Genomic DNA, 55213 nt, shown 5'->3' with positions numbered 1-55213 from the left:
AAGGGCGCCGGCGTCGCCCCGTCCGCCGGGGTAGCCAAAGGCAGCCGTGAGGCTGCGCTGGGCGCGGACACGGCCGGGAGCGGCGCCGGAAGCGCCCCGCCTGGCGCGAGAGGCGGAAGCGCGGGCGGCTGCGGCTCCTGCCGCACCGCCGGCGGAACGGGGCGCGGCATCGGGGCGGGCGGGACCGGCGACGACCGAACCGGGGCGGCCGGCACCGGGACGGCGGGCGGGGGCGCCGTGCGGGCGCGACCGAAGAGTGGCAGCCGCACCGGCCGTGAGGGTGGCGGCATGGGTCGGCCATCCTCCCCCCGGGGTGGGGGAGGCGCGGGCCCGGCCTTTTGCCTCGATCCCTCGCCTTCGGAGGCCATGTCTCGCAACCCTGAACCCAACCGCCCTGCAACTCCACGGGCGAATGCCAGCGAATGACGGGAAGATGCGTTTTTGAGACAATTTTAGGGGAAAGTGAAGTTTAAATTAACGCCCGGCGCTTCTCAGCCCCCTCGGCGCGCAAGCCCCCACCCGATCGGGCCGCCGCGACAGGCCCCTACTGACTGGCCCAGAGAATGCGGTGCAGCCAGGCGATGTCGGGCAGGTCGAAGCTGTAATCCGGATGGGCAGGGTTGAGGCTGCCCAGCTCGATCCGTTTGGCGCTCTGCCGCTTCAGCTCCTTGGCCATCACCTCGCCCAGCCGGGTACGGACCACCACGCGGTCCCCTCGCCGCACCGGCGAGGCCGGCGAGACGATCACCACATCCCCGTCACGGAACACCGGTTCCATGGAATCGCCCGAGATTTCCAGCGCGTAGGCGTTGGGGTCGCTGATCTCCGGCAGGCTGATCTCATCCCAGCTGCCACCCACCGGGAAACCCGCATCGTCGAAGAACCCCTCGCCCCCTGCCTGCGCGAGCCCGATCAGGGGGATACGACGCGTCGGCCGTGGCCCGCGCGACAGGCTCGGCAGGGCCGCCTGGCCCGAAACCAGGGCGGCGAAGGCCTCGATTCCGGCGCCGGTCGCGCCCAGCACCTTGGCCACGCTCTCGGTCGAGGGCCAGCGCGCACGGCCATCCGGCCCGATGCGCTTCGAGGGATTGAAGGCCGTCGCGTCCAGGCCGGCCTTGCGGGCAAGTCCGGAAGCGGAAAGGCCGTTTTCGGCAGCGAGCGAATCAATCGCGCGCCAGATGTCGTCATGTCGCATGGCGGGAGGACCATCATAGGTGTCACGTCATCGTGCAATAGGAAAATGTTGCTCAAGATCCTTGCGTCGGGGAGAAGCTTCGCCTTATGTTCACTAAATGTTCTCATTCGCCTCTCCCAGCCTGCCCCCGAAAGGAAGCGTCTCGATGTCCCCTGCCCCCCGGTCCAGCCACGCCCCCCGCTTCGCCAGCCCCGCCAGGACAGAACCCTTCACCTCGGCCGAGGATGCCTGGTTCTGGACCATGGCGGCCCTCGTCGCCCGGCGCGACGGTGCGCGCATCTCCGCCGGCAAGGGCCTCACCCCCCGCCCCTGCGAGCCGGATGACGTGATCAAGTGCCTGGACCGCCTCTACCGCCAGCGCCGCATCGAGCTCGCCCACGCCCGCATCATGCGCCTCTGGGGCGAGCGCGGGACGGCGCCCGACCCGCGTCACCTGCCGGAGCGCGGCGATCACCGCCTCTGGCGCGAGGCGATGAGCCGCCTGGAATGGCCGCTCAGGGTCAAGGGCATCGTCGCCGGCGCGCCCGGCCTGGGTGTGCATGAGGCGGACATCATTCCATTTTCCGGGCCCGCCGAATGAGCACGGGGTACCCGCCCCCGCGGCCCGCCCATCGCCGCCACCACCCGCCCCAGCGCGCCTGGATCATCTTCTCCGGCCGCGCCGACCATGGCTGGCAGCGCTGGCTGCGCCCCGGCTTCCGGCACTGCTTCGCCGCGCTGGAGGATGCCGCCGGCTGGCTGGTGCTGGACCCGCTCTCGGGCCGCCTCCTCCTCGCCCGCCTGGCCGTCCCCGCCGGCTATGACCTGCCCGGCTTCTACCGCCGCGCGGGGCTGCTGCCGCTCGGCCCCTACGCGCTGGAGGAACACGCGCTGGGCGCCCCCCTGCGCGGCGTGCCGCTCAACTGCGTCTCGCTCTGCCGCGCCGTGCTGGGCCCGCACGCGCCCTTCGCCCTCACCCCCGCCGGCCTGCACCGGGCCCTGATTCGGCGCCAGGAACTGCGGATTCACGAATCTAGGAAAAAAAACTTGACACTCCGCAAGGAATAGGCGTAAAAGACTTCTGCCAAGGGGCGAATTGCGTCCAGCCCGGATCGCCCACCCCTTCGGCCCCCTTTCCTCCACCGGCCGCTTCCAGGGCCGGCTCCTCCACCCTTCGGGGCGGAAGGGGCCGGCCCTTTCGGCGTTCCGCCCCCCGCACACAAGGAGATCGCCGCGCATGGCAGGCCTGTTCCGCGCCCCGAAGCCCGTGGTGGTCCCACCCCAGGCCCCCGCTCCCGCGCCCGAACCCGCCGCGCCCCCCGCGGCCCAGGTGGCCGAGGCCACGCGGACCGAAGCCCGCGCCACGGCCCGCCAGGGCACCATCGCCACCTCGGCCCGCGGCGTCCTGGCGCCCTTGCCCGTGGCGCTGACCCGCAAATCCCTGCTGGGCGAGTGACGGCCATGACCCCGCAGCAGATCCTGGCCCGGCACGACGCCGCCATCAGCCGCCGCCGCCCGCACGAGTCCAACTGGCGCGACGCCTATGCCCATGTCCTCCCCGCCCCGCACGAGGCGGCGACGCTCTATGACGCCACCGCCGCCGACGCGGCCGAGCAGCTCGCCGCCTCCCTCCTGGCCGAGCTGACGCCCCCCTGGTCCCGCTGGTTCGGCCTCGCCCCCGCCCATGGCCAGGCGGACCCCGCCGAGGCCGCCGCGCTGGAAGAGACGGCCCAGACGCTGCAGGCGCATCTCGACCGCTCCAACTTCGCGGTCGAGATGCACCAGGCCTTCCTCGACCTCGTCATCACAGGCACCGGCATCATGCTGGTGGAGGAGGCGCCCCCGGGCGAGGCCACGGCGCTGCGCTTCACGGCCGTGCCGGTCCGCACCGCCGTGCTGGAGGAGGGCGCCACGGGCCGGCTCGACACCGTCTTCCGTGAGGCGCGCCTCTCCACCGGCGAGATGCTCCGCCGCTTCCCCTTCGCCGAGATCCCGGCCGCCATGCAGCGCGAGGCGGCGGCCGAGGCGGATGAAGCCGAACCCGCGAAGCACCGCCTGATCGAGGCGGTCTGGCCCGACGGCCAGGGCCATCGCTACGCCGCCGTCTTCGACGCCCCCGGCCTGAAGACGCCGATCTTCGTGGCGCAGGGCCGCTTCGCCGACGCGCCTTTCATCGCCTTCCGCTGGCTCAAGGCGCCGGGCGAGGTCTATGGCCGCGGCCCCGTCATCAAGGCCCTGCCCGACATCCGCACCGCCAACCGCGTGGTGGAACTCGTCCTCAAGAACGCCTCCATCGCCGTCACCGGCATCTGGCAGGCCGAGGATGACGGCGTGCTGAACCCGGCCACCGTGCAGCTCACCCCCGGCGCCATCATCCCCAAGGCCCCGGGCAGCGCCGGCCTCACGCCACTCGCGGCCCCCGGTGACTTCGATGTCTCGCAGCTGGTGCTGAACGATCTGCGCGCGCGCATCCGCACGGCCCTGCTGGCCGACCGTCTCGGCACGCTGCGGGACCAGCGCATGACGGCGACCGAGGTGCTGGAGCGCAGCGCCGAGACGGCCCGCCTGCTCGGCGCCACCTATGGCCGGCTGCAATCGGAGCTGCTGACGCCGCTCATCGCCCGCAGCCTGGCCATCCTCGCCCGCCGCGGCGAGGTGCCGCCGGTGCTGCTGGAGCAAGGCCGCGTGGCGCTGCGCTACGAAAGCCCGCTGGCCCGGGTGCAGGGCCGCGCCGATGCGGCGAACACGCTGCTCTTCCTCGACGCCGTCTCGAAGATGGGGGCGGCCGCGGTGGCCGAGGTGGATGCCGCCGCCGCCGCCCGCTGGCTTGCGCGCACCCTCGGTGCGCCCGCCGAAATCCTCGCCCCCTCGGTCCAACCGGAGTGACACAGCCCATGCCCGACAACCTGCTCGACACCGCCCTCACCCCCGCGGCCCCCGCCAACGGCACGCGCCCCGCCGAGGTGCCCGAGAAATTCTGGGATGCCGAGCGCGGCGAGCTGCGCGTGGACGCCCTGCTGAAAAGCTACCGCGAGCTGGAGCGCCGCCTCTCGCAGCGCATGGCCCCCCCCGCGCCGGATTCCGATGAGGAAGAGCGCCGCCGCTGGCGCGAGATGATGGGGATCCCCGACAGCCCCGAGGGCTATGCGGTGACGCCGAAGCACGAGCTTTGCGGCCCTGATCCCGAGATCAACCAGCGCCTGCACGAGGCAGGCTTCTCCTGCGCCCAGGTGCAGCTTCTCTATGACCTCGCCGCCGAACGCCTGCTGCCGCTGGTGGCCGAGGCCGCGCAGCAATTCGAGGCGGACCGCCAGGCCGAGAAGCTGCGCGCCCATTTCGGCGGCGAGGAGCGCTTCCGCCGCGTCGCCGCCCAGCTCAAGGCCTGGGGCCAGGCCAACCTGCCGCCCGGCGTGCTCGACGCGCTCTCCACCACGGAAGAGGGCGTGCTGGCGCTGGAGCGCATGATGCGCGGCAACGAGCCCAGCCTGGAGCGCGACACCGCGCCGCCCGAGGCGCTGGATGAGGGCGAGTTGCGCCGCCTGATGCGCGACCCGCGCTACTGGCGCGCGCGTGAACCGGAATTCGTGAAGCGCGTGACCGAGGGCTTCCGCCGCCTCGTCGGCGGCTGACGCTCCCGACAAAGGCGTGGCATGGACGCCGGGAGTCCGTGCCGGACAGGCCCGGCGGATCGCTGCGCGATCCGAAGCGTGGAGCATGATCCGCTGAACTGGAATCAGCGAAGCGGTGAAGCATCCTCTCAACAAGGCTGGATCGTGATCCAGCGATAGCGGATCACGATCCAGGGCCGCCGAGGCGGCCCGCCCGGCCTTTGATGGCACCCGAAATTCCGACGCAGGGCGTGCGGCGCGCCGACGCGATGACGTCGCGCGCCCGCCCTGCCTGGCCGCCGATCCACCCCCTCCTCTCCGGATCGGTGGCCGCGCCCGCCGCTGGCCGCAACCCTTGCGCCGCGGCGGGCGCCCCCATTCATCCGCGCAAAACCCGGCCCTCCGGGCGCGCGAATGCGGCGCGTGCGCGCGGCCCCACCCGGCCAACCGCGCGGCGCGCCTTCCCCGAAACCCTCCTCTCGGAGACCCCCCATGTCCGGTTCCATCGACCAGGCCTTCGTCACCCAGTTCCAGGCCGAGGTGCACGAGGCCTATCAGCGCCAGGGCAGCAAGCTGCGCCCGGCCATCCGCAGCAAGTCCAACGTGAAGGGCGCGACGACGATCTTCCAGCGCGTCGGCCGCGGCACCGCCAGCTCCAAGGCGCGCAACAACGCCGTCCCCGTGATGAACCTCGAATACTCCGCCGTGTCCTGCTTCCTGCAGGACCACTACGCGGGCGACTGGATCGACAAGCTCGACGAGCTGAAGACCAATGCGGACGAGATCGGCGTCCTCGCCTCCGCCGGTGCGCATGCGCTCGGCCGCAAGACGGATGAGCTGATCATCGCGGCCCTCGACCTCGGCACCCGCGAGGCGGTGGGCACGCAATCGGGCCAGACGGACAATGACGGGTTGACCCGCGCCAAGGTGCTGCTCGCCTTCGAGATGCTGGGCGCGATGGACGTGCCCGATGACGGCAACCGCTACGCCGTGATCGGCTGGAAGCAGTGGAGCGAGCTGCTGACGCTGCCCGAATTCTCCAACGCGGATTACGTCGGCGACGCCAACCTGCCCTGGCGCGGGATGCAGGCGAAGCAGTGGCTCGGCGCCACCTGGATCCCGCATTCCGGCCTGACCAAGACCGGCACGATCCGCTCCTGCTACTTCTTCCACAAGACCGCGATCGGCCATGCCTCCGCCGCGGAGATCGCCACCGACGTGACGTGGCATGGCGACCGCGCGGCGCATTTCGTCAACAGCATGATGAGCCAGGGCGCGTGTTTGATCGACGACGCCGGCGTCGTGCGCATGCGCTGCAAGGAATAACGCCCTCAAGCGCCGGGCGCACGCTCCGCGCGCTTGGCTTCGCCGCAGGACTGTCGCGGCGGGCCATGCGCGCGGTTGGGCGGCGCCGGCCGCGTTGCGGCCGCATTCTCGCAGCGCGCCTCTCATGCCCTGAGGGGCGGCGCTCGCCGTCGCCGCCTTCACCCCGCTCTCCCCTCCCCCTCACCCGGAGACCTCGCCATGGCGCTCACCGCGCTCGAACTCTGCTCGCGCGCCCTGCTGCGCATCGGCGCCCAGGCCATCGCCTCCATGGATGAGGGCACGGCCGAGGCGGAGATCGCCTCGGGCCTCTATGACGGCATCCGCGACGCGCTGCTCTCCGCCCATCCCTGGAGCTTCGCCACGGGGCAGGAAAGCCTGCCGCGCCTGGCCGCCGAGCCCGGCGCCGACCACGCCCACGCCTTCCAGCTCCCGCCCCATTTCCTGCGCGCCCTCTCCGCCGGCAGCCTCGGCGCCGGGCGCGGCCTCAGCTACCGGCTGCTGGAGGACCGCCTGCATTGCGACGCGGAGCAGGTGACGCTCACCTACATCTTCCGCCCGCAGGAAAGCAGCTTCCCGCCCTTCTTCGCCGCGGCCCTCGTCGCGCGCCTCTCGGCCGAATTCTGCATCCCGCTCACCGAGAGCAGCAGCCGCGCGCAGCTCCTCTTCAACCAGGCCGAGGCCGAGCTGCGCGCGGCCCGCCGCGCCGACAGCCAGCAGGCCACGACGCGGGCGCTGGACGGCTTCCCCCTGATCCGCGCGCGAGGCTGAGCCATGGCCGCATCCCGCCAGACCAAATCCAGCTTCGCCGCCGGCGAGCTGGCGCCCGAGCTGCTCGGCCGCGCCGACCTGCGCGCCTATGCCAATGGCGCCCGCCGCCTGCGCAATGTCTTCATCCAGCCGACCGGCGGCGTCACGCGCCGCCCGGGCCTGCGCCATATCGCGATGCTGCCCGGCGCCGCGCGCCTGCTGGCCTTCGAGTTCAACACCGAGCAGGCCTATCTCCTTGTCTTCACCGACGGCCATTTCCGCGTCTACCTGCAGGACGCGCTGGTGGCGCAGGGTGCCGCGCCCTGGAGCACCGAACAGCTCCCGCAGCTCGCCTTCACGCAGAGCGCCGATACGCTGCTGATCTGCCATCCCGACGTTCCGCCGCAACGCCTCACGCGCAGCAGCCATACCAGCTGGACGATGAGCGACTGGTCCTTCGCGCGGCTGCCCACCTACCGCTTCCTCGATGCCGGCATCGCGCTGACGCCGGGCGGCACCACGGGCAACATCACCCTCACCGCGCCCGGCGCCGTCTTCCAGCCCGGCCAGGCCGGCATGCCCTTCCGTTTCCGCGGCCGCCTCGGCGCGCTCACCGCCATCGCCTCGCCCATGCAGGCCACGTTCAGCACCGGCGAGACGCTGCCCGATACGGCGGCCAGCACGGACTGGGAGGAAGCGGCCTTCAGCCCGGTGCGCGGCTGGCCCACCAGCGCCTGCTTCCACCAGGACCGCCTCGTCATCGGCGGCACGCGGGACCTGCCCAACCGCCTCTGGCTCTCGCGCTCCGGTGATCTCTTCAACTTCGACAAGGGCAGCGGCCTCGATGACCAGGGCATCGAGTTCGGCCTGCTCTCCGACCAGGTGAACGCCATCCGCGGCGTCTTCTCCGGCCGGCATCTCCAGGTCTTCACCACGGGCGGCGAATGGATGGTGAGCGGCGAGCCGCTGACACCCTCCTCCATCCAGCTCAACCGGCAGACGCGCATCGGCAGCAGCGCCGCGCGCATGATCGCGCCGGTGGATGTGGATGGCAGCACCATCTTCGCCGCCCGCAGCGGAAGGGCGATCCACGAATTCGCCTACACGGATGTCCAGCAGGCCTATCAGTCGAACGACCTCGGTCTCGTCGCGCAGCACCTGATCCGCAACCCCACCTCGATGGCCTATGACCAGTCGCGCCGCCTGCTCCACGTGACGATGGAGGATGGCGGCCTCGCCACCCTCACCCTCTTCCGCGCCGAGCAGGTCACGGCCTGGACGCGGCAGGAGACGGCGGGCGCCTTCACCAACGTGGCCGAGGTGGATGGCCGCGTCTTCGTGGCCGTGCTGCGCCAGGGCACGCACCGGCTGGAGCGTTTCGAACCCGGCTTCGGCCTGGACGCCGCGCTGGATGGGGCGAGCGCCACGCCGAAGGATCGCTGGACCGGCCTCGCGCATCTCGAGGGCCGCAGCGTCGGCGTGCTGGCCGATGGCGCCCCGCGCCAGGCCACGATGGTCAGCCAGGGTGGCGTGACGCTCGATCCGCCCGCCTTCACGGCGCAGATCGGCCTCAGCTTCGCGCATGAGATCGAACCCCTGCCGCCCGAACTCTCGGGTGTGGCGGGCAGCCGGGCCGCGCCGCTGCGCCTCGTCTCCGTCAGCTTCCGGCTGCTGGAGACGGCGGCTCTCGACGTGGATCTCGGCCGTGGCGCCGCGCCCGTCGCGTTCCGTCGGCTGGACACGCCACTGCTCGACGCCGCGCCACCGCGCTTCAGCGGCGATGTGCGCCTCGCGGCCCTCGGCTGGCGGCGGGATGCGATGCGCCCGCTCTGGCGGATCGCGGGCGATGCGCCGCTGCCGCTCACCCTGCTCTCCGTCACCACCGACATGAGGACGACCGACTGATGGCCGCTTTGTCTTCCCTCGCCACGCTGGCCTCCACCGGCGTCGGCCTCTACGCGCAGAGCCGCAACGTGCAGCAGCAGCAGGCCACCCAGCGCGCGCAGGCCGAGATCACGCGCCAGCAGGAGGCGGCGCGCCAGCAGCAGCTCACTCTGCAGCAGCAGGCCGAGGCGCGGGCGCGGGGCGAGCAGGTGGCGCGCACCGTCGCCTCCGCCCGCGCGCGCCTCGCCGGCGGCGGCCTCTCGGTGAATGATGGCTCGGCCGCGAGCGTGACCCAGGGCCTGCGCGCCGATGCGGCGGCCGGCCAGGCCGACAGCGACGCGCTGTTCCGCCTGCGCCTCTCCTCCGGCCGTGCCTCCCTGCTCAATCCCGACGCCACGCTCACCAGCGTGCTGCGCGCCGTGCCGAGCTTCGGCAACGCGGTCCGCAACCTGCTCGACTGAGCCCCCTCCCGCCCCCCAGATCCCGGAGCCTCTGATGTCCGAGCACATCCGCATCGGCGATATCGCGCCGCGCGTGCACTACGTCGCCGACGGCGTGCAGACCGCCTTCACCTATCCCTTCCCGATCTTCGAGACCGGCGACATCGAGGTGCTGCGCGACAACGCGCCCGCCAATTACGGCTTCACGATCGAGGGCGCGGGAGACTCCGCCGGCGGCACGCTGCGCTATGCCGAGGCGCCGCTGCCGGGCACGCGCATCACCATCCTCCGCCGCCTCGCCATCGAACGCGTCACGGATTTCCAGTCCAACGGCGTGCTGCGCGCCAATACCCTGAATGACGAGCTGGACCGCCAGGTGGCGGCACTCCAGGAGGTGCGCGACGACGTGCGGGGCGCGATCCGCCTCTCGCCGGCCGAAGCGCCCTCCGGCATGGTGCTGCCGCTGCGCGCGGCGCGCGCCGAGAAGCTGCTCGGCTTCGACGCGACCGGCGATGTGACGGTGCATGACCGCACCGGCACCATCGCCGCCCCCTTCCCAGGCGCCGTGCCGCGCAGCGTCGAGGACAAGCTCGCCGAGACGCTGACGGCGCGCGACTTCGGCGCGACGGGCGACGGCGTGACGGATGACGGCCCCGCGCTCCAGGCCGCGATGAACGCGGCGGGGGCGTCCGGCAAGCACCTCGTCATCGGCGAGGGCACCTTCCGCACCACCATGCCGCTGCTGCTGCCCGGCGGCGCCGTGGGCCTGACCATGCTCGGCAGCATCCTCTACGCCGGCCCGGGCGGCCAGCCAGCGCTGACCATCGGCGATGGCGGCGCCGTGCGGAATGCCGCCAAGCTCTACCAGGGCCTGCGCGTGATCCGCGCCACCATCAGCGACTGGACGAATTTCGGCGATATCGGAATCGTGCTGCGCAACCTCGATTCCAGCCATGTCGAGATCCGCCAGGTGGAGGGCTTCACCATCGGCGCGCAGACGCTCGGTGTGGAGCGCGGCTTCGAGGACAGCAACGTCCATCTCGGGCGCATGGTGAACAACCATATCGGCCTCGACATCCACACCCAGACGGCCGCCGCCTGGAACACCTCCGTGCGCTACTATGGCGGCCATTTCGCCATCGCGAGCGCCCTTTATCCGACGCTCAACCGCTATGGCATCCGCTTCTCGGCGGAACCGGGCGCCTATGTGGCGCATAACCGCCACGTCTTCTTCGGCCCCGCCTTCGAGCTCCAGGCGCGCGACCGGCCCGCGATCCTCGGCACGCCCTTTCTCTGCCTTGTGAACAGCCGCGCCATCATCGCCTATGGCATGCGGATGGAGGGCTGCTCGCCCCATCCGGCCTATCACGTCGGCAACGCGCAGGACCATGTCTATGAGGTCGCCTGGGCGAGCCAGGGCTATCAGCTCGATGTGCTCTATGACGACGCCTCGGCGCGCGTCGGCGCCGTGGTACGCGGCATGCACCAGGCCGCCGCGCATCGCGAGTTCAGCCGCGAGGTTGGCGCGGTGCCCAGCCTGCGCGCCGCCGCCTTCCGCTGGAACGCGTCCCAGACCGGCTTCGACCAGCTGGCCTGCCTTTCCACCAATGTGGGCGGCAGCCCGAGCACGCTGGCCGATTTCGCCTTCCCCGGCCTGGAGGACTACGTGCTCACCAATCGCGGCGTGGTGCTGCCGGGCGGGCGCGGCCTCGGCTTCGTCGTGGACGCGACGCGGGCGCGGGAATTCGCCCTCGCCGTGGATGCCGACAATCCGCGCCTCATCGTCCAGTGCTTCGATGCGGGCATGGGCCTGCTGACCGATGGCGCGGGCCAGCTCGTCCGCGCCTCCGGCATGTCCATGACCTGGAACGCCGCGGCGCGCTGGTGGCAGGGCTCGGCCGACATGACCGATGCCGATCTCACGCGCCTTCAGGTGGTGCGCCTCCAGCCCGGCGTCGCCTATGCCATCATCGGCGTCGCACGCATCGGCACGGATTACGAGGTGCGCGCCATGCGCCTCTGCTGCGACCCCGCCGTCTCGCCGCCGCTGCTCTACGGCCTGCCTGACCTGCGGCACGGCGCGCGCGAATTGCGCGCGGAACTCGCCTGGGACCCGCCCTCCATCGCGGCCGGCGGCACGGCGCAGCTCAACGTGCCGCTCCCCGGCGCGCGGCCGGGCGATTTCGTGCAGGCGGCCTTCACCCTCGCCACCTCCGGCATCGTCTTCCTCGCGCAGATCGGCGCGCAGGATGTGGTGACGGTGACGGCCTGGAACCGTGCCGGCGCCGCGGTGGATCTTGGCGCCGGCACGGTCAGGGTGCGCCTGGTGAAGTCGTGAGGCGGCGCCAGCCGCGCGGCTGGGCGAAGGATCTCGAGATCGCCCTGCCGCTGGTCGCGCGCCACTACCTCCGCTTCGTGCAGGACACGGAGCACGAGGCTGACAGCAAGGCCTTCATCGCCCGCCAGACCGCGGCGAAGACCGCGCTCTCGCACCTGGAGCTGCTCAGCAGGATGGCCGGCGGCGAGGCCGCGCCGAGCGTGGATTCCGCCCTCCAGGCGCTGGATGCGGCACGGCACGAAATGGACGCAGAGGAGACGCCCGCGGATGACCCCGGAGAGCCTGGCTGACCTGGTCGAATTCGCCTGGGTGTGGAACCGCCAGCAGCGGCAGGGCACGCCGCAGCTGCATCGCCGCATCCTGCGCTGGCTGGAGGCCGAGCAACCCGCCCGCCGCCTGCTGCTCATGGCCTTCCGTGGCTGCGGCAAGTCCACGCTCGTCGGCCTGTTCTGCGCCTGGTCGCTCTATCGCAACCCGGAGCTGCGCATCCTCGTCGTCGCGGCCGACCAGATGCTGGCGGGCAAGATGGTGGGGCATGTGCGCCGCATCATCGAGCGCCACCCGCTCTGCGCCGCGCTCATCCCCGAGGGCAAGGAGGCCTGGGCGGCGGACCGCTTCACCGTGCAGCGTCCGGGCGCGCTGCGCGACCCCTCGATGCTGGCGCAGGGCCTGCTCGGCAACATCACCGGCGCGCGGGCGGACATCATCATCTGCGACGATGTGGAGGTCGCCGGCAATTGCGACACGCCGGGCAAGCGCGCCGAACTGCGCGAACGCCTGGCCGAGACGGAGTTCATCCTGACGCCCGGCGGCCTCATCCTCTATGTCGGCACGCCGCATACGGAGGAGAGCCTGTATCGGCCGGGCGACGGCTTCCTGGACGGCTATCGCCGGCTGGAGGTGCCGATCCTGGACGCCGCCGGCCACAGCGCCTGGCCCGAGCGCTTCAAGGACGGCGCGATCGAGGCGCTGCGCGGCCGCGTCGGCGCGCTGCATTTCGCGCGCCAGATGCTGCTGCAACCCGTGGCCATGAGTGCCGCGCGGCTCGATCCCGCGCTGCTGCTGCGCTACGCGGAGGAAACCGAATACCGCGAGGCGAATGGCCGCGCGCAGCTCTGGCTGCTCGGCCGGCGCATGGCCTCGGGCGGCGGCTATTGGGACCCCGCCTTCGGCCGCGCCGAGGGTGGTGGCGATGGCTCGGTGCTGGCCGCCACCTACACGGATGATGAGGGGCGCCACTTCCTGCACCGCCTCGCCTGGATCACCCAGCGCGCCGATGCGCCGGAGGACCCCGCCACGCAGCAATGCCGCCAGGTGGCGGAACTGGCGCGCGAGCTGATCCTGCCCGTGCTGCGCGTGGAGACGAACGGCCTCGGCCGCTTCCTGCCCGCGCTGCTGCGCCGGGAGATGGCGCGGGCGGGCGTGGCCTGCACCGTGCTGGAGCACAGCAACCGTCGCCCCAAGGCGGAGCGCATCCTGGCCGCCTTCGACCCGCTTCTCGCCGCCCGCCGGCTGCACGCGCATGAGAGCGTGTTCCGCACCGGCTTCCCGCGCGAGATGGCGGAATGGCGGCCCGATGCGCGGGGTGCCAGGGATGACGGGCTGGATGCGGTGGCGGGCTGCATCCTGGCCGAGCCGGTGCGCCTGCCGGCCCTGCCGCCGCGCCCCGCGGCGCCCAGTTGGCGCGGCGGTTGACGAACAAGAGGAGTGCGGCAAGGGTTTGGCGCCACCGCCGGAGATTTCCCCCTGTGTCAGCCCAAGCCGACACGCCTGGCCGCCTGCCTCGCTTCCTCCGCTTCTTGCGGCGCTGGTCCCTGCGAAGCCTCATCATCATCGCGCTGGCGAACCTCGCCTAGGACCTCAGGTCCTGGCAGGATCGCAGCTTTGCGGAGGGCGACCGGCGGTATTTCCGCGATGCCGAGCGGGGCGACGAGATAGACTACGGGCTGGCCGAAATCCGGATCATCAATGAGACGAACCGCGCGTTTCTGATTGACAGCTTTGTGCTGGATGGTTGGGGGGGTCCGTATACACACCAGGCGCCTCGGCGCGAACACTGGCACCCGTCGGCCAACCAGGCGCAGCTACGCGATGAGAGGCGCTATCTGGACCACCTTGTGAGCTAGTGGCCGCCCCCTTTTGCGGGAAGCTGCCGACGGCCCGCCAGCGCCTTGTCTCATTCCAGGTGGACCGCAGACGCCCGGTATCGTGTCAATTGGACCTGTATATCCGCGAGGACGGCGAAACGCTTTCCGATTGCAAGCCGCTGCGGCGCATCCGCCATGATTACCGCTGGCTGTTCGGTCCGCCGAACTATTGACCGCTTCCGCGTCTGACGCGGACCTATACCTCAACCGCTTGATGGAGCCCGTATGCCCGATCCCGGCCGTGCCGCCGAGGACCGCCGGCGTCTTCGCGCGGCAGTCATGGCTTAGAATCCTGCCTTGAATGCCTTCGCGATCCCGGTGGCCACGAACGAAGCGATCGCGTCCTTCCTTCCGGGACGGGTCAACGGACCTGCGGATGCGTATCGGCACATCGTTGGGTCGCCGAGATGACCCGTCGCATGGGGCCAGACACGGCCGGGAGCCTCGCCGAGCTACATGAAATCCAGGGACAGATGAGCGCGGTGCGGCGAGATATGTTGGGGCAGGGCAGCGACGTTATCAATCACGTCGCCGCGACAGCGATGGACCGGCGGAACAACCTGCTGGGAATCAGTATTGGCTTGCAGGCGACAAGCTTCGAGGATGTGCTGCGATTGTCACGCGAAGCGATAAACCGCAGTCCTCGCAATGGATCCGGTGGCATAGTCGGCGCCATGTGGCTTCCAAGAGACGATTGGAGGGCCAACCCTTCGCCTGACGAATCGCGATGGAACTGGCCCAACCCGGATTGGAGCCGCGTGCCCCGGCAGCATGTAACGGAATATCTGATGGGCGGCGAGGAATACCGCCGCGGTGCCGATCACCGTCAATTGGCCGCCGATCGCCGGGCTGCGCTGGACGCCGAGAAGCGCGAAGCATGGAGACGGATGCTGGAAGAGGATGATGCGGCCGGCGGCCCCGTCCATGTCCAGGGCTACCAGCGCGATGGACATCCGGTCCGCGCCCATACCCGCTCTCGCCCCTGACACCGAAGGGGGGTGCAGGGGACAAGTCGCCTGCCGGGGTCGAGGGGCAGCGCGCTCTAGCCTCAGGCTGACTTTTTCAGGATCTCGCTCGCATGCCGCGCCCGCCCGGGCGCGGTGATGGCAAAGCGCCCATCCGGCCGTTCCTCGGCCAGGCCCATGCCTTGCAGCCGCAGCAGGCAGGGCTGGTCCGCCAGGCCCGGCGGGCGGCCATGCGGCCCCACCAGCGTCAGCCGGTGCAGGGCCGAGCGGCAGCAGCTTTCCAGATACGGCTCATTCCACATTCACGATTTCTCCGCGCGCCCCGTTTGTGGCGATGCGCGCGCCCGCCCGCAAGGAGGCCCCCCATGGATCCCATGACCCCATCGCTCTGGTGGATGGATGCCGCCCAGGCGCCCGTCATCGCCGGGCTCTACTGGCTGCTGCTCGGCATCAAGCGCGACCTGGATCGCCGGATCGAGAAGGGCACCTCCCGCCATGATGACGGCCTCTCCCGCACGCGGGACGAACTGGCCGCCTTCAAGCTCGAAGTGGCGCGGACCTATGTGCCGCTCTCGCTGATCCGCGACGTGGATCGGCGCCTCTCCGAGCAGCTGCTGCGCATCGAAAACAAGATCGAGAACGTCCGTCGCGACCAGGAGAACGACAAGTGAGCACGCATTCCGACCCGGGCCCCTCCCCAGCCCGCCTCGCCGCCCAGGCCGCCGCCGAGGAGCTGCTGGCCCGCATCCTCTATGCCGAGGCCGGCCAGCGCCCGGTCCGCGCCATCGAGGCGCTGGCCTGCCTCACGCTGAACCGCGCCCGCGCCGCGCTGGCGAGTGCCGAGGCGCGCACGCGCTTCGCCGCCGATGCGGCGCCCGAGACGCTGCCGCGCGCCGTCATCGCCGTGCTGCGCGCGCCCTTCCAGTTCCCGGTGCGCCACCCGCGGCATGAGCGCCACGCGCTCTTCACCGCGCCCATCGAGGGCGATGCCGCGCTCAGCGTCTGCCGGCGCATCGCCGGCCGCGCGCTGCGCGGCGCCCTGCCGGATGCGACGCGCGGTGCGCTGCTCTGGCATGACCTGCTGCGCCAGCCCGCCTGGTCGCTCGGCCGCATCCCGACGCTGGAGGCGGGCGGCCTCGCCTTCTACCGGCTCGACGGGGCGTGATACAGGGCGGGAATGGAAACCCTGATCTACACCCTGGTGCGCGAGGCCGATTGGCGCGCGGCCGAAGCCGCCCGAGCCTATCACGGCAGCGCCGATGACCGGCGCGACGGCTTCCTGCACTTCTCGACCGCCGCGCAGCTGCGCGCCAGCGCCGCCAAGCACCGCGCGGGTGTCACCGACCTCTGGATGATCGAGGCCGAGGCGGCGGCCCTGGGCGCGGCGCTGAAATGGGAACCGGCCTCGGGCGGCAGCCGCCCGGGCCTCTTCCCGCATCTCTACGCGCCCCTGCCGCTCTCCGCGATCCGCCGCGCCATCCCCGCGCCGCTCGGCGCCGATGGCCGTCACGCCTTCCCGGCGGACATCCCCTGACGCGCGCGTGAGACGGCGCGCTCGCTCATCACGCAGGCCGCCACCACGACGAGTCCGCCCAGGATGACCTCGATCCCCGGCGCATTGCCGAAGACCAGCAGGTCGAGCGAGACCGAGAGCGGCAGCGCGATGAACTCGAAGGGCGCCAGCCGCGCCGGGCTGCTGTGCCGCAAGGCGAGTGCCAGCAGGATGGTGGCGCCGCCCGCCAGCAGCCCGTTCAGCAGCAGCTGCGCCCATTCCACCGCGTCGGGCGGCGCCCAGTAGGCCACGGCGAAGGGCCCCGTCGCCACCACGCCGAAGAGCGAGGGCCAGAAAACCAGCCGCGCGATTCCGGGCTCCACCCGCAGGCTCCGGTTCAGCGTGATGTTCGCCGCATAGGCGATGGTGCCCAGAAGCGCGCAGGCGAAGCCGTAGAGGCTGCCGCCCTCGCCCAGTTGCGGGGCGAGGGCGATCATCACGCCGCCGAAGCCCACGCCGCACCACAGCCAGGCCGCGCGTGGCACCTGCTCCTTCAGGAAGACCCGCGCCAGGATCAGCGTCATGAAAGGCGCCGTGAAGAAGATCAGATAGGCATCGGCCAGGCTGAGGTAGCGCACCGCGACATAGAAGGTGAGGCCGGCCGTCAGCATGGTGCAGGCGCGCAAGCCGTGCAGCCAGGGATGCGCCGTCAGCAGTGGGCCGCCCGGCCAGCCGAAGGCGCCACGAAAGGCCAGCAGAAGCCCGAGCAGCACCGCATGCCGCAGGAAGATGGCCTGCGCCGCCGCGAAATCGCCCGCCAGCAGCTTGCTGTTGGCATCGAGCAGCCCGAACAGGCCGATGCCTGCCATGAGCAGGAGCGGGCCGCGCACCATCTTGTCCTTTGCCGTGTGTGGTATCCCGTGTCGCGTTCCGGGGCCGGGCTGTCAACGCAAGGCCGATTTCGTTTCGCGGCGATTTGGCTTTATGCAGCGCGGCATGACGCCCTCCCTTGCCTCCGCCCTCATGCCCCTGATGCGTGGCCTCGACGCCGAAACCGCGCATGGAATAGCCCTCAAGGCGCTGGCCATGGGCCTCGCGGGCCGGGACGAGGCGGCCGATGCGCCGAGCCTCGCCACCCGCGCCTTCGGCCTGGATTTCCGCAATCCGATCGGCCTCGCCGCCGGCTTCGACAAGGATGCGGTGGCCATCCTGCCCCTGCTGCGCCTGGGCTTCGGCTTCGTCGAGGCGGGCACCGTCACCCCCCGCCCCCAGGAAGGCAACCCGCGCCCGCGCCTCTTCCGCCTGACCGAGGACGCGGCGGTGATCAACCGCATGGGCTTCAACAATGCCGGGCTCGACTCCTACCTCGCCCGCCTCCGTGACTTGCCGCGGCCGCTGCCCGGCGTCCTGGGTGCCAATGTCGGCGTGAACAAGGAAGGCGCCGACCCCGAGCGGGACTACCCCGCCCTCTGCCGCGCCGTCGCGCCGCTGGCGGACTATGTCACCATCAACATCTCCTCGCCCAACACGCCCGGCCTGCGCGATTTGCAGGGCGAGGCGCGGCTCGCCTCCATCCTGGACGCCGTCGCGCCCCCCGCCCTCGACAAGCCCGTGCTGGTGAAGCTGGCCCCCGATCTCGCGGAGGACGCGCTGGCGCCGATCATCGAGGTCTGCGTCACGCGCGGCGTGGCCGGCCTCATCATCAGCAACACCACCATCGCCCGGCCGGAGACGCTGCGCTCCCCGCACAAGGGTGAGGCGGGCGGGCTCTCAGGCGCGCCCCTCTTCGAACGCTCCACGGAAATGCTGGCCCGCGCCCACAAGATCGCCGCCGGCCGCCTCGTCCTGATCGGCGCGGGCGGGATCTCCAACGGCGCGCAGGCCTACGCCAAGATTCGCGCCGGCGCCTCGCTGGTGCAGCTCTACAGCGGCTTCGCCTATGGCGGGCCGGCGCTGATCGGCCGCATCAGGCGCGAACTGGCCGCCCTGCTGGCCCGGGACGGTTTCGCCCATGTCGCCGATGCGGTAGGCACCGGCGCATGACCATCCACATCTACGAAAACCTCGCCCCCCTCGCCGACCGCTATGACGGCTACGTGCTGGACCTCTGGGGCGTGGTGCATGACGGGCGCCAGCCCTATCCCGGCGTGCTCGACTGCCTGGCCGAGCTGAAGGCGCGCGGCAAGCGCGTCGTCTTCCTCACCAATGCGCCCCGCCGCGGCTGGTTCATCCAGAAGATGCTGGACGGCATGGGCGTCGGCCGGGACCTTTACGCGGGCATCATGTCCTCGGGCGAGGTCTCCTGGCTCTGGCTCAAGCAGCGCGACCTGCCCTGGTTCGCCAAGCTCGGCCGCCGCGCCTATCACATCGGGCCGGAGCGCGACCTCTCGGTTGTCGAGGATGGCGCGGCCGAACTCGTCTCCCGCCCCGAGGATGCCGATTTCCTGCTGAACACCGGCCCTGACCCGGAGCGGAGATCCATCTCCGTCGAGCCCTATCGCGACGAACTGCGCGCCTGCTTCGAGGCGGGCCTGCCCATGCTCTGCGTGAACCCGGACCGCGCCGTGATGGTGGCGGGCGAGCGCCTGCTCTGCGCCGGGGCGCTGGCCGATGTCTATCTGGAATGGGGCGGCGACGTCTTCGAGGCCGGCAAGCCCGACCCCGCCGTCTATGGCCCCGTGCTGGACCTGCTCGGCATCGCCGACAAGAGCCGCGTGGTGGCCGTGGGCGACACGCCGCACACCGACCTCGCCGGCGCGCGCAATGCCGGCATCGACAGCCTCTGGGCGCTGACCGGCCTCACCGCCGACGCGCATGGCCATGATCCCTCGCCCGGCCTGCTCGCCCATGTGCTGGCGGAGGAGGGCGAGGCGCCCATCGCCGCGCTCAGGACGCTGCGCTGGTAGCGGCGCGGGCCTGGTGGCAGGCTCGCTTCCATGACCTTCCGCACCGCCTGCCGCGAGGCGCTGGGCGCGCCCGCGCTCGCCATGGCGGCCACCTTCCTGGCCTTCGGCGCGGCCGTGCAGGCGGCGGGGCTCGGCCTCGGCTGGGGGCTGGCCGCGGCGCTCCTGGTCTATGGCATGCCCGGGCAGATGGTGCTGGTGGCGGCCGTGAACCTGCCCGGCGGCGCGCTGCCGGCGGTGCTGGGCGCCGCCACCGCCAATGCGCGCTTCCTGCCCATGGCGGTCGCCCTTTCGCCCTGGCTCGGCGGCGGGCCACGACGCTGGTGGGCGCTGCCCTTCATCGCCGTGACACCGTGGGCCATGGCGATGCGGCGGCTGCCCGGCCTGGCGGAAGGCCAGCGCCTCGCCTGGTTCCTGGGCTTCGGCCTCACCTCCTGGCTGGTGGCCGGCTGCGCCACCATCCTCGGCCATGCCATCGCGCCCCTGCTGCAAGGGCCGGTGCTGGCGCTGATGCTGCTGGTGAACCCGCTCTACTTCACGCTGATCCTGGCGCATGAGGTGCGCGTGCCGCCCGGCCGCCGCGCGGTGATCGCGGGGTGCTGCGCGGCACCCCTCGCCCTGCTGCTGCCCGCCGCCTGGGGGCTCCTGGCGGCGGGCCTCCTGGGTGGAACGCTGGCCTTCCTCTGGGGGGAGCGGCGTGGCCGGCGCTGACCTCGCGCTCATCCTGCTGATCCTGGCCTGCGCGCTGCTGCGCGCGGCGGGGCTGCTGGTGGCGGGCCGGCTGCGCCCCGATCATCCCTTCGTGCGGTGGGCGGCCTCCGTCGCGCTCGCCACGCTGGCCGCCTTCATCATGCTGGCCATCCTGGCGCCGGGGGGCGCGCTCGCCGGCATTCCCTGGTGGGCGCGCGCCGCGGGCGTGCTGGGCGCGCTCGCTTGGATGCGGTTCCAGGGCGGGATGCTCGGGCCGCTCCTGGCGGGGCTGGCCGTCACCGCGGGGGGCTGGGCGATCTCGGCCGCCTGAGGCGCGGGTCAGCCGGCGAATTGCGCCTGCAGCCAGCCTGCCAGCGCCTGCACATCCGGGTTGCCGGCATGGCGCGACTCATATTGCAACGTGAAGTGCCGCCGCGTCGGCCGCCGCAGCGGGTGCGCCGGCACCACCGCACCGCGCTCCAGATCCGGGCCCAGCAGCGCCTCGATCGCGATCACCGCGCCCATGCCTTGCGCCGCCGCCTCGATGGCGACGTTCATGCTCTCGAAGGTGCTGCCGCCGCGCAGCGGCAGCTTCGCCTGCCCCGCATGGTTCAGCCAGCGCCGCCAGTCATCCGGCCGGCAGCGCGAATGCAACAGGGGGATGCGCGCGAAGTCCGGCGCGCCGCCCTCCAGCCATTGCGGCGCGCAGACCGGCAGCGTCGTGATCGGCACCAGCGGCACCACGGCCAGGCCCGGCATGCCCTGCGGCTCGCTCACCGCGATCACCGCATCGAAGCGCGCGGGCAGCAGGTCGAGCGGGCTGGAGCTGCTGTGCCATTCGACGACGAGGTCCGGCAGTTCCTGCTGCAGGGCGCGCAGGCGCGGGAACAGCAGGCGGGAGGCGAAATAGCCATAGACGCCGACCGCGATGGGCCGCCCCCGCCCGAGCCGCGCGCGGCCGGTGGCGAGGGCCAGACGATCCAGCGCCTCACCCGCGCCAGCGGAGAGCGTCCCGCCCGCCGTGGTCAGCACCAGGCCCTGCGGCTGGCGCAGGAAGAGCGTGACACCCAGGCTCTGCTCCAACTCACGGATCTGGCGGCTGACGGCGCCCGGCGTCACCGCCAGTTCACGCGCCGCGCCGGTCATGGAGAGGTGCCGCGCCGCCGCCTCGAAGGCGCGGATGGCGGTCAGCGGGGGCAGCGCGCGATGGGCCATGGCTTGAGCCTAACTCAACGCAAGCGCCCGAGAAATCGTTTGAGCCTCGCTTTGGGCAACCCTAGCCTTCGGGGAGGTCAGGACAGGAAACGCCCCATGAACATGCAGCCCATCGGCACCCCCGCGGGCCCGGAAGCCGTGCCCGACGCGGCCGGCCAGAACCTCTGGCGCGCCGACCCGGCCTTCGGCCGGCTGCTGCCGCTCTACCTGCCGGCGGAGCTTCTCGCCGTGCTGCTGCCACAGCTCGACCGGCTGGGCGCGCTGGCGGGCGGCGAGCTGGACGCGCTGGCTGGCACGGCGGACCGCAACCCGCCCGAGCTGGTGCACCGCACGCGGCGCGGCGAGGACCAGCAGAGCATCCTCTACCACCCCGCCTATCGCGAGATGGAGCGCCTGGCCTTCGGCGAATTCGGCCTGACCAGCATGAGCCACCGCCCCGGCGTCTTCGGCTGGCCCGCGCCCCTGCCGCCGGCGGCGAAATACGCGCTGACCTTCCTCTTCGCCCAGGCGGAATTCGGCCTGCTCTGCCCGGTCAACATGACCGACAGTCTGGCCCGCACGCTGCGCCGCTTCGGCAGCCCGGAGCTGGTGGACCGCTACCTGCCCCTGCTCGCGAGCCAGGACATGGATGCGCTGCACCAGGGCGCGATGTTCATGACGGAACAGGGCGCTGGCTCCGACATCGCCGCCACCGCCGTGACGGCCGAGCCCGCCAATGACGGCACGCATCTGCTCTATGGCGACAAGTGGTTCTGCTCGAACCCCGATGCGGAACTGGCTTTGGTGCTGGCGCGGCGCGGCGGCGGTGCGGCGGGCCTCAAGGGCGTCGGCCTCTTCCTGCTGCCGCGCACCCTGCCGGATGGCACGCCGAACGCCTATCGGATCGTCCGGCTGAAGGACAAGCTCGGCACCCGCTCCATGGCGAGCGGCGAGATCCGGCTGGAGGGCGCGCGCGCCTGGCTGATCGGCGACCCCGAGGCGGGCTTCAAGCAGATGGCCGACATGGTGAATTCCTCGCGCCTCTCCAACGCGGTGCGCGCGGCGGGGATGATGCGCCGCGCGCTGACCGAGGCGCTCTTCGTCGCCCGGAACCGCCGCGCCTTCGGCAAGCGCCTCATCGAGATGCCGCTGATGCGCCGCCAGCTCGCCAAGATGCTGCTGCGCGCCGAGCAGGCCCGCGCCATGGTCTTCACCACCGCCGAGGCGCTGCGCCGCTCCGACGCCGGCGAGGAGGGTGCCTATGCGCTGCTGCGCATCCTGACACCGCTCGTGAAGTTCCGCGCCTGCCGCGACGCGCGCCAGGTGACGGGCGATGCGATGGAGGTGCGCGGCGGCTGCGGCTACATCGAGGAATGGCCCGAGGCGCGGCTGCTGCGCGATGCGCATCTGGGCAGCATCTGGGAGGGGACGAGCAACATCATCGCCCTCGACGTGCTGCGCGCGGCCGAGCGCGAGCGCGGCTTCGAAGCACTGCAAGCCCTGATCACACGCCTCCAGGCCGAGGCGCCGCTCCCGGGCCTGCCCGAGGCGCTGGCGCGCGCCGCGACCTTGCTGGACCGCGCCCAGGCCGACCCCGCCCTGGCCCGCGCCGCCGCCAGTGCGCTCTATCACCTGACCAGCGCGGCCGCCCTGGCCTGGGAGGCAGCCCAGACGGACGATGCGAGCCGCGCGGCGCTGGCGCGGATGGTGCTGACGCATCGCGTGCTGCCACGCGATCCGCTCGCCGTGGAGGATCCGGACGCGGCGGAGCTGGGCGGCCTGCTCGAGGCCGCCTGACCACCTTCAATCCACCCGGATGTTGCGGGCGCGGATCACCTGGCCCCAGCGATCGAATTCCTGGGCCGCGAACTGCGTCATCTCGGCCTGCGTATTGCCGACCGCGACCAGGCCCGCCGCCGCCATGCGGCTGATGACGCCGGGGTTGGACACCGCCTCGCGCACCGCCGCCGAAAGGCGCTCCTGTGCCGCCTGCGGCGTGCCGGTGGGCACCGCGATGCTGCCCCAGCTCTGCACCGTGGCCTCGCCGAAACCGGCCTCCCGGAAGGTCGGCAGGTCGGGCAGCACCGCGATGCGCTCCGGCCCGCTGGTGGCGAGTGCCCGGATCATGCGCTGCCGCACCTGGCCGATGGAGGAGGCCGGCTGGTCCAGCATCACCTGCACCGTGCCGTTCACGAGGTCGGCCATCGCCTGGCCCGAGCCGCGATAGGGCACATGCACCATCTGCGTGCCGGTCACCGCCATGAAGAGCTCGGTAAAGATATGCGTCCCCGACCCGACGCCCGAGGTCGCGAAGCTGAGCTGCCCCGGCCGCGCCCGCACATAGGCCACGAAGTCCTGGAGCGTCTGCGCCGGGATGGAGGGATGCACCACCACGATTACATCGGTGGTGAAGATCTTGGAGAGATAGACCAGCTCGCGCCGAACATCCACGGCGCGCATCACGCCCAGATGCGGCGCCTGGGTCATCACGCCATTGGTGGCGACCAGCATGGTGTAGCCATCGGCCGGGCTGCGCGCCGCGGCCTCCACGCCCACGCCGCCGCCGGCGCCGGTGCGGTTCTCCACCACCACGGGCTGGCCCAGCGTCTCGGTCAGGCGCTCGGCGATGACGCGCCCGCCCACATCCGTGCTGCCGCCCGGCGAGAAGGGCACGATGAGCCGCAGCTGCCGGTTGGGCTGCCACGGGGTTTGCGCGCCGGTCTGGGCTTGGGCCGCCAGCGGCAGCAGGGCTGGCGCGGCGAGGAGGGAACGGCGGTTCAGCAGCATGCGCGATGGGCCTTTCAGGCGCTGGCGAAGGCTTCCGCCTCCACCTCGACGACGAAGCGGGGATGGGCGAGCGCGGCCACGATCAGCAGCGTGCTGGTCGGCGCATGTCCTTCCATCGCGGCATCACGGGCCTTGCGCCAGGGCGCGATCAGCGCCGTGTCTGTCAGGAAGACGGTGAGCTTCACGATGTGAGCCGGGCCCATGCCATGCGCCGCGAGCAGCGTGCGGAGATTGGCGAGCGCGAGGGCGATCTGCGCCTCGCCATCCTCGGGGATGGTCCCGTCGGGGGCGATGCCCACCTGACCCGAGAGCACCAGGCGCCGGCCCGGCCCCTCGACCAGCGCCGCATGCGAGTAGCGCGAGGCGGGCGGCGCGACGCCATCCGGGTTGGAGAAGGTGATCATGTGCGGGGCAGCTCCTCACGGGCGACGGGCGCGGGCGGGGCCGCGGCGGCATTGTCCACCAGATAGGGACGCAGCGCGCGGCGAATCTGGAACTCGAACTCGGTGTTCAGCTCGAACATGGTCTGGCGCAGCAGGCTCTCGGCCCCGGCGCGGCGCGCGGCCGCCGTGCTCTCGATGCTGCGCGACCGCTCCGCCGACGCCTCGGCGAAGCCCAGGCGCCGGTCATTCTCGCCCAGGATGTCCACACGCGCGGTGAGCTGGCAGAGCAGGCGCTCGCCCGGGTCGCTTGAGAAGACGCCGCCGCCGCCCTGGTTGCGGGTGCGGATGATCTGCGCGCGGGTCACGCTGAAGCGCGCGTGATGCTCGGTGCCGAAGGCGGCCAGCCGGTCCTGCCCCATGATGCGCACCGCCTGGGCCGGCGTGGGGTTCATGTCCCGGCCGGCATCGTTCGGGCCCGGCGCCGGCATGCGGTCCTCGATGTCGATGCGCGCGACATCGAGGCGGATCTGCGTCAGGTGGCGATAGGTGATGGGCGGCCCGTCCTCACGCGGCGCCGGCGGCGTCGAGGCGCAGGCCGCGAGCGTCGCGGGCAGCAGGATCAGGGCGCGCCGAGGATGCGGCATGGCGGAACCTCCCGGGGGTCTCAGGCCTCTTTCCCGCGAATCGCCTCGCGGTCGAAGCGGAAGCCATAGTTGCAGAATTCGCAGGTCATGGTGATGACGCCGGCTTCGGCCATGTGGTCGAGGTCGGGCACGGGGAAGCCCTCCAGCACCTGCGCGAGGCGCGAGCGCGAGCAGCGGCAGCCATAGGCCAGCGCGCGGGCCTGGCCGAGCTCCAGCCCCTCCAGCGAAAACAGGCGGTGCAGCAGCGTCTCGGGCGGCAGGGCGTCATCCAGCAATTCGGCATCGGTCAGCGTGCCGGCCAGCACGATCGCGGTGCGCCAGGCCTCCTCCTGCGCCTCCGCGTCCAGCGGCTCGGCCGTGCCGCCCTCGGTCGCGATGCGCTCCATGATGAAGGCGCTCGCCCGCCAGCCCTGTTCGGTGCGGGCGCAGGCGAGGCGCACATGGCTGCGCAGCTGCTCGGAACTGGCGAAGTAGTTGCCCGTCATCTCGGCGAGGTCCGCGCCCTCGATGCCGACGATGCCCTGGTAGCGCTCCATCTCCTCGCCCTGGTCGCAGGTGAAGGCGAGGTAGCCGCGGCCCAGCAGCGCGCGCGCCGAGACATTCTTGCCGTAATGCGCGACGCGCTCGGCATCGGCGCGGGCATAGCCGCGCAATTCGCCCTGGTCGGTGCAGTCGGCCAGCAGCATGGAGACGGGGCCATCGCTCTTGGCCTGCAACGAGAAGCTGCCGCGATACTTGAGCGCGGCGGCGAGGCCGGCCGTCAGCGCCATCGCCTCGCCGAGGAGGCGCGTGACCGCATCGGGCGTGGCGTGGCGCGACAGCAGCGCATCGGCGAGCGGCCCGAGGCGTACCAGCCGGCCGCGCACCGGCTTGTTGTCGAGGTGGAAGGGCATGACGCCGCGCGGGACCACGAGGTCGGGCACGGGCGGGCGGTCATGGTCGAGGAAATCGGGGGTCGGCTGGGTCACAGTCTGGAATTAGACCAGACCGGGGCCGCTTGCGAGGCTCACCCCGTCACCAGCACCAGGATTTGCACAAGCGCCGAGACGACGAGCAGGATCAGGACGATCCCGCCCAGCCGGTCCGGCGAGGGCAGCCTCACGCCGCCATCGCGCTGCGCCGCACCTTGGGCGGCTTGGTCATCATGGCGCGCAGCAATTGCTTGAGCTGCATGCGGTCAATGGCCGGGAAGCGGGCCAGCACCTCGGCCTCGTGCGCCTTGGCGGCGACCAGCAGGCTCTTCACCATCTGCTCGCCCCGCGGCAGCATCTGGATGCGGACGACGCGGCGGTCGCGCGCATCGGGCATGCGCTTGACGATGCCGTCGCGCACCATGCGGTCCAGCAGCTTGGTCATGGTGGGCTGCTGCAGCAGGCAGGCCTCGGCCAGGCCCGTCACCGTCTCGCCCGGGCTGCCGGAGAGCGTCGCCAGGACGCGCCAGACCGGCACGGAGACGCCCTCCTTTCGCAATTTCGTGTGAAATTCCGAGGAGATGGCGTGTGAAGCACGCGCCATCAGATAGAGCAGATAGTCGTCAACGAAACGTTCCGTCCCAGGCGCGTCCATGTCTTCCTCGGGGTCATACAGTTTCCGAAACATGTCATCCCGTTTCGCGGGCATGCAATTACGGGGAAATACGGATGCCTGACATATGAAAATTCATGTGTTACCCTCTCCCAAAATGGGAGACCCGGATGTTCCTTCCGACCCTCGAACCCGCCTGGATCTCAGCCTTTGAGGCCGTGTTCCGCCGCTGCAAGCTCGCCCCGGGCGATCTCGCCTGCCTGCTCACCGAGAGCCGTTCCCGGCCGCTGAACATCGCGCTGGCCGAGGCCGCGCTGGCACGAATCGGTGCCCGATTCATCCGGATATCTCTCCCGACCCCGCCTCAGACCGCGCCGGTCCCGATCCGATCCACCGGCGCTTCGCGCGCCATCGCGGGCCATCCCGCGGCGCTGGCCGCCCTTGCCGCCTGCCCCTTCATCGTGGACCTGACCGTCGAAGGGCTGCTGCATGCCCCCGAGCTCAAGCAGATCCTGGGCGCGGGCAGCCGTGTGCTCATGGTCAGCAACGAGCACCCGGACGCCCTCGAACGCCTGGTGCCACAGGATGCGGACGAGGCCCAGGCCAAGGCGGCGGTGAAGCGCACCCGGGCGGCGAAGCGCATGCATGTCACCTCCGCCGCCGGCACGGACCTGCAGGTGAACATGGAGGGCGCGCCCAGCGTGGGCGTCTGGGGCTGGACCGACCGGCCGGGCACCATTGCCCATTGGCCGGGCGGCATCCTCGTCGCCTTCCCGCGCGCGGGCTCGGTCGAGGGGCGGCTCGTGCTCGATGCGGGCGACGTGAACCTCACCTTCAAGCGCTACATCGAGCGCCCGGTCACGCTGACCATCGAGGACGACCACATCACCCGCATCGAGGGCAAGGGCGCCGATGCGGAGATGATGCGCCGCTACCTCGAAGCCTGGGGCGACCGGGCGGCCTATGCGGTGAGCCATGTCGGCTGGGGCCTGAACCGCGCCGCGCGCTACGAGGCGCTCACCTTCTACGACCGGGAGGACACGAACGGCACCGAGCTGCGCGCCGTGGCCGGCAATTTCCTGTTCAGCACGGGCGCCAATGAATTCGCCGGCCGCTTCACCGAGGGGCATTTCGACATCCCTGTCTTCAACACCACCATCTCGCTCGATGGCGAGGATGTGGTGCGCGAAGGCGTGCTGCTGTGACGCCGGCCCTTCTGCTGCATGGCATCGGCGGCCGCGCCTCCCTCTGGGCGCCGACGGTCGCGGCCCTCGCGCCCCGCCCGGTCATCGCCATGGACATGCCGGGCTATGACGGCACGCGCCCGGCGTTGACGCGCTTCCCGGAACTGGCCGATGCGGCGGCGGCGCTGCTGGACGGGCCCACCGATGTGGTGGGCCATTCGCTGGGCGGCATGATCGCCCTCGAACTCGCGCTCCGGCATCCCAGCCGCGTACGGCGGCTCGTCATCGTGGCGAGCTCACCCGCCTTCGGCAGCCGCGACCCCGCCTTCCGCGAGGCCTTCCTCGCCGCGCGGCAGAAGCCGCTGGATGAGGGCCTTGGCATGGCGGGCGTGGCGGCGGCGCTGGTGCCGACCATGCTGGGCCCCGCGGCGGATCCCAGCGCGGCGCCCGCCGCCATCGCCGCCATGGCCAGCGTGGACGAGGCCGCCTATCGGATCACGCTCGCCACGCTGACCGGCTTCGACCGCCGCGCCGATCTGCCGCAGGTGACGCAGCCCGCCCTGCTCATCGCCGGCGAGGCCGACCAGACCGCGCCACCCCGCGGCATGGCCCGGATGGCCGAGGCGATGCCCGATGCCCGCTTCACCGTGATCCCCGGCGCCGGCCACCTCCTGCCGCTGGAGGCGCCCGACGCCTTCCATGCGGCGCTCCTCGATTTCCTGCGCTGAGAAGGGAAGCCCCCATGGACATGCCGCTGCCCGTGACCGCCGATGCGCCGATCTTCGATCCGCGCGGCTTCCGCCTCTCGCCCTTCGAGGCGGAGCTCACCACCCGCGCCCGCGAATTCGGCGCGCGCGTCCTGGCGCCGCGCGCCGCCCGCTGGGACCGCGAGGCGCGCTTCCCCACCGACAATTACGACGACATGCGCCGCGACGGCTGGCTCGGCATCTGCATCCCCACCGAGGATGGCGGGATGGGCGCCGATTTCCGCGCCTATTGCCTGGCCGCCGCCGAATTCGGCCGCTATTGCGGCGCGACGGCGCTCACCTGGAACATGCATGTCTGCAGCACGCTCTGGACCGGCCTGCTGACCGACGATCTGCAGATGGATGAGGCGACGCGCGCCCTGCATCACGCCCGCCGGAAGCTGCATTACGCGCACATCCTGGAGCGCGGCGCGGTCTTCTCGCAGCCCTTCTCGGAGGGCGGAGCCGCGGCCGCCGGCACCGTCGCTTTCGGCACCACGGCCACGCCGGTCGAGGGCGGCTTCCGCATCAACGGCAAGAAGATCTTCGCCTCCCTCTCCGGCCATGCGGATTGCTACGGCATCCTCTGCACCGAGATGCATGGCGAGGAAAAGCTCTCCCGCCGCGACACGCTCTACCTCGCCATCCCGAAGGACGCGCCGGGTGTTTCCGTCGAGGGCGAATGGGACCCCTTGGGCATGCGCGGCACGGTCAGCCGCAACCTCATCTTCAAGGATGTCTTCGTGCCCGAAAGCGCGGCTCTCATGCCGCCCGGCCTCTACTTCCAGGCCGCCTCCCGCTGGCCGCACATGTTCATGACCCTCACCCCCACCTATATGGGCCTCGCCCAGGCCGCCTATGACTTCACCGTGCGCTACCTGCGCGGCGAGCAGCCCGGCACGCCACCCGTGAAGCGGCGCATGTATCCGACGAAGCAGATCGCCGTTGCCGAGATGCGCATCATGCTGGAACAGACGAAGGCGCTCTGGTTCCAGGCGATCAGCGAAGCCGGGCCCGACCCCTCGAAGGAGCAGATGCTGCGCGCGCTGGCCGCGCAGAACACGGTGATGGAGAATGCCAATGCGCTCGCCGCCAAGGCCGTCCGCACCTGCGGCGGCCAGGCCATGCTGAAGACCCTGCCGCTGGAGCGCATCTACCGCGACAGCCGCTGCGGCAGCCTCATGCTGCCCTGGACGGCCGAGCTCTGCGTGGACCGCATCGGCCGCGAAGCGCTCTACGAGAAGGGCGAGACGGATTGATGGAGGGCTTCGACCTCCAGGCCCTCACGCCGCTCATCGAGGCCGAGGCGGCGCTGCTGCGCGGCGAGGGCATCCGGGCGGGCGACCGCATCGGCTGGATCGGCCTCAATGATCCCGGCATGCTCGCCTGCCTCTTTGCCTGCGAGCGCATCGGCGCGGTTCTGGTGCCGCTGAACTGGCGCCTCGCCGCCGAGGAGCTGCAATGGATCGCGGGCGATGCCGGCCTCGCCTTGCTGCGCGAGGGCCCGGCATCGGGCGCGGTCACCCCGCATGCCATGCCCTCGGCCACGCCCTGCGACGCGCTGCTGATCGGCTATACCTCCGGCACCACGGGCCGGCCCAAGGGCGCGATGCTGAGCCGCGCGGCACTCCATGCCAATACCGAGAACGCGCGCCGCATCTTCGACCTGGCGCCGACCGATCATGTGCTGACGGTGCTGCCGCTTTTCCATGTGGGCGGCCTCAACATCCAGACCGTGCCGGCCCTGCTGGCCGGCGCGCGCGTGACGGTTTTGCCGAAATTCGATCCCGACGCCTTCTTCGACGCGGTGGAGCGCCTGCGCCCCACCCTGACGCTGCTGGTACCCGCGGTGATGACGGCGCTGATCCGCCACCCGCGATGGGCCGCGGCCGACCTCTCCTCGCTGCGCGCCATCGGCGCCGGCTCCTCCGAGGTGCCGCTCGCGCTCATCGAGGCCTTTCACGCGCGCGGCATCCCGGTCCAGCAGGTCTATGGCATGACGGAGACGAGCCCCATCGCCATCGCGCAGACGCGCGAGGAGGCATGGGCCGCGCCCGGCTCCATCGGCCGCGCCGCGCCGCTCTGCGACGCCCGGATCATGCTGGGCGATGGGACGGAGGCCCCGCACGGCACGCCGGGCGAGATCGAGATCCGCGGCGCCAACGTCATGGCCGGCTATTGGGCGCGCCCGGACGCCACGGATGAGGCGCTGCATGAGGGCTGGTTCCGCACCGGCGATGTCGGAATCCAGGACGCGGCCGGCCGCTTCTGGTTCACCGATCGCCTGAAGCGCGTGATCATCTCGGGCGGCGAGAACATCTATCCGGCCGAGCTGGAGCGCGTGCTGGCCGAGGTTCCCGGCCTCACCGAATACGCCATCATCGGCCGGCCCGATCCGCGCTGGGGTGAGGTGCCCGTCGCCGTCATCGTGGCGGAGCCCGGCTTCAACGAGGCCGCCATCGCGGCGCGCTTCGAGGCGACGCTGGCGCGCTTCAAACACCCGCGCGCCATCCTGCGCGTGCCGGCCCTGCCGCGCACCGCGCTCGGCAAGGTGCAGGTCGAGGCGCTGCGCGCGCTTACGGCAGGCGGTTAGCCGCGCGCCTCTGCTCATAGGCGCGGGCGTTCAGCGCCGCCGCGTCATGGATCGCGGTCTCGATGCCGGCGCGCTTCGCGGCCTCGGCCATGAAGCCCAGGATGTGTTCGCCCTCGATGCGGTTCCCCGCCTCGATGTCGCGCAGCATCGAAGTGGCGTAGGCGCTGCCCGCCTCGCTGAACAGCGCGCGGTATTCTGCCATGAAGGCGTCGGGCATCGGGTGGCCATGATGGGCGGCGATGGCCGCGTTGCGCGCCAGGATCTCCCGCAGCCAGGCCGCACCGCCACCGCGGACGATCTCACCCACATTCGCGCGCATCAGCACCGTGCCCACCGCGCTGGTGCCGAGATGCACCAGCTTCTCCCACATCCGCTGGGCGATGTTCGGCACCGCCTTCGCCTCCATGCCGCGCGCTTGCGCGAAGGCCGCTTCCAGCGCCGTCACGCGTTCGCTCAGGCCCCCCGCGACCTCGCCGAAAGTGAGCCAGCGCCAATCGTTCAACTGCTTCACCACGCCATCCGGCGTCAGCGTCGCCTGGATCTTGCAAAGGCCGCCCAGCACGCGTTCAGCGCCGAAGCGCGCCTGCAGCGTCTCGACATGGGAGAGGCCGTTCAGCACGGGCAGGATGGCCGTGCGCGCATCCATGGCGGGCGCGATGCTGGCCATCGCATCCTCCAGGTCGTAGGCCTTGCAGGTGAGCAGGATCACATCCCAGCCCGGCTGCAGCGCATCGGCCGTCACCGTCTTCACGGGCAGCCGCGCATCGCCGAAGGGGCTTTCGATCACCAGGCCCCGCTCGGCCAGCTGCGCCGCGCGGCGCGGGCGCACCAGGAACGTCACATCGCCGCCCGCCTCGGCCAGGCGTCCGCCGAAATAGCCGCCCAGCGCCCCAGCCCCCAGCACCAGAACCCGCATGCGACAATCCTTTCCAATCCCGACATAACCGCGTTACACCCGGGCCTTAGCTTCGAGAAGACATGCTTCGCAAACTCGCCCTTCTTGTCTCGGTCGGCGCGCTGCTCGGCGCGGGTTACCTCTATGGCCAGCCGGCCATGGCGGCATTCGGGCTGAGCTGGCCGGGCACGACACAGGCCAGCGGGCCGCGCCTCAGGCTCGCCAGCGTGGATCGCGGACCCATCACCGCCGTCGTCTCCGCCACCGGGACCGTGAACCCGCTGGTGACGGTCATCGTCGGCAGTCAGCTCTCCGGCCTGATCCGCGAGCTGCCGGGCGATTTCAACCAGCGCGTGACCACCGGCCAGGTGCTGGCGCGACTCGACACGCAGCAGCTCGAAGCCACCCGCGCCGCGGCGGCGGCCGATGCGCTTTCCGCCCAGGCCGCCGTCGCCGTCGCCCGGGCCCAGGCCGAGCGCGCGCAGGCCGATGCCGAGCAGGCCCGCGCCGCGGTGGAGGCCGCGCGCGGCGAGGCCGGCCGCGCGGAGGCACAGCTGCGCGACGCGGAGTTCGAGGCGCGCCGGACGGAGGAATTGCGCCGCACCGCCGTGGGCACCACGCGCGACGCCGCGCGCGCCGGCTTCACCGCCGATGGCGCGCGCGCCAATGTCGCGATCCAGCAGGCGCAGATCCTCCGCGCCGAGGCCAACCTGATCTCGGCCGAGGCCGCCGCGCGCACCGCCCTCGCCCAGGTCGAGGCGGCGATGGCGACGGCGGAGCAGCGCGCGGCGCAGCTGCGCCAGGTGGAGGTCAATCTCGGCTTCGCCACCATCCGCAGCCCCATTGATGGCGTCATCGTCTCGCGCAGCGTGGATCTGGGACAGACCGTCGCCGCCTCGCTGCAATCGCCGACCCTCTTCACCATCGCCGCCAACCTGAACGAGATGGAAGTCTGGGCGACGGTGGATGAGAGCGACATCGGCCGCATCCGTCCGGGGCAGAACGTCGCCTTCACGGTGGCCGCGCATCCGAGCGTGAACCTGCGCGGCACGGTGAAGGACATCCGTCTCAGCCCCACCACGGTGAACAACGTGGTCACCTACACCGTCGTCGTCAGCGCCGCGAACACCGAGGGCCGCATGCTGCCCGGCATGACGGCGACGCTGCGCATCATCACCGATGAGCGGACCGACGCGCTGCGCGTGCCCAACGCCGCGCTGCGCTGGCGCCCGCCGGGCCAGGGCGCCGCGCCAGGCCAGGCCACCACACCCGCGAACCCGATGGAAGCGGCCCTGCGCGAGATGACGGACCTCACCCCCGCCCAGCGCCAGGAGGTGGAGGCCGCGGGCCGTGAGATGCGCGAGCGCATGGCCGCCCTGCCCGCCGAGCCCGAGGCGCGGCGCCAGCAGGCCCAGGCCGCCCGGCAGCGCCTGCAATCCCGCCTGAACGCCGTGCTCACGCCCGAGCAGCGCGCCCGCCTCGCCGCCGCGCGTGGGACGCGCCAGGCCGGCGGCGCCGCCGGCACCGTCTACGTCGTGGAGAGCGACGGCGCGCCCCGCGCCATCTCGATCCGCACCGGCCTCACCGACGGCAACGTCACCGAGGTGCTGAGCGGCGACCTCCAGCCCGACATGCAGGTCGTCATCGGCACCGAGCGCGCCGGCGCCGCCCCCGCCCGCGCCCCCACCGCCAGGCCGCTGTTTTGAGCGCGCTGATCGAGACGCGGGACCTCACGCGCCACTATCCGTCGGGCGAAGGCGTGGTGGCGGCGCTGGAGGGGCTCGACCTCGAGATCGGGCCCGGCGAATTCGTCGCCGCGATGGGCCCCTCCGGCTCGGGCAAATCCACCTTCCTCAACCTGATCGGCTGCCTGGACCAGCCCACGCGCGGGCTTTACCGCCTGGCGGGCGAGGATGTGGCGTCCCTCCCGCCCGATCGCGTGGCGGCGCTGCGCGGCGAGCAGATCGGCTTCGTCTTCCAGAGCTTCAACCTGCTGCCGCGCTCGGACGCGCTCGCCAATGTCGAGATGCCGATGCTCTATCGCGGCCTTCCGCGCCGCATCCGGCGCGAGCGCGCGGCCATCGCGCTGGAGCGCGTGGGCCTCGGAAGCCGCATGCACCACACGCCCTCCCAGCTGTCGGGCGGGCAGCAGCAGCGCGTCGCCATCGCCCGCGCGCTGGTGAATGGCCCGGGCCTGCTGCTGGCGGACGAGCCGACCGGCGCGCTGGACAGCCGCACCGGGCTGGAGATCATGGCGCTGTTCCAGGCGCTGAACCGCGCGGGTGTGGCCATCCTCTGCGTGACGCATGATGCCGATGTGGCCGCCTTCGCCAGCCGCACGCTGCGCTTCCGCGACGGCCGCATGATCGAGGACAGCCGCTACCAGCCGGTGGATGCCGAGGCCATGCTGCGGCAGAAATTCCAATGAACGCGCCGCACCCCGCGCCCGAGCCCGCGGCACGCTCCGTCGCCCCCCTGCCGCCGCTGCCGCCTGGCCGCCGCGCCGGGCTTTCGATGGCCGAGGCGCTGCTGGCCGCGCTCGCCGCACTCGCCGCGAACAAGCTGCGCGCGGCGCTCACCGCGCTCGGCATCTTCATCGGGGTGGCCGCCGTCATCGTCACCGTGGCCGTGGGGGCCGGCGCGCGGCAGCAGGTGCTGGCGCAGATCCAGTCGCTCGGCGCCAACCTGCTCGTCGTCTGGGGCGCCAATGTGCGGCTGGGCGGCGTCTCCATGGGCGCCGGACAGCGACCCAATCTGAGCTGGGACGATGCGCAGGAGATCCCGCGCCAGATCGCCGCCGTGCAGGTCGCGGCCGGCACCATCCGCCAGCAGCAGCAGATCGTCGCCGGCAACCAGAACTGGTCCACCACCGTCGTCGCCACCGACCCCGACTATGTCGTGGCGCATGACTGGACCACGCAGGAAGGCCGCTTCTTCACGAATGAGGAGGCGATGTCCGGCCGCAAGGTCGTGCTGCTCGGCGCCACCGTCGCCGAAAACCTCTTTGGCGACGAAGACCCCGTGGGGCGCGAAGTCCGCATCCGCGCCACCCCCTTCGAGGTGATCGGCGTGCTCGGCCGCAAGGGCCAGAACCCGATGGGCCAGGACCAGGACGACGTGGTCATCATGCCCTACTGGACCGCGCGGCGCAGCGTGATGGGGGCGTCGCGCGCCTTCGCCCGCGCGGTGGCCACCATCAGCGTCAAGGTGCATGAGGGCGAGAGCATGAGCGACGTGGAGGAGGAACTGCGCCAGTTCTTCCGCCAGCGCCACCGCGTCGCGGCCAATGAGCCGGACACCGTCTCCATCCGCAACCTGAGCGAGATCGCCGCCACGCGCGATGCCTCGGCGCGCACCCTCTCGCTGCTGCTGGCCGCGGTCGCCGCCGTCTCGCTGCTGGTGGGCGGCATCGGTGTCATGAACATCATGCTGGTGAGCGTCACGGAGCGCACGCGCGAGATCGGCCTCAGGCTCGCCGTCGGCGCGCGGCGGCGGGACATCCTGCGGCAATTCCTGCTGGAGGCGGTGCTGCTGGCCCTTCTGGGCGGCGCGGTGGGCGTGCTGGTGGGCATCGGCCTCGCGCATACGCTGGCGGGAGTCGCGGGCTGGCCGGTCCTGATCCAGTGGGATGCGGTGGCGCTGGCCGTCACCGTCTCGGCGCTGACCGGCCTCTTCTTCGGCTACTACCCGGCGCGGCGCGCGGCGAGCCTCGACCCCATCACCGCACTCCGGCACGAATGATCAGGGCAGCTTTTCCACCCGCGTGAGCCAGCAGCCCGGCCGCGCCGTGTGGATGTTCACATAGGCGACGCGCGGATCCGCCAGCCGCTCGCGCAGAGGGCCTTCCACCGCATCGCCGGCGCCGACCATGCCGAGGTCGTAGAGGCACATCCCCGCCGCGTCGTAATGCCGGAGCGAGACGATCATGTTCGCCGTCACCGTCTCCGGCAGCGCATCCTCCGCCACCGCCGCCTCGCAGTCGCGCGCATGGAGGAATACCGGCGAGGGCGTCCAGTAGGGGCCCTGCGGCAGCGGCAGATCCCAGCTCACCAGCAGCATCTCCTCACCCGGCTTGCCCAGCTTCAGGCAATGGCGGCAGGGAAAGCCCGGCCCATCCACGATGCGTGAATGGGCGGGCCCGCCGCGGTCATCCACGCGCGTGGCGCGGAAGCGTTGGGCGGAGGGGGTGTCCATGGGGACGCAGCGGAAATGGGTCATGCCCTGGCTTTAGCCGGTGGGCCGGCTCCAAGCCTTCCGGTCGTTGCGTTGGCACGCGTGGGGCCGATAGGCTCGCGCATCACCGCCCGGAGGAGTTCCCATGTGCGATGCATGCGTCATGCAACGGATCGGCGCGCGGCTGGGGCGCCGCGGCATCCTCGCCGCCATGGCGCTGGCAGCCGCGGCACCCGCCGCCAATGCCCTGGCACAGCAACCCGCCCGCGCCAGCCGCGTGGTCGAGATGACGCATGTCCTCGCCCCCGATTTCCCCACCTTCGGCGGCGACCCCGCGATCCAGGTGGAGCGCGTGATGAACATCGCGCGCGACGGCTACAACCTGAACCGCATCACCCATGGCGAGCATGTCGGCACACATTTCGACGCGCCGCTGCATTTCTCGGCGCAAGGCGCGGATGCCGCCGCCCTTCCCGCCGCCTCGCTGGTCTGCCCGCTGGTGGTGCTGGATGTGCGCGCAAAGGCCGCCGCCCATGCCGACTACGCCGCGACACCCGAGGATGTGGCGGCGCATGAGCGCGCCCATGGCCGCATCCCCGCTGGCGCCTGCGTGGCGCTGAATTCCGGCTGGGCCGCGCATGTGGCGACGCCCCGCTTCCGCAACGCGCAGCCGGGCGGCGCCCTCGCCTTCCCCGGCTTCCGGCCCGATGTCGCGCCCCTGCTGCTGGAGCGGGGAGTGGCGGGTGTGGCGGTGGACAGCCTCTCGCTCGACCATGGCGGCTCGCGCGATTTCGCCTTCCATGTCGCCTGGCTCGGCGCCGGGCGCTGGGGCATCGAATGCGTGGCGGGCCTCGCTGAATTGCCGCCGACCGGCGCCACCCTGGTGGGCGGGCTGCCGCGCATCGCAGGTGGCACGGGCGGCCCGGCGCGCGTGCTCGCGCTGCTGTGAAGCGGCAGCCGCCGCCCCGCTGGGGAGGGGCGGCGGCGCCTTCTTCCGCACCCGGGAAAAGGGGGTGGGGTGCGGCAGCCGGATCAGGTGCTCAGCGCAGCACCGCGATGTCGATCACTTCCATCACCGGCAGGCCGGTGACGGCGCCGCGCGGCGACACCGCGCCATCGGCCAGGTTCAGCGTGTGCAGCGTGCCGCCCGCCAGCAGGAAGGCCGTGTTGCTCGTCCCCTCCGTCAGGATGTCGAAGGCCACGCCCGTGGGCAGCGGCGTCGAGAGCGGCGCGCGCGGCGCCTGCACGCCGTCATTGGGTGGCGCCTGCACGTTCAGCGCGTTCTGCAGCGTGTCCAGCGTGTAGAGCGTCGTCGCCGTCGCCCCGGCCACGCTGTTGATATAGGCGCCGGCCACGATGCGCGGCGTGGTGCCGGAGAGCGGCCCCTCCGCATGCTTCAGCGTGCCGTCCCGCGCCACCTCGCCCGTCTCGACATTCACGCGGAAATTGGTGCCGTTCATGCCCATCAGCCGCAGCCGGTCCGGCACCGGATTGAAATCCGCCACCGCGCGCCCCCCGAAATCGAAGGGCATGTCGAGGCGGCTCACCGGCGTCGCGCGGCCCGTGGCCGGATCGAGCGTCACGATCTGCCCGCGTTCCGTCACGCCGTAGAGGCGGCCATTGGCGGGGCGCTGGTCAATGGCGATGACGCGCCCATCCGTGCCGGTGATGCGCCGCGCGGGCTCGGCGCGCCGCGTCTCACTGTCCATCCGCACCAGCATGTTGTCGGCGGTGAGGCCCACCAGCGTCGTCGCCTGCGCGCCGCCGGCGGCGATGAGGGCGGCGCCGGCCAGCAGCGCGGTGCGAAGGGGTTTCGTCATGGTCTTGGCTCCGTATCGGGGCAAGGCGCCATCGCCTTGCTGGTTCCGTTACGGGCCGGCGGTGCGGCCAGATGCAGCGCCGCCGGCAAAAATTCCGATCAGGAGGACCGCGCCGCAGCCAGGCGCCCGATGAAGAGGATCGGCCCCGTCGGCCGCCCGGTGGGCGAGCCGCCCGGCGGTTCCAGCGTGATCTCGATCAGCATGCCCGGCTCCGGTCGGATGCCGCGCGGTGTCACGCTGAGCCGCCCGCTCTCCGGCACGAGTCCGAGCGAGGTCGGCGCCGTCGCCCCCTGCGGCAGGGCCCAGAGCTGCATGACGCGCCCCGCCTCCACGCCACGCGGATTGACGGCGGCGAGGCGGATCTCCCCGCGCTCCGCCTCGACCAGGAAGGCGGACTGGTCCTGGCTCGTCAGCAGCACGGTCATCAGCGGCGCAGGCGCGGGCGGGCGCAGGATGATGAAGGCCGCGAGCCCCGCCGCGACGGCACTGGCGCCGATGCCGAAGGCGGGCCAGGCGAAGCGCCAGCGGCGCGAGGGGGCCGTGCCGTCCAGCGTCGCCTCGATCCGCGCCCAGAGGCCGGGCGGCGGCGCTTCGGGCACGGCCAGCCCTTGCAGGGGCGCCAGCCGCCGCTCCCAATCCGCGACCAGCGCGGCGAAACCGGCATCGCGTTCCATCAGCGCACGGGCGGCGTCCACCTCATGCGCCTCCAGCGTGCCGAGCACATACTCGGCGGCGAATTCCTCGCGGGCCTCGGGGCTCATGCCAGGCACTCCCTGAGCGCCAGCAACCCGCGCCGGATCCAGGCCTTCACCGTGCCGAGCGGCAGTTCCAGCCGCGCGGCCACCTGCGGATGCGAAAGCCCATGCACGAAGGCCAGCACGATGCCCTGGCGATTCTTCTCCGGCAGCTGCGCCAGGCAGTCGCGCAGCCGCGCCGTGTCCTCGACACTGGCCAGCGTGTCGAGCTGCGCGGCCTCCACCGGCGTGTCTCCCAGGGCCGCGTCATCGGTGGGAATCTCGCGTCCGCGCCGGCGCGCGATGTCGAGCGCCGCGTGGCGGATCACGGCGCCGAGCCAGGCCTCCGCCACGCCGCGCGCGGGGTCGAATTGCGAGGCGTTGCGCGCGATCTTCACGAAGCCGTCATGCAGCGCATCCGCCGCCGCGTCCCGGTCCCGCAGGACGGCCATGGCCACGCCGAAGAGCCGCACCGACTGCGCCTGATACAGCGCCTGCAAGGCGGCACGTTCGCCACGCGCGATGCGATCCAGGAGCGCGGCGGCCTCGCTCATCGGATCAGCTGCTGCAACCGTCCCAGCATGCCACCCAGATCAAGGCCCGGATCGGCCGGCGCGGCCGCGCTGCCCTGGGGCTGGCGGCGGCGGAGCTGTTCGATGGCCCTTGCGGTGTCGGCGAGGCGCAGCTCCGTGGGCTCGGTCGCGGCATTGGTGTTGCTGCCCATCCCCGCCATGCGCACCAGCGCGCGCTCGGCCGTGGTCAGTTCCTGCGCGGCCCGGGCGGCGTCGGCGCTGCGCGGCGCGCAGATCAGGCTCCGCCCTTCCAGGCTGCAAGGCATCTCCATCATCGCATTGCTGCCGAAGCGCAGCTGCGCCGAACCGGCCACCGCCAGCAGCCCGCGCGAGACGCTGTCCAGCGAAAGGTCCCGCGCCGTCACCGCCGGCACCGCCCGGCCACCGCGGTCCAGGATCTCGAAACCGAGGCCCACGCCGACCGCGGGCCGTTCCACCCAGTCGCGATGGCGCAGGATGCAGGCAGTGCGGTCGGTCATGCGGTCCGTCACGCAGGAGAGCTGCCAGGGGCCGATCGCCTCGGGCGCGGGCTGCGCCGGGGCGGGCTGCGCGGCGGCGGCCAGCGGGGCCAGCAGGAGGGCGATGGCAAGGCGGATCATGGGGGCTAACCTGTGCGATGGATGAAGGAGGACGGCATGCGAAGCATCACCCTGCCCGATGGCAGCAGCGTGGCGGCGTTGGGCCAGGGCACCTGGCATATGGGGGAGCGCGCCCAGAACCGGAAGGCCGAGGTCACGGCCTTGCGCGCGGGGCTCGACCTCGGCCTCACCCTCATCGACACGGCCGAGATGTATGGCGAGGGCGGCGCCGAGGAGGTGGTGGGCGAGGCCATCGCCGGCCGGCGGTCCGAGGTCTTCCTCGTCTCCAAGGTCTATCCGCACAACGCCTCCCGCCGCGCCCTGCCCCAGGCCTGCGAGCGGAGCCTGAAGCGGCTCGGCGTGGATTGCATCGACCTCTACCTTCTGCATTGGCGCGGCTCCGTGCCTCTGGAGGATACGGTGGAGGCGATGGAACGGATGCGCGCCAGCGGAAAGATCGCGCGCTGGGGTGTCTCCAATCTCGACGTGGACGATCTGGAGGAGCTGGGCCCGGCGCTGGCCGATTGCGCGACGGACCAGGTGCTGCTGAACCTGGAGCATCGCGGCCCGGAATATGACCTGCTGCCCTTCTGCGCCGCACGCGGCATGCCGGTCATGGCCTATTCGCCGGTGGGCCAGGGGGGCGCGCTGCTGCGCCATCCGGGGCTCGTCGCCGTCGCCCGCGCGCGAGGCGCCACGCCCGCGCAGGTGGCGCTGGCCTGGACGCTGTCACGGCCGGGCGTGATCAGCATCCCCAAGGCGACCTCGCTCGCGCATGTGAAGGAGAACGCGGCGGCGCGGGACATCACGCTGACGGCCGAGGAGCATGCGGCGCTGGATGCCGCCTTCCCGCCGCCGCGCCGCAAGCGGTCGCTCGCGATGCTGTGATCCCGCTCAGAAGCGCGATTGCAGCCGGATGAAGACCCGCGTCTCGTCCCAGTCGGCCGCCTTGTCGTAGCGGAAGCCCGCGCCGAGGTTGACGCGCGGCGTGATGGCATAGTCGAGGTCGGCGCGCACGCCGCCGACGAAATTCTGCTGGTTCTGCGCGGGGAAGACCGTCAGCAGCGGCGCCGCGCCGCCGATCGTCGCCGCGCGCTGCACGAGTTGCGCCTGCAGGGCCGCATTGTTGGCGAAGACCGGCGTCGCCTCCTGCCGGAAGACGGCGTAGCCGGCGGTCGCCCCCAGCCGATAGCTGAAATCACCGGAGCGGCCGCGGTAATCCACCGGCACGTTGAAGGCCGTATAGGCCTGCGGGCTGAAATAGCCGCCGCTGCCATAGGTGAAGTGGCTCTGGTTCCGGTCATAGGCGAAATAGACGAGGTCGCTGCCGATGCTGAGCTCGCCATTCGGCCCCTGGATGACCGGGTAGGAAAAGCCGGCGCCGGCCTCGATGCGGTTGTTGGAGGCGACGTTCTGCCCCTCGAACACCGAATAGCCGCCGCCCGCATAGACATAGCCGGGCCCGAGCGGCAGCTCGAGCTGCCCGCGCCCACCGGTGCGGATCACATTGCCCCAGTTGCGCCCCGTGAAGGGATCGCGCTGGCCCACCCAGGAGAGCATGCTGTCCTCGACCGAGCGCCGCTCGCCGGTCAGCCGCACGCGCGCCACGCCGATCTGCGGCGCGATCTCGAGACCGCCCAGCATGGTGGATGTCGGGAAGCCGATGGGCGAGGAGCCGATATCGAAGCGGAAGGAATCGCCGCGCCGATAGGTCATGCCCAGCGCGACACCCGCCGCCGTGGTGCGCGAATTGATCAGCTGGTTGGCGAGCGCGCCGGTGCCGAAGCGCCGCTGCGTGTTGGTGTCGCTGCCCAGGCTGCCGGAATCGAGCGAGACGGCGGTGACATTGGCGGTCACGCGCCCGCCGATGACGGGCGGCGTGAACTCCGCCTCCACCGGGGCACGCAGGTCGAGCAGGCGGTCGATGCCGGAGCTGCCGGAGCGCTGCCGCAGCGTGCCGGCGAGGCTGGCGCGCGGCGCCGTGCGGTCCTCCAGCTCGGCCATCTGCTGGTTGATCTCGCGCGTCAGCCGGTCGCTCGGCTGGGGCGCGGCGCCGGGGATGGCGGGCAGCGGCACGGCCGCACCCGGGCGGAGGAAGGGGTTGGGCTGGCCCGGCGTGCCCTGGCCCTGCGCGACGGCGGTGGGCATGCCGGCGGAGGTGCCGAGCTCGGCCCGGCGCTGCGCGGCAGCGATCTCCAGCGCGCGGCGGGCGCGATCCTCCTGGTTGAAGGCGATGGCGACGCGCGCCTCCAGCAGGCTCATCCGGCTTTCGCGCGGGAAGATCTCCTGCCCCTCGGCCAGCAGCGCCTCGGCCCGCGCGCGCTGCCGCAGCGCGATGGCGGCGTCGATCGCGCCCTGGCGCGCATCGAAATTGCGCGGGTTGCGGGCCAGCATGGCTTCAGCGATGCGCTGCGCCTCGCGCGGGTCGCGCGCGCCCTGGTAGAGGCGGGCGAGGGCGAGGTTGGCCTCGGTGTTCTCCGGGTCGCGCTCCAGCGTCGGCCGCAGGCGCTCGAAGGCCTGGGCCTGGTTGCCCTCGGCGTTCAGGCGGTCGGAGGCGCGGACCGCGATGCCCGCGCGCAGCGATGCGATGTCGCGCCGCTGCTCGCCCGTCAGGTTCGGCAGGGCGTCAACCTGGTCCGCGAGGGCGGCGGCCTCGCCATCCAGGCCCGCGCCGAGCAGCGCGCCCGCGATGGCAAGCCGCGCCTGGGTGCCCGCATTGCGGTTCGCCGCCTCGCCCACGCGGGCGGCCTCGGCGGCGCCGAAGCGGTCATTGGCGTCGCCGAAGGCACGGATCACGGCGGCAGCGGTGGCCCCCGTCGGGTCGGGCCGGGCGGCGATGGTGAGCAGCTGCACGCGCGCATCGGCGGTGCTGCGGCCCAGCCCCTGCGCCGCGCGCTGCACATCCCGCTGCGTGCGGATGCGCGCCTGCAGCCGCGCCATGTCGGCGTTGCGCGATGCGGGCGGGATGCGGTTCAGGTAGTTCTCGGCATCGGCGATGCGCCCGCCCTCATCGGCGAAGAGTGCGGCGGCGTAGAAGCTGTCCGGCCGCGGGTCGCGGATGACCAGCTCCTCCAGCACGGCGCGGGCGGGGACGAGCTGCCCCTGGCGGCGCAGCGCGCGCGCGAGGTCGAGGGTGATCCAGGGGTCATTGGGCGCCTGGCTCAGCGCCTGGCGCAGCAGCGCCTCGGCCACGAAGGGGTCGGTCGTGCGCGCCGCATCCGCCCGCAACTGGTTGGCCATCGGGTTGCCGGCGACGGCACCGCGCTCGCCCGGGCGGGGCTGGGCATCGGCGATGCGCGGCAACTCGGAAAGCCGGCCCTGCGCGCGTAGCGCCTGGGCCAGGCCCTCGCGCGCCGGCGCGAAGCCGGGGCGGCGGGCGAGTGCGGTGCGGAAGCGCTGCTCGGCCGCCGGCGCATCGCCGCGCCGCAGCGCGATCTGGCCCAGGATCACCTCGATGTCGGTGCGGTCCTCCACCTGCCGGCGGGCGGCGCTGCGGGCGATGGTGTCGGCCGCGTCCAGGTCGTTGCGGCGCAAGGCCGCGCGCGCCTCGGCCAGTTCCAGGCCATAGGACGCGCCATCCAGCGCGCCCTGCCATTGCGCGGCGCGGGCAGGGTCGGCCGCCACGGCGCGCTCCAGCAATTCCCGCGCCTCGGTCGGGCGGTTTTCGCGCAGGCGGACGATGCCCAGGCCGCCCAGCGCGTCCGCGTCGCGCGGATTGGCGGCGAGTGCGGCCTCGAATTGCCGGGCACTGTCGCGCAGGGCGGCGGCGCCGCCCGCCTCCAGCCGCTCGAAGCCCTCCTGCCGGGCGGTGGCGCCGGGGTCGGGGCGCGGGGCGGCGGCGAGTGCGGCCTGCTGCGCCTGGCGCAGCTCCGCGTCATTCGGAAAGCGCTGCAGATAGGCCTGGATCAGCGGCGCATAGGCGGGGTCGGACGCGCTCCAGGTGAGCGCCTGGCGCCAGGCGCGCCGCGCCTCCTCGCCCACCTCGGGGTCGTTCGCCAAAGCGCTCAGGCGGCGGATGCCCTCCTGGCGCGTGGCCGGCTGGAAGGTCTGGGTCTGCGCGAAGCTGAGGCGCGCGCGCGGCGTGGCCGTCGGGCTCTCGGCAAGGCGCGCCAGGCCACGCCGCCCCTCATCGCCGCCCGACTGCGTGCCGGCGAGGACGGAGAAATATTCCTGCTGGAAGGCGGGCGGCGGGGTGCCGCCACCAAAGGCCTGGCGGTAGCGCGCGGCCGCCTCCTCGCTGCGCCCCTCACGGGCGAGGCGCCGCGCCTCCTCGATCGCGTTGCGGTCCACGCTCGCCTCGCGCAGCGCGCCCTCGGCCACGCTGCGCTGTTCCTCCGTGCCGCCCGCCTCGCGCAGGCGGGTGGCGAGGCCGGCCGCGCCCGCGCGATTGCCGCGCGCCGCCTCGATGCGGGCGGCGACGGCCAGCGCCTGGGTGTTGCGCGGATCAGCGGCGAGCGCGCGTTCGATGGAGGAGGCGGCGAGGTCGAGCCGATCCATGCCGAGCCAGCGCTCGGCCTGGCGCACCAGGATGTCCACCGGGCTCGCGGTCGCCATGGAGGAGAAGGATGCCGGCGTCGCCTGCGGCTGCGCGGCGGCAGCCACAGGGAGCAGCGCCGCCCCCCCGAGCAGCCAGGCCACAGACCCACAACGCATGCTTCAAGTCCCCCAGAGGATAGAATCTCATAAATTGGTCCGTGCGCGCAACCGCGAAAGTGCCCGGCGCCGGAGGACCCAGTAGAGCGAGACGCCGACCAGCGCCGCCGCCCCCAGCATCAGCAGCAGCATCCGCTCCGGCCGCTCGCCCAGCCAGATCTGCGGCAGCATCCACCAGGGCAGGCTGCCGACGGCATAGGAGCCCTGGGTGCGGAAACTCTCGACGCGCCCGCCGGTCAGAACGGCCAGGTCGCCCTGGATGCGCGGCGCAAGCGTCGGGTCGGTCAGCGCTGCCACCATCTGCGTGATCGCGGCCGGCGTCACGCCAGTGATAGCGACGACGGAGCGGCCGGATTGCAGCGGGCTCTCGCCCCCCATCAGCGCGGCCAGCCCCTCGCCAGAGGCCTCGTTCAGCACGGTGGAGGCGCGCCCGCGCTCGGCCCTGCCGGGCGCGTCGGTCAGGAGGGCACGGACATCCTGCAGGGCGCCGGGGGCGGAGAGCGTCAGCCGCTCGCCCTCGATCCTGAGCGGGGAATCCCGGAAGAGCGTGCCCAGTGCCGGCTGGCGGCCGAGTGTGCCGATCACCAGCAGGTCCCGCTGCGAGGCGGAGGGAAGGCCGCCCGGCGTCACCACCTGCAGGCCGGTGGAGGCGACGCCCACCGTCGCGGCCAACTGCCCGACCACGTCGAGGAAGGCGCCGAGTTCCAACGGGTTCGCGCGCTCGGGCAGCACCACGGCCATGCCCGAGAGATCGGCCATGCGGGTGAAGGGAAATCCGGAGGAGGCGAAGAAGCCGAGATTGGGCATGCGCGCATGGCGATAGCCGCGGCGGAGGTCCACCGTGCTGCCGGGTTCGATCGCGGCCCGCACATCGGCCGGCACCGCCACGCAATCGCCGCGCGCCATGGGGCGCATGTCGAAGCGCAATTGCAGCTCATCCCGGCCCAGCACGAGGTAGTGCGGGATGTCGAAGCGGCCCGAGCGCGTGGCCGAGGAGAAGCCCAGCAGCTCCGCGAACCAGTCGGCGGCGGCGGTGAGTGGCGGAATCCACTCGGGATCGGCCAGCCGGAAGGAGCGCAGATAGGCGCCCGAGAAGGCGGCATCGAGGCGCGAGGCGGAGACGTCGATCACCGGCCCGCCGGGCGAGCGGTATTCGACATGAACCGGGAAGCCCCGGTTGCGCCAGGTGACGAGGTCGGGCGCGGTGCGGACGGGAATGCGCACGGGGCCCGGCGAATAGCCGGCCGATTGCAGCTCCTCCCGCCCGATGAGGCTGCCGAAGGTGACGGGCTGGTCGGTCCGGATCCAGCGCGGCGAATCATAGGGCTGGCGCGGCGGGATGGTGGGCGGCACCACGCGCGCGATCTCGCCCGAGAGCGTGGCGCGGCCGGCCACCATGGCCTGGGCGGCGGCGACGAGATCCGCCTCGCTGCGCCCGGCGATGACCAGCAGCGTGCCGAAGGCGTCGGTCGGGTTGGGCAGCAGCGCCAGCGTCGGCCCGTCCACGCGCGGCATGGTGAGGCCGGGGACGGCATCCACCCCCATGGCCAGCACCACCGCATCCCCGCGCTCGGGCAGGCCGCGCGAGACGGGGAAGTTCGCCCCGCGGTAATCGGCCTGGACCGCGAACCAGGAGGCGGCGATGGCGGCGGCGCGCAGCCCGGAGGGGCCCAGCGTCTCGGGCAGCACCATCGGCACGGTGACAAGGCCCGAGAGGATGCGCCGGTCGAAGATCGGCTCCGGCAGGCGGGAAAGATCGCGGGAGGGCGGCAGCCGCTCGATCCGCATCTGCACGGTCGAGAGGTCGGAGATGGTGGCCCAGAGCAGGCCGGAGAGCGGGTCGTTGCACTCGGTGGTGTAGCGGCCGGCGAAGCGGAAATTCAGCCGGTTCACCTCGCTGAAATAGAGGGGGTCGAGCGGGAATTCGAGCGGCCCGAAGCTCTGCCGCGCGGCGTCCATCGGGATGGTGCCGACGAACTGGTCGTTCAGCGTGATGGCGATCTGGCTGAGCGAGGGGATGAGCGCGGGCGAGCCACCGCCTGCCACGGTCACGCGCGCCTGGGTCACCACCTCATCCGCGCGCAGGCCGAAGAGCACGCCCTGCAGGTCATTCGTGCCGCGCAGCTGCATGGGGCCGGAGAGGCCCAGTTCGCGCAGGCTGCGCGTGACGAGACGGGCGCCCGGCGGCAGGGCGTCCCGATCCAATGGCGGCAGGGCGACGGGCAGGCCGGATGCGCCCGGGATCACGCCGGAGGCCGCCTGCGCGGGCGTCAGGGCGGGCTGCACCAGCGGCGGCGGGGCGGCGGGCGATTGCGCCAGCGCCGGGCCGGCGCCCAGCAGGGCCAGCGCCAGCAGCGCGGCGGTGCTGGCCGGCGCGGGCGTGGGCGTATTGGCCGGCGGCGCGGGGGGCGGGCCGCGTCGGGGCGCCAGCACGTCGGAGACGCGCGGCGCCTGGGGCTTGGCCGGGGCCGCCACCGACTTGGAGGGGCGGAGGATGCCGAAGCGGTATTTGCGGAACACGGCATCCGCCGAGGCGAGCACGACGGTCCAGAGCGAGCGCAGGGGTTTGTCCTCGGGCCAATGGTCCCAGTAGAGCCAGGCGTCGGGGCGGCCGAAGAAGGCCCGCACCACGCCGGCCTCGTCGGCCAGGGTTTCGATGATGAATTCCAGATAGACCTCGTTGCCGTCCCAGCGGATCACCTTCGCGCGCAGCTCGATGATCTCGCCGCCCGTCTGGAAGGCCACCTTCACCTCGTCCCCCTCGGCGACGCCCAGCGCGCGATCAATGATCAGCCGCGCGCCGGAGAGGGAGAGGTTGGCGCTGTGCGTCGGCAGCCGCTCGCCGGAGGGCAGGATGAGCTCGCCCGGCAGGTCCGCCTCGACGCGGGCGCGCACGCGGGACTGCTCGCGCTCCCGCCCCACCGCGACCGAACCGGCGAGGGGAATGAGGCAGAGCCCGGCCCAGATGGTGTTCAGCAGATAGGCGCGGCCTTCCAGGCTGCCGAGGTCATGCGTGAAGCTGCCCCAGATGCCGATGCCGAAGCCGATGGTGAGCAGCGCGAGCATGATCAGGTTGGGTGCCACGGCGCGGAAATCGAGATAGCCCGCCTCCAGGATGCCGCCCTTGTCCGTCACGTTGAACTTGCCCTTCGACGGATCCCACAGGGTCAGCAGCGTCACCGGCAGCAGCGGCACGGCGAGCGAGGCCTCGTAGATCTCGGACCAGAAGGAATGGCGATGCTTGCCGTTCAGCCGCGCCGTGGTGGCCACCGCATGGAACATGTGGCTGCCCGCATAGGCGATGATGGCGACGGGACTGGCCGCGATCACGCTCTCGCCGAAGAACAGGAAGGCCAGCGGCGATGTCAGGAAGATCACGCGCGGCAGGGCGAAGAGGAAGCCGAAACCCGCGATGAAGTAGCAGAAGCGCTGCATCCATCTCAGGCCGGGCGCGAAGAGCGTGTTCTCCGTCCGCATGATCTGCAGCATGCCGCGCGCCCAGCGCAGCCGCTGGCCGATATGCAGCGCGAGGCGCTCGGTGGCCAGACCGGCGGCGAGCGGGATGCGGATATAGGCGGTGTGCCAGCCCTTCTGCTGCATCTTCAGCGCGCAGTGGCAATCCTCCGTCACCGTGACATGGGGCACGCCCCCCACCTCCTCCAGCGCGGTGCGGCGGATGACGGCGCAGGAGCCGCAGAAGAAGGCGGCGTTCCAGAGGTCCGAGCCCGGCTGGATCGCGCCGTAGAAGAGCAGCCCCTCATTCGGCACCAGGCGCTGGCGCACCAGGTTCCGCTCGAAGGGATCGGGCGAGTAGAAATGGTGCGGCGTCTGGACGAGCGCGATGCGCTTGTCGCGGATCAGCCAGCCCAGCGTGAGCTGGAGGAAGGCGCGCGTCGGCGCGTGGTCGCAATCGAAGATCGCGATGTATTCGCCCGTGGTGTGGCGCATCGCGTGGTTCAGGTTGCCGGCCTTGGCGCCCTTGTTGTCGGGGCGGATGATGTAGCCGCAGCCGCATTCCTCGGCGAAGGCGCGGAATTCGGGGCGGCGCCCGTCATCCAGGATCCAGACGTTCAGCTTGTCCCGCGGGTAGTCCATGTTCATCGCGGCCAGGACCGTCGGGCGGACGAGATCGAGGCTCTCATTGTAGCTGGGGACGTAGATGTCCACCGTCGGCCAGTCGTCCGGGTTGGGCGGCATGGGCACGGGCTTGCGATCCAGCGGGTAGCTCGTCTGGATGTAGGAGAGCGTCATCAGCGCGCCGGCGAAGAGCTCCGCGCCGAAGAGCAGCATGCCCAGGATGGATTGCAGCCAGGTCTCGAATTCCAGTGTCTCGGTCGCGCGCCAGAAGAGGTAGCGCGAGGTGACCATGACCGAGAGGACGACGAGGATGAGCCCGACCTTGCGGGACTTGTTGCGGTTGAGCACGAGGAAGGCGGCGATGCCGCCGATGGTCAGCCAGACCTGCCCCTCCTCCTCCATCGGCACGGTGATGAAGAAGAAGGCGCCAAGCAAGCCGAGCAGGATGGCGGCGGTGCGGAGCAGGCGCGCATTGCGCGGCGCCGGCCCCGGGAAGGTCTGCACGTATTCGGAGAAACGCTCCCCGCTCACTGGCTGCCCCATTCGCTGAGCGCGGAGAAGCCGCCGGCCCGGCCGCCCGAGGGCCCGCCGGGGCGCGAGAGCTTGAGGCGCTTCACGATCGCCTCGGTCAGCAATTCCAGGTCCTCGCCGGCGCCCGCCTCGCCATTCAGCAGCATCCGCTTGTCGGCCAGCGCCTCGGCGAGTGCGGGGTCGCGGCAGATGGCGCCGATCATGCGGTTGCCCATGGCGTTGCGCGCCATGTCGAAGACGGCGTCCGAGAGCGGCTCGGTGTCGTCCACCTGGTTCAGCACCAGCACCGCGCGATCCGCCGCGCGCGCGCCGAGCGTGCCGCGCCCCAGCACGCGGTTGTTGGCAATCTGCGGGATGATGGCGGCACTGCCCGCATCGGCCAGCAGCAGGATGACCATCAGGTCGAGCCGGGGCATGAGCGCGGCCAGCGCGGCATTGGGCCCGGGCGGCGTGTCGAGCACGATGATCACGTCGGGCAGGGCCATCATCTCGCGCACCGGCTCGGCCAGGTGCTGCGGCTCGTTGGCCAGGAGCTGCGCGACCTCGAGCGCGCGCAGAGGGTCGGCCGGGCCATAGGGCAGCACGCGCACGCCGCATTCCGTCTCGACCAGCGCCTCCCGCCAGGAGGGAGGGCTGCCCAGGCAGCTCAGGAAGCAACGCTCCTCGCGCAGCGAGACGCCGAGATGCAGGCGGAGCGCGTTCTGTGGGTCGAGGTCGATGGCGATGACCTTGTGGCCGCGCCGCGCCAGCAGCGCGGCCACATGGGCAGCCACTGTCGTTTTGCCGACACCCCCCTTTGGCGAAGCGAAGGCGATCAGGCTCATGCCCGCTTCCCGGAGCGCGCGCGGACCCGGCGCGGGCGCAGCTCGCCGGCAATGTCCCGCAGCAACGCGTATTGGCGCAGCGGCACCACGCCGGGCGGCGTCTCGGAGGGGGGGGCGGGCGGCATATGCGGGACCAGCTTGGCCGGCCGCCGGGCCTCGGCCAGTTCGGCGGCGAATTCGGCGAGGCGGCGCATGCCGGGGCGCGGGGCGTGATGAGGCGCCGGGCTGGCGGGGGACGGGACCGCCGCGGCCTCGGCCATCACGGGCTGGACGACCGGGATGGTCGCCACGGACACCTCGGCGAAGCCGGGCGAGACGATGGGTGCCGCCACGACAACCGGCTCGACCGCCGGCGGGGCGGGCGCCTCGGCGGGCGGCACCGGCACTTCCGCAGCCAAGGGCACCGGCGCGCACGCCAGCTCCATCACCTCGGGCGCGGCCTCCGGCACCACCGGCGCGGCTTCGGCCTCGGGCAACAGCTCGGGCGCGGGCGTCGCGAAGACGACCGGCGGGAAGGTGACGTAGCGGATGTTGCGCAATCCGCAGGCCGCCATCACGGATGCGATTTCTCGCTGCAAGCTCGCCTGTTCCCTTCCGCCGGGCGGGGCATCCGCAAAAATGCACAGATCTCGACAATGGCCTAACCACCAGTTTGCAGCACGCGCAACAGATTCGCGCCAGTTACGCCCGTGACGCATGCATCAGGACGCGCCATCCTGAACTTCCTGATCCGGAGTCCCGCGCTTGCGTTTCATTCTCATCGTGCTGGACGGGCTCCGGCCCGACATGGTCACGCCCGCCGCCATGCCGGCGCTCTCGGCGCTGATCGCCCGCGGCACGCGCTTCGCCAATGCCCGCAGCGTCTTCCCCAGCGAGACGAGGGTGGCGACACCCTCGCTCGTCACCGGCTGCCGCCCGGCGGGGCATGGCATGGTGGGCAACACCCTCTTCGACCGCGCGCTCGCGCCCGACCGCCTGCTGCGTACCAAGGACGCCGAGGATTACCGCATCCTTTCGGACGGCGCGGAATCGCCCCTGCAACGGCCCGGAATCGGCGAGCACCTGGCCGCGGCCGGCCTCAGCTTCGCCGTCGTCTCCGCCGGCACGCCGGGGCAGACGCTGGTGGCGAGCCCGGCGGCGCGGCGCCTCGGCCAGTTCCGCTGGAATGCGGCCGACACCGACACGGAGGAGGCACGGGCGGTGGCGGAACAACTCGGCCCGACACCGCCGGCTGGCGTGCCCAACCTGGCGCGCAGCCGCCACGCCGCCCGCGTGCTGACCGAGCATGTCCTGCCCCACCACCGGCCGGATGTGGCGCTCTTCTGGTGCCCGGAGCCCGATATCAGCTTCCACTACCGCGGCCTCGGCCACCCCGAGGCGGCGCTGGCGCTCGCCGAGGCAGATGCCTGCGTGGCCCGCATCCGCGACTGGCGCGACGCCCAGCCGGACGCCAAGGCCATCGGACTGATCGTGCTCTCCGACCACGGGCATGTGACGGGCGATCGCAAGATCGCGCTCGCGGAACTGATGGCGCGGGACGGGTTGCCGGCCGGCGCGGGCGGCACCGCCATCACCGTGGCCCCGGCCGGCGCGCCCGGGATCTGGCTGAACGACCCGGCCCTCGCGCCGCAGGTGGCGGATTGGCTGGCCCGCCAGCCCTGGGCCGGGCCGCTGCTGGCCAATGACCCGGCGCTGCTGCCCGGCCGGGCCGCGCCACTCTCGCTGCTGGAGGCGAATCACCCCCGCGCGGCCGATCTCGTCCTGCTCTTCGCCGGCGAGGAGGGGCCGGATGCCTTCGGCTTGCCCGGCCAGGCGCCCTTCGACGCGCCGGACGTGCCCGAGGGCGGCGGCATGCATGGCGGGCTGCACCGGCGCGAACTGGCGACCGTGCTGGCCTTCGAGGGCGGGCCCTTCACCCCCGGCCTCACGATGAAAGGCATGGCGGACCTGACCGATGTGGCGCCGACCCTCCTGCATGTGCTGGGGCTGCGCCCCAAGGGGATGCAGGGCCGCATCCTGCATCAGGCCTGGGACCCTTGGGCCGATGCGGCCCCTGAGCCGGTGAGCCTCCCCCTGCCCGGCGGCTTCCGGCTGGAAGGCGCGCGCCAGGGCGGCCGCTTCTACCCGGACGCCCTGCTGCGCGGCTGAGGCGTCAGCCCAGGCCGCGCAGGAAGTCCTGGATCAGCCGCACCGTCTCGGCCGGCTGTTCCTGCTGCACCCAGTGCCCGGCGCCAGGGATGAGGTGCAGCCCGCGCAGATCGCGGCAGCCCTGACCCTGCATCAGTTCGAACTCGCCCGGCTTCTGGTGGATGCCCCAGTCGCTGGCGCCCGCGATGAAGCAGGACGGCACCTCGATGCCACGCCCGGCAAACAGGCGCATCTCGGCCGCCGCCTGGCCGCTCGTCGTGCAGCGGTAGGATTGCAGCCCGCCCTGGAAGCCGGTGCGGCCATATTCCTCGGCATAGACGACGAGCGCGGCCTCGGGCAGCCAGCGATTGGCGGCGATGGCGGCGGCATCGGGCATCTCGGCCGCCACCGTCTCGGCCATGCCGATCCCGGCGGGCATGACATAGTAAGTGGGCAGCACGGCCAGCGCCTCGGCGGTGAAGGCGCCGAGCGGATAGGGCTTGTTGGCCGGCCAGTCGGCGCTCTTGTGGTGGTAATAGGCGCGCAGGAAGGCGTGCAGCCCCTGCTTCGCGTGGCGCATGTCGGCATCGGCCTCGCGCGTCGAATAGAACCACTGGTAGTGCTGGCGCGGCGGGTCGAGCCGGGCCAGCCCCTCATGCAGTTCGGGCGCGGCGAGGCCGGACAGGCCCTCGGGCTTGCCCTGCTCGCCCAGCGGCCAGGCGCGCGGGCCGCCATAGGGCGCGCTCATCATCACCACGGCGCGGAAGACATCGGGCCGCGTCAGCGCGGCATTGCCGGCGACAGGCGCGCCGAAATCATGGCCGATGACGCAGGCGACATGCGTGTGGCCGAGGGCCGCCACCAGGGCCAGCGCGTCGCGCACATAGCCCAGTGGGCGGTAGGCGGTCAGGTCCTCGTCAAAGACCGGGGTCGGCCCCTCGGTGCGGCCATAGCCGCGCTGGTCGGGGGCGACGACGTGGTACCCGGCCTCGGCCAGCGGGACCATGATGTTGCGCCAGGAATAGGCCAGTTCGGGAAAGCCGTGCAGGAGCAGCAACAGTGGCCGCCCGGCCTCGCCCGCCTCCAGCACATGCATGCGCAGGCCGTTCACATGGTTGATGTGGCGGGCGCGGATGCCTGCGGGCAGATGCGCCGCGGCGAGCGGTTCGAGCATGGCGGTTCCTCCGGTTTGGCCGCGAGGCTAGCCCGGGGCTTCGGCGCCGGGAACCGGTGGCCGGGTTTTCAGGCGCTTCCAGGGGCATGCGCCCGGTTTTCATGCATCGCCGGTCCCGCCGGATGCCAAGGGCGTTCGATACGCCTTGCGTTCGACACGATCCGCGGGCATGACCCTCCTGCCTGTGCATCGCGCGCGGGAGAGAATCCGAGCCCTCCAGCGGGCGAGGATCGCCGAAGGCGCAACCGGCCCCCGGAAACGCTCAGGCAAAAGGGCCGCGCGCGGGTGGGCACTCTGGAAAGCTCGCCTCCCGAAAGGGGGGCGGCACCGACGGAGTAAGGTGGTTGCATCCGATCGCCGAAGGGCCGCATGGCCTGGAGGCGTGAATCGGCTGCACCGCTCGCATCCGATCGCCGAAGGGTCGCATGGCCCGGAGGCGTGAATCGGCTGCGCAGCAAACCGCTGAATCTCTCAGGTCTCTCGGACAGAGGGGGGTCACGAAACTCAGATGCCGCCAAGCGGCAGGGGGATGCGTGACCGAGTCCGAATCACTGCGCACGACGCCTTTGGATGCGCTGAACCGCGAATTGGGCGGCCGCATGGTGCCCTTCGCGGGCTATTCCATGCCCGTGCAATACACCGCCGGCATCATGGCCGAGCACCTGCATTGCCGCGCCCAGGCGGGGCTTTTCGACGTCTCCCACATGGGGCAGGCGGAACTGATCGATGCCAATGGCGTGGAAACTGCGGCCGCCGCGCTGGAACAGCTGACGCCGGCCGATGTCCAGGGCCTCAAGCCCGGCCGCCAGCGCTACGGGCTCCTGCTGAACGAGGCGGGCGGCATCGTGGACGACTTCATGTTCGCGAATATGGGCGACCGGCTGTTTCTCGTGGTCAACGCCTCGCGCAAGGACATCGACCTCCCGCTGATCGAGAGCGTGCTGCCGACCGGCGTGAAGCTCCGCCCCCTGCCCGACCGCGCGCTGCTGGCGCTGCAGGGCCCCGCCGTCGCCACCCTGATCCCGACGCCGATGAGCTTCATGGGCATCATGGAGATGGAGATCGCGGGCATTCCCGTCATCGCCTCGCGCTCCGGCTATACGGGCGAGGACGGGCTGGAGATTTCCGTGGCCGCCGAGCAGGCCGAGAAGCTCGCCCGCGCGCTGCTCGCCATGCCGGGCGTCATGCCGATCGGCCTGGGCGCGCGCGACAGCCTGCGGCTGGAGGCTGGCCTCTGCCTCTACGGCAATGACCTGGACGAGACCACGAGCCCGGTCGAGGCGAACCTGACCTGGTCCATGGGCAAGCGCCGCCGCATGGAGTGGAATTTCCGCGGCGCCGATGTGGTGCGCGACCATCTCGACCATGGCGTGAAGCGCCTGCGCGTCGGCATCCGCCCCGAGGGGCGCCAGCCCGCGCGCGGCCATACGCCGATCCAGCAGGGCGGCGCCGTCATTGGCGAAGTCACCTCTGGCGGCTTCGGCCCCTCCGTGGGGGCACCCGTTGCCATGGGCTATGTGGCGCGCGACGCCGCTGCCGATGGCACCTCGCTCGACCTGATTGTCCGCGACAAGCCACTGCCGGCGCGCGTCGCCGCCATGCCCTTCCAACCCCACCGCTACGCACGCTGAGGCCGAACCCATGAGCGACATCAAATACACCAAGGATCATGAGTGGATCCGCTTCGAGGGCGAGATCGCGGTGATCGGCATCACCGACCACGCGCAGAACGCGCTGGGCGACGTGGTCTTCGTGGACCTGCCCGAAGCCGGCCGCGAGGTGACGGCGGGCGAGGCCGTCGCGGTCGTGGAATCCGTGAAGGCCGCCTCCGACGTCTATGCCCCCATCGCCGGCCGCGTGACGGAAGTGAACAGCGGCCTTGTGGATGAACCCGCGCTGATCAACAGCGAGCCCACCGGCGCGGGCTGGTTCTTCAAGATCGCCCCCGCCGGCGCGCTGCCGGACGATCTCATGGATGCCAACGCCTATGCGGCCTATGTGGAGAGCCTTGCATGAGCATCCTGTCCGAACTCACGGCGCTAGAGGATTCAGGCGAATTCATCCGCCGCCACATCGGGCCGACGCCCGGTGAAGTGGCCTCCATGCTGGCCACCATCGGCTGCACCGACCTTGAGGAGATGACGGCGCGCACCGTGCCCGCCGCCATCCGCGGCATGGATTTCTCCGGCCTGCCGAGCCCGGTGAACGAAGCCGCCGCCATCGCGGAACTGCGCGCGCTGTCCGAGCGCAACATCCGCAAGCGGTCCTTGATCGGCATGGGCTATC

54 protein-coding genes and 1 riboswitch (1 of these 55 cut by a window edge) are annotated in these 55213 nt (G+C 71.8%); of the genes, 34 read left to right on the top strand and 20 right to left on the bottom strand.

From position 1 onward, the window contains the following. Positions 1–544: 544 nt before the first annotated feature. Positions 545–1195, bottom strand: a complete 651-nt coding sequence (locus tag ACQ860_RS19040; protein WP_431304910.1) for a S24 family peptidase — start codon at positions 1193–1195, stop codon at positions 545–547. A gap of 145 nt (positions 1196–1340) precedes the next feature. On the opposite strand from ACQ860_RS19040, the gene ACQ860_RS19035 reads away from it, so the two are divergent. From ACQ860_RS19035 to ACQ860_RS18975, 13 genes are all read left to right on the top strand, one after another. Beyond that, positions 1341–1775, top strand: coding sequence for a hypothetical protein (locus tag ACQ860_RS19035; RefSeq protein ID WP_431304909.1), 435 nt, complete (start codon positions 1341–1343; stop codon positions 1773–1775). Further along, on the top strand, positions 1772–2242 hold the full coding sequence (locus ACQ860_RS19030; protein WP_431304908.1) for a hypothetical protein: 471 nt from the start codon (positions 1772–1774) through the stop codon (positions 2240–2242). The genes ACQ860_RS19035 and ACQ860_RS19030 overlap by 4 nt, the downstream gene beginning before the upstream one ends. A 169-nt stretch (positions 2243–2411) precedes the next feature. Then, positions 2412–2630 (top strand): hypothetical protein, encoded by a 219-nt coding sequence (locus ACQ860_RS19025; RefSeq protein WP_431304907.1) that lies wholly within the window; start codon positions 2412–2414, stop codon positions 2628–2630. Between the two features lie 5 nt (positions 2631–2635). Next, positions 2636–4060: a portal protein gene (locus ACQ860_RS19020; RefSeq protein WP_431305783.1), complete on the top strand. Its 1425-nt coding sequence runs from the start codon at positions 2636–2638 to the stop codon at positions 4058–4060. A gap of 8 nt (positions 4061–4068) precedes the next feature. Continuing rightward, positions 4069–4803 (top strand): capsid assembly protein, encoded by a 735-nt coding sequence (locus ACQ860_RS19015; protein WP_431304906.1) that lies wholly within the window; start codon positions 4069–4071, stop codon positions 4801–4803. 471 nt (positions 4804–5274) lie between these two features. Next, positions 5275–6108 carry a phage capsid protein gene (locus tag ACQ860_RS19010; protein WP_431304905.1) on the top strand — a complete coding sequence of 278 codons (834 nt, stop codon included), beginning with the start codon at positions 5275–5277 and terminating at the stop codon, positions 6106–6108. A gap of 198 nt (positions 6109–6306) precedes the next feature. Continuing rightward, the gene (locus ACQ860_RS19005) at positions 6307–6876 is read left to right on the top strand and encodes a hypothetical protein (RefSeq protein WP_431304904.1); all 570 of its coding nucleotides are present in this window, start codon (positions 6307–6309) and stop codon (positions 6874–6876) included. Between the two features lie 3 nt (positions 6877–6879). Further along, complete coding sequence (locus ACQ860_RS19000; RefSeq protein ID WP_431304903.1) at positions 6880–8760, top strand: hypothetical protein; 1881 nt, start codon at positions 6880–6882, stop codon at positions 8758–8760. After that, on the top strand, positions 8760–9200 hold the full coding sequence (locus ACQ860_RS18995) for a hypothetical protein (protein ID WP_431304902.1): 441 nt from the start codon (positions 8760–8762) through the stop codon (positions 9198–9200). The genes ACQ860_RS19000 and ACQ860_RS18995 overlap by 1 nt, the downstream gene beginning before the upstream one ends. 34 nt (positions 9201–9234) lie before the next feature. Then, positions 9235–11517, top strand: a complete 2283-nt coding sequence (locus tag ACQ860_RS18990; RefSeq protein WP_431304901.1) for a glycosyl hydrolase family 28-related protein — start codon at positions 9235–9237, stop codon at positions 11515–11517. Beyond that, positions 11514–11807, top strand: coding sequence for a hypothetical protein (locus ACQ860_RS18985; RefSeq protein ID WP_431304900.1), 294 nt, complete (start codon positions 11514–11516; stop codon positions 11805–11807). The genes ACQ860_RS18990 and ACQ860_RS18985 overlap by 4 nt, the downstream gene beginning before the upstream one ends. Beyond that, the gene (gene terL, locus ACQ860_RS18980; protein ID WP_431304899.1) at positions 11785–13212 is read left to right on the top strand and encodes a phage terminase large subunit; all 1428 of its coding nucleotides are present in this window, start codon (positions 11785–11787) and stop codon (positions 13210–13212) included. The genes ACQ860_RS18985 and terL overlap by 23 nt, the downstream gene beginning before the upstream one ends. An 859-nt stretch (positions 13213–14071) precedes the next feature. Continuing rightward, the gene (locus ACQ860_RS18975) at positions 14072–14650 is read left to right on the top strand and encodes a hypothetical protein (RefSeq protein WP_431304898.1); all 579 of its coding nucleotides are present in this window, start codon (positions 14072–14074) and stop codon (positions 14648–14650) included. 62 nt (positions 14651–14712) lie between these two features. Here ACQ860_RS18975 and ACQ860_RS18970 read toward each other — a convergent pair whose 3' ends face one another. Beyond that, positions 14713–14931 (bottom strand): hypothetical protein, encoded by a 219-nt coding sequence (locus ACQ860_RS18970; RefSeq protein WP_431304897.1) that lies wholly within the window; start codon positions 14929–14931, stop codon positions 14713–14715. Positions 14932–14994: 63 nt separating this feature from the next. On the opposite strand from ACQ860_RS18970, the gene ACQ860_RS18965 reads away from it, so the two are divergent. Genes ACQ860_RS18965 through ACQ860_RS18955 form a run of 3 tightly spaced genes read left to right on the top strand, consistent with a single transcriptional unit; the run spans position 14995 to position 16163 of the window. Continuing rightward, positions 14995–15300, top strand: coding sequence for a hypothetical protein (locus ACQ860_RS18965; RefSeq protein WP_431304896.1), 306 nt, complete (start codon positions 14995–14997; stop codon positions 15298–15300). Beyond that, positions 15297–15794 carry a cell wall hydrolase gene (locus ACQ860_RS18960; RefSeq protein WP_431304895.1) on the top strand — a complete coding sequence of 166 codons (498 nt, stop codon included), beginning with the start codon at positions 15297–15299 and terminating at the stop codon, positions 15792–15794. The genes ACQ860_RS18965 and ACQ860_RS18960 overlap by 4 nt, the downstream gene beginning before the upstream one ends. Positions 15795–15806: 12 nt before the next feature. After that, positions 15807–16163: a DUF952 domain-containing protein gene (locus ACQ860_RS18955; protein WP_431304894.1), complete on the top strand. Its 357-nt coding sequence runs from the start codon at positions 15807–15809 to the stop codon at positions 16161–16163. Here ACQ860_RS18955 and ACQ860_RS18950 read toward each other — a convergent pair. Next, positions 16136–17011 carry a DMT family transporter gene (locus ACQ860_RS18950; protein ID WP_431304893.1) on the bottom strand — a complete coding sequence of 292 codons (876 nt, stop codon included), beginning with the start codon at positions 17009–17011 and terminating at the stop codon, positions 16136–16138. The two genes, ACQ860_RS18955 and ACQ860_RS18950, sit on opposite strands and share 28 nt — an antisense overlap. A gap of 106 nt (positions 17012–17117) precedes the next feature. On the opposite strand from ACQ860_RS18950, the gene ACQ860_RS18945 reads away from it, so the two are divergent. Genes ACQ860_RS18945 through ACQ860_RS18930 form a run of 4 tightly spaced genes read left to right on the top strand, consistent with a single transcriptional unit; the run spans position 17118 to position 20045 of the window. Next, positions 17118–18164 carry a quinone-dependent dihydroorotate dehydrogenase gene (locus ACQ860_RS18945; protein WP_431304892.1) on the top strand — a complete coding sequence of 349 codons (1047 nt, stop codon included), beginning with the start codon at positions 17118–17120 and terminating at the stop codon, positions 18162–18164. Then, positions 18161–19027, top strand: coding sequence for a TIGR01459 family HAD-type hydrolase (locus ACQ860_RS18940; RefSeq protein WP_431304891.1), 867 nt, complete (start codon positions 18161–18163; stop codon positions 19025–19027). The genes ACQ860_RS18945 and ACQ860_RS18940 overlap by 4 nt, the downstream gene beginning before the upstream one ends. Before the next feature lie 30 nt (positions 19028–19057). After that, the gene (locus tag ACQ860_RS18935; RefSeq protein WP_431304890.1) at positions 19058–19735 is read left to right on the top strand and encodes an AzlC family ABC transporter permease; all 678 of its coding nucleotides are present in this window, start codon (positions 19058–19060) and stop codon (positions 19733–19735) included. Beyond that, positions 19722–20045: an AzlD domain-containing protein gene (locus tag ACQ860_RS18930; protein WP_431304889.1), complete on the top strand. Its 324-nt coding sequence runs from the start codon at positions 19722–19724 to the stop codon at positions 20043–20045. The genes ACQ860_RS18935 and ACQ860_RS18930 overlap by 14 nt, the downstream gene beginning before the upstream one ends. An 8-nt stretch (positions 20046–20053) precedes the next feature. On the opposite strand, the gene ACQ860_RS18925 is transcribed toward ACQ860_RS18930, so the two are convergent. Beyond that, complete coding sequence (locus tag ACQ860_RS18925) at positions 20054–20929, bottom strand: LysR substrate-binding domain-containing protein (protein ID WP_431304888.1); 876 nt, start codon at positions 20927–20929, stop codon at positions 20054–20056. Between the two features lie 96 nt (positions 20930–21025). On the opposite strand from ACQ860_RS18925, the gene ACQ860_RS18920 reads away from it, so the two are divergent. Beyond that, positions 21026–22705 carry an acyl-CoA dehydrogenase family protein gene (locus tag ACQ860_RS18920; protein WP_431304887.1) on the top strand — a complete coding sequence of 560 codons (1680 nt, stop codon included), beginning with the start codon at positions 21026–21028 and terminating at the stop codon, positions 22703–22705. 6 nt (positions 22706–22711) lie between these two features. Here ACQ860_RS18920 and ACQ860_RS18915 read toward each other — a convergent pair whose 3' ends face one another. The 5 genes from ACQ860_RS18915 to ACQ860_RS18895 form a co-directional block, all read right to left on the bottom strand. Beyond that, entirely contained in the window at positions 22712–23695 is a 984-nt protein-coding gene (locus ACQ860_RS18915; protein WP_431304886.1) for a Bug family tripartite tricarboxylate transporter substrate binding protein, read from the bottom strand. Between the two features lie 14 nt (positions 23696–23709). Beyond that, positions 23710–24099, bottom strand: coding sequence for a RidA family protein (locus ACQ860_RS18910; protein ID WP_431304885.1), 390 nt, complete (start codon positions 24097–24099; stop codon positions 23710–23712). Next, complete coding sequence (locus ACQ860_RS18905) at positions 24096–24722, bottom strand: hypothetical protein (protein ID WP_431304884.1); 627 nt, start codon at positions 24720–24722, stop codon at positions 24096–24098. Before ACQ860_RS18905 ends, ACQ860_RS18910 begins: the two co-directional genes overlap by 4 nt. A gap of 20 nt (positions 24723–24742) precedes the next feature. Further along, positions 24743–25690 (bottom strand): Hsp33 family molecular chaperone HslO, encoded by a 948-nt coding sequence (locus ACQ860_RS18900; protein WP_431304883.1) that lies wholly within the window; start codon positions 25688–25690, stop codon positions 24743–24745. 130 nt (positions 25691–25820) lie between these two features. Next, the gene (locus ACQ860_RS18895; RefSeq protein ID WP_431304882.1) at positions 25821–26321 is read right to left on the bottom strand and encodes a MarR family winged helix-turn-helix transcriptional regulator; all 501 of its coding nucleotides are present in this window, start codon (positions 26319–26321) and stop codon (positions 25821–25823) included. A gap of 95 nt (positions 26322–26416) precedes the next feature. Between ACQ860_RS18895 and ACQ860_RS18890 the strand changes: the two genes are divergently transcribed. From ACQ860_RS18890 to ACQ860_RS18875, 4 genes are read left to right on the top strand one after another with little or no spacing between them, the layout of a single operon-like run. After that, entirely contained in the window at positions 26417–27451 is a 1035-nt protein-coding gene (locus ACQ860_RS18890) for a 2,5-dihydroxypyridine 5,6-dioxygenase (RefSeq protein WP_431304881.1), read from the top strand. After that, positions 27448–28158, top strand: a complete 711-nt coding sequence (locus ACQ860_RS18885; RefSeq protein WP_431304880.1) for an alpha/beta fold hydrolase — start codon at positions 27448–27450, stop codon at positions 28156–28158. The genes ACQ860_RS18890 and ACQ860_RS18885 overlap by 4 nt, the downstream gene beginning before the upstream one ends. Positions 28159–28172: 14 nt before the next feature. Then, on the top strand, positions 28173–29435 hold the full coding sequence (locus tag ACQ860_RS18880; protein ID WP_431304879.1) for an acyl-CoA dehydrogenase family protein: 1263 nt from the start codon (positions 28173–28175) through the stop codon (positions 29433–29435). After that, on the top strand, positions 29435–30769 hold the full coding sequence (locus ACQ860_RS18875; RefSeq protein ID WP_431304878.1) for a class I adenylate-forming enzyme family protein: 1335 nt from the start codon (positions 29435–29437) through the stop codon (positions 30767–30769). Before ACQ860_RS18880 ends, ACQ860_RS18875 begins: the two co-directional genes overlap by 1 nt. Here the strand turns inward: ACQ860_RS18875 and ACQ860_RS18870 are convergent. Beyond that, a complete protein-coding gene (locus ACQ860_RS18870) occupies positions 30753–31685 on the bottom strand; it encodes a ketopantoate reductase family protein (RefSeq protein ID WP_431304877.1) in 933 nt (310 codons plus the stop codon). The two genes, ACQ860_RS18875 and ACQ860_RS18870, sit on opposite strands and share 17 nt — an antisense overlap. Positions 31686–31747: 62 nt before the next feature. Between ACQ860_RS18870 and ACQ860_RS18865 the strand changes: the two genes are divergently transcribed. From ACQ860_RS18865 to ACQ860_RS18855, 3 genes are read left to right on the top strand one after another with little or no spacing between them, the layout of a single operon-like run. Further along, positions 31748–33370, top strand: coding sequence for an efflux RND transporter periplasmic adaptor subunit (locus tag ACQ860_RS18865; RefSeq protein WP_431304876.1), 1623 nt, complete (start codon positions 31748–31750; stop codon positions 33368–33370). Further along, positions 33367–34092: an ABC transporter ATP-binding protein gene (locus ACQ860_RS18860; protein WP_431304875.1), complete on the top strand. Its 726-nt coding sequence runs from the start codon at positions 33367–33369 to the stop codon at positions 34090–34092. The genes ACQ860_RS18865 and ACQ860_RS18860 overlap by 4 nt, the downstream gene beginning before the upstream one ends. Beyond that, positions 34089–35405, top strand: coding sequence for an ABC transporter permease (locus ACQ860_RS18855; RefSeq protein WP_431304874.1), 1317 nt, complete (start codon positions 34089–34091; stop codon positions 35403–35405). Before ACQ860_RS18860 ends, ACQ860_RS18855 begins: the two co-directional genes overlap by 4 nt. Here the strand turns inward: ACQ860_RS18855 and ACQ860_RS18850 are convergent, their stop codons facing one another. Then, on the bottom strand, positions 35406–35882 hold the full coding sequence (locus tag ACQ860_RS18850) for a DUF1203 domain-containing protein (protein ID WP_431304873.1): 477 nt from the start codon (positions 35880–35882) through the stop codon (positions 35406–35408). 118 nt (positions 35883–36000) lie between these two features. Here ACQ860_RS18850 and ACQ860_RS18845 point away from each other — a divergent pair, with 118 nt between their 5' ends. Then, complete coding sequence (locus tag ACQ860_RS18845; protein ID WP_431304872.1) at positions 36001–36786, top strand: cyclase family protein; 786 nt, start codon at positions 36001–36003, stop codon at positions 36784–36786. A 91-nt stretch (positions 36787–36877) separates the two neighbouring features. Here ACQ860_RS18845 and ACQ860_RS18840 read toward each other — a convergent pair whose 3' ends face one another. From ACQ860_RS18840 to ACQ860_RS18825, 4 genes are all read right to left on the bottom strand, one after another. Beyond that, entirely contained in the window at positions 36878–37657 is a 780-nt protein-coding gene (locus tag ACQ860_RS18840) for a DUF4394 domain-containing protein (RefSeq protein WP_431304871.1), read from the bottom strand. 98 nt (positions 37658–37755) lie between these two features. After that, the gene (locus tag ACQ860_RS18835) at positions 37756–38418 is read right to left on the bottom strand and encodes an anti-sigma factor (RefSeq protein WP_431304870.1); all 663 of its coding nucleotides are present in this window, start codon (positions 38416–38418) and stop codon (positions 37756–37758) included. Then, on the bottom strand, positions 38415–38945 hold the full coding sequence (locus ACQ860_RS18830) for a sigma-70 family RNA polymerase sigma factor (RefSeq protein ID WP_431304869.1): 531 nt from the start codon (positions 38943–38945) through the stop codon (positions 38415–38417). Before ACQ860_RS18830 ends, ACQ860_RS18835 begins: the two co-directional genes overlap by 4 nt. Further along, the gene (locus ACQ860_RS18825; protein ID WP_431304868.1) at positions 38942–39562 is read right to left on the bottom strand and encodes a hypothetical protein; all 621 of its coding nucleotides are present in this window, start codon (positions 39560–39562) and stop codon (positions 38942–38944) included. Before ACQ860_RS18825 ends, ACQ860_RS18830 begins: the two co-directional genes overlap by 4 nt. A gap of 36 nt (positions 39563–39598) precedes the next feature. Here ACQ860_RS18825 and ACQ860_RS18820 point away from each other — a divergent pair, with 36 nt between their 5' ends. Then, complete coding sequence (locus tag ACQ860_RS18820) at positions 39599–40429, top strand: aldo/keto reductase (RefSeq protein WP_431304867.1); 831 nt, start codon at positions 39599–39601, stop codon at positions 40427–40429. 6 nt (positions 40430–40435) lie between these two features. Here the strand turns inward: ACQ860_RS18820 and ACQ860_RS18815 are convergent, their stop codons facing one another. From ACQ860_RS18815 to ACQ860_RS18800, 4 genes are read right to left on the bottom strand one after another with little or no spacing between them, the layout of a single operon-like run. Beyond that, a complete protein-coding gene (locus ACQ860_RS18815) occupies positions 40436–44179 on the bottom strand; it encodes a cellulose synthase subunit BcsC-related outer membrane protein (RefSeq protein WP_431304866.1) in 3744 nt (1247 codons plus the stop codon). Between the two features lie 42 nt (positions 44180–44221). Then, positions 44222–48802, bottom strand: a complete 4581-nt coding sequence (gene bcsA, locus ACQ860_RS18810; protein WP_431304865.1) for a UDP-forming cellulose synthase catalytic subunit — start codon at positions 48800–48802, stop codon at positions 44222–44224. Beyond that, positions 48799–49626, bottom strand: coding sequence for a cellulose synthase operon protein YhjQ/BcsQ (locus tag ACQ860_RS18805; protein ID WP_431304864.1), 828 nt, complete (start codon positions 49624–49626; stop codon positions 48799–48801). The genes bcsA and ACQ860_RS18805 overlap by 4 nt, the downstream gene beginning before the upstream one ends. After that, on the bottom strand, positions 49623–50204 hold the full coding sequence (locus ACQ860_RS18800) for a hypothetical protein (RefSeq protein ID WP_431304863.1): 582 nt from the start codon (positions 50202–50204) through the stop codon (positions 49623–49625). The genes ACQ860_RS18805 and ACQ860_RS18800 overlap by 4 nt, the downstream gene beginning before the upstream one ends. Before the next feature lie 166 nt (positions 50205–50370). Between ACQ860_RS18800 and ACQ860_RS18795 the strand changes: the two genes are divergently transcribed. Further along, a complete protein-coding gene (locus ACQ860_RS18795) occupies positions 50371–51774 on the top strand; it encodes an alkaline phosphatase family protein (protein ID WP_431304862.1) in 1404 nt (467 codons plus the stop codon). Positions 51775–51778: 4 nt separating this feature from the next. On the opposite strand, the gene ACQ860_RS18790 is transcribed toward ACQ860_RS18795, so the two are convergent. Beyond that, complete coding sequence (locus ACQ860_RS18790; protein WP_431304861.1) at positions 51779–52927, bottom strand: alpha/beta fold hydrolase; 1149 nt, start codon at positions 52925–52927, stop codon at positions 51779–51781. A 186-nt stretch (positions 52928–53113) separates the two neighbouring features. Next, a riboswitch (glycine riboswitch) is annotated at positions 53114–53215 on the top strand. A 245-nt stretch (positions 53216–53460) separates the two neighbouring features. Between ACQ860_RS18790 and gcvT the strand changes: the two genes are divergently transcribed. The 3 genes in view from gcvT to gcvP are tightly spaced (at most 10 nt apart) and all read left to right on the top strand, a layout consistent with a single transcriptional unit that may run on beyond the window. Then, positions 53461–54558, top strand: coding sequence for a glycine cleavage system aminomethyltransferase GcvT (gcvT, locus tag ACQ860_RS18785; protein WP_431304860.1), 1098 nt, complete (start codon positions 53461–53463; stop codon positions 54556–54558). Positions 54559–54568: 10 nt separating this feature from the next. Further along, positions 54569–54943 (top strand): glycine cleavage system protein GcvH, encoded by a 375-nt coding sequence (gene gcvH / locus ACQ860_RS18780; RefSeq protein WP_431304859.1) that lies wholly within the window; start codon positions 54569–54571, stop codon positions 54941–54943. Beyond that, a protein-coding gene (gene gcvP, locus ACQ860_RS18775) for an aminomethyl-transferring glycine dehydrogenase (protein WP_431304858.1) crosses the window boundary here: on the top strand, positions 54940–55213 show its start. 2615 nt of this gene lie beyond the right edge of the window; the window shows 274 of its 2889 coding nt (coding positions 1–274); its start codon is at positions 54940–54942; its stop codon lies beyond the right edge, outside the window. Before gcvH ends, gcvP begins: the two co-directional genes overlap by 4 nt.

Source organism: Sediminicoccus sp. BL-A-41-H5, assembly GCF_050632405.1.
GTDB lineage: Bacteria > Pseudomonadota > Alphaproteobacteria > Acetobacterales > Acetobacteraceae > Roseococcus.
Note: the sequence above shows the minus strand (reverse complement) of the source record. Positions and strands in the feature narration are given on the sequence as shown.

Excerpts from the sequence above, each read along its gene's own strand:
- ACQ860_RS19040 (WP_431304910.1), bottom strand. The coding sequence starts at position 1,195 with ATGCGACATGACGACATCTGGCGCGCGATTGATTCGCTCGCTGCCGAA.
- ACQ860_RS19035 (WP_431304909.1), top strand. The coding sequence starts at position 1,341 with ATGTCCCCTGCCCCCCGGTCCAGCCACGCCCCCCGCTTCGCCAGCCCC.
- ACQ860_RS19030 (WP_431304908.1), top strand. The coding sequence starts at position 1,772 with ATGAGCACGGGGTACCCGCCCCCGCGGCCCGCCCATCGCCGCCACCAC.
- ACQ860_RS19025 (WP_431304907.1), top strand. The coding sequence starts at position 2,412 with ATGGCAGGCCTGTTCCGCGCCCCGAAGCCCGTGGTGGTCCCACCCCAG.
- ACQ860_RS19020 (WP_431305783.1), top strand. The coding sequence starts at position 2,636 with ATGACCCCGCAGCAGATCCTGGCCCGGCACGACGCCGCCATCAGCCGC.
- ACQ860_RS19015 (WP_431304906.1), top strand. The coding sequence starts at position 4,069 with ATGCCCGACAACCTGCTCGACACCGCCCTCACCCCCGCGGCCCCCGCC.
- ACQ860_RS19010 (WP_431304905.1), top strand. The coding sequence starts at position 5,275 with ATGTCCGGTTCCATCGACCAGGCCTTCGTCACCCAGTTCCAGGCCGAG.
- ACQ860_RS19005 (WP_431304904.1), top strand. The coding sequence starts at position 6,307 with ATGGCGCTCACCGCGCTCGAACTCTGCTCGCGCGCCCTGCTGCGCATC.
- ACQ860_RS19000 (WP_431304903.1), top strand. The coding sequence starts at position 6,880 with ATGGCCGCATCCCGCCAGACCAAATCCAGCTTCGCCGCCGGCGAGCTG.
- ACQ860_RS18995 (WP_431304902.1), top strand. The coding sequence starts at position 8,760 with ATGGCCGCTTTGTCTTCCCTCGCCACGCTGGCCTCCACCGGCGTCGGC.
- ACQ860_RS18990 (WP_431304901.1), top strand. The coding sequence starts at position 9,235 with ATGTCCGAGCACATCCGCATCGGCGATATCGCGCCGCGCGTGCACTAC.
- terL (WP_431304899.1), top strand. The coding sequence starts at position 11,785 with ATGACCCCGGAGAGCCTGGCTGACCTGGTCGAATTCGCCTGGGTGTGG.
- ACQ860_RS18975 (WP_431304898.1), top strand. The coding sequence starts at position 14,072 with ATGACCCGTCGCATGGGGCCAGACACGGCCGGGAGCCTCGCCGAGCTA.
- ACQ860_RS18970 (WP_431304897.1), bottom strand. The coding sequence starts at position 14,931 with ATGTGGAATGAGCCGTATCTGGAAAGCTGCTGCCGCTCGGCCCTGCAC.
- ACQ860_RS18965 (WP_431304896.1), top strand. The coding sequence starts at position 14,995 with ATGGATCCCATGACCCCATCGCTCTGGTGGATGGATGCCGCCCAGGCG.
- ACQ860_RS18955 (WP_431304894.1), top strand. The coding sequence starts at position 15,807 with ATGGAAACCCTGATCTACACCCTGGTGCGCGAGGCCGATTGGCGCGCG.
- ACQ860_RS18945 (WP_431304892.1), top strand. The coding sequence starts at position 17,118 with ATGACGCCCTCCCTTGCCTCCGCCCTCATGCCCCTGATGCGTGGCCTC.
- ACQ860_RS18940 (WP_431304891.1), top strand. The coding sequence starts at position 18,161 with ATGACCATCCACATCTACGAAAACCTCGCCCCCCTCGCCGACCGCTAT.
- ACQ860_RS18935 (WP_431304890.1), top strand. The coding sequence starts at position 19,058 with ATGACCTTCCGCACCGCCTGCCGCGAGGCGCTGGGCGCGCCCGCGCTC.
- ACQ860_RS18925 (WP_431304888.1), bottom strand. The coding sequence starts at position 20,929 with ATGGCCCATCGCGCGCTGCCCCCGCTGACCGCCATCCGCGCCTTCGAG.
- ACQ860_RS18920 (WP_431304887.1), top strand. The coding sequence starts at position 21,026 with ATGAACATGCAGCCCATCGGCACCCCCGCGGGCCCGGAAGCCGTGCCC.
- ACQ860_RS18915 (WP_431304886.1), bottom strand. The coding sequence starts at position 23,695 with ATGCTGCTGAACCGCCGTTCCCTCCTCGCCGCGCCAGCCCTGCTGCCG.
- ACQ860_RS18910 (WP_431304885.1), bottom strand. The coding sequence starts at position 24,099 with ATGATCACCTTCTCCAACCCGGATGGCGTCGCGCCGCCCGCCTCGCGC.
- ACQ860_RS18905 (WP_431304884.1), bottom strand. The coding sequence starts at position 24,722 with ATGCCGCATCCTCGGCGCGCCCTGATCCTGCTGCCCGCGACGCTCGCG.
- ACQ860_RS18895 (WP_431304882.1), bottom strand. The coding sequence starts at position 26,321 with ATGTTTCGGAAACTGTATGACCCCGAGGAAGACATGGACGCGCCTGGG.
- ACQ860_RS18890 (WP_431304881.1), top strand. The coding sequence starts at position 26,417 with ATGTTCCTTCCGACCCTCGAACCCGCCTGGATCTCAGCCTTTGAGGCC.
- ACQ860_RS18880 (WP_431304879.1), top strand. The coding sequence starts at position 28,173 with ATGGACATGCCGCTGCCCGTGACCGCCGATGCGCCGATCTTCGATCCG.
- ACQ860_RS18875 (WP_431304878.1), top strand. The coding sequence starts at position 29,435 with ATGGAGGGCTTCGACCTCCAGGCCCTCACGCCGCTCATCGAGGCCGAG.
- ACQ860_RS18870 (WP_431304877.1), bottom strand. The coding sequence starts at position 31,685 with ATGCGGGTTCTGGTGCTGGGGGCTGGGGCGCTGGGCGGCTATTTCGGC.
- ACQ860_RS18865 (WP_431304876.1), top strand. The coding sequence starts at position 31,748 with ATGCTTCGCAAACTCGCCCTTCTTGTCTCGGTCGGCGCGCTGCTCGGC.
- ACQ860_RS18855 (WP_431304874.1), top strand. The coding sequence starts at position 34,089 with ATGAACGCGCCGCACCCCGCGCCCGAGCCCGCGGCACGCTCCGTCGCC.
- ACQ860_RS18850 (WP_431304873.1), bottom strand. The coding sequence starts at position 35,882 with ATGACCCATTTCCGCTGCGTCCCCATGGACACCCCCTCCGCCCAACGC.
- ACQ860_RS18845 (WP_431304872.1), top strand. The coding sequence starts at position 36,001 with ATGCAACGGATCGGCGCGCGGCTGGGGCGCCGCGGCATCCTCGCCGCC.
- ACQ860_RS18840 (WP_431304871.1), bottom strand. The coding sequence starts at position 37,657 with ATGACGAAACCCCTTCGCACCGCGCTGCTGGCCGGCGCCGCCCTCATC.
- ACQ860_RS18835 (WP_431304870.1), bottom strand. The coding sequence starts at position 38,418 with ATGAGCCCCGAGGCCCGCGAGGAATTCGCCGCCGAGTATGTGCTCGGC.
- ACQ860_RS18830 (WP_431304869.1), bottom strand. The coding sequence starts at position 38,945 with ATGAGCGAGGCCGCCGCGCTCCTGGATCGCATCGCGCGTGGCGAACGT.
- ACQ860_RS18825 (WP_431304868.1), bottom strand. The coding sequence starts at position 39,562 with ATGATCCGCCTTGCCATCGCCCTCCTGCTGGCCCCGCTGGCCGCCGCC.
- ACQ860_RS18820 (WP_431304867.1), top strand. The coding sequence starts at position 39,599 with ATGCGAAGCATCACCCTGCCCGATGGCAGCAGCGTGGCGGCGTTGGGC.
- ACQ860_RS18805 (WP_431304864.1), bottom strand. The coding sequence starts at position 49,626 with ATGAGCCTGATCGCCTTCGCTTCGCCAAAGGGGGGTGTCGGCAAAACG.
- ACQ860_RS18790 (WP_431304861.1), bottom strand. The coding sequence starts at position 52,927 with ATGCTCGAACCGCTCGCCGCGGCGCATCTGCCCGCAGGCATCCGCGCC.
- gcvH (WP_431304859.1), top strand. The coding sequence starts at position 54,569 with ATGAGCGACATCAAATACACCAAGGATCATGAGTGGATCCGCTTCGAG.